We start from the raw sequence: 53869 nt of genomic DNA, 5'->3' as shown, positions 1-53869 counted from the left end.
CGTCGTGCGGCGAATTGCCATAAAGCTGGCGGCGATTTCGGCCCGCTCTTGGCTGTTCTCGTCAGTCGCGTCCTTACTCCATTCGATGCGGTGACGTTCCACCGTATCAATCATTTTCAGCACCAAGCGGGTTTTACTTTCCACACTGTAGAGAATCGGGGTGGCTTCCCTAGGCGCAAATTTGGTGACCAAGTCATAAACGCCCCGCCCGATGCCGGTCACATCAATCCCGATATAGGTCATGTTATAGCGCCGCATCAGTTGCTTAATTTGCTCCGCTTGCCAGGTGAAATTTAACCCTTGCCAGTAGAAAATCGCCAAGACGCGAAAGCGTTCGCCGTCATACATCGGCGGCGCAACAATCACAAAGGTCGAGTTATCACCGGAGCGGGACGGGTCGAAACCACCCCATACCTCACGATTGGCAAATGGGCGCGCGGCTTTCATGTCGTGGTCTTGCCACATGCCCGCATCCACTGCGCATCTTTCCAACTCGGAAAATTTAAAGACAGCGTCTTTACTGTCAACAAACTGGCACATATACAACATGGCGAACGCCGTCGCATTGTACTTATTACGCAACCGCTCAATGTCAACTAAGGCGCTAAGACCGCCTTTGATGGCATCTTCCATCGTGATGATGTAACGCCACTGACCATCCGGGCAAAGGATGCCGGCTTTACGCATTTCACTTTCTTTCGGGAATTTAGCCTTTTTCCGCTTGGCGTCGTCTTCCCGCCAGGCTTCCCCCGTCCAAATAGGGTAAGCCTGATGTGTTTTGGCGCTGGGTGTTGAAAAATAGGTGGTCCGCCATTTGTTTTGTGTCGCCATCGCTGACGCGGTTTCATGAAAACGCCCAAATTTGGGTATCCAGAATATTTCGTCACCGTACAAATGGCCGTTAAAACCTTGGGACGTGTTCGCGTTGGTCGACAAGAACCGCAGCACCGCCCCGTTGCTCAGTTTGATCGGGTTACCGGTCAGCGTAATACCAAAAGCCTGTTGAGCAATTTCGACAATATAAAATTTGAAAATTTCAGACTGCGCGCGGGACGCAGAGAAAAAGACTTGCCGATCACCGGTCAACACCGCATCTTCAAAGGCTTCAAAAGCAAAATAGTACGTCATGCCGATTTGACGCGATTTCAGGATGTGCCGGAAATCCTGTTCTTTATTGGCGCGACAATGAAGTTGGTAATCAAACAGGTGGTTGTTAGCCCAGCTATCCAGCATTTCCTTAGTAATGCTGGAAATGTCATTTTTACGGTATGAGCGTTTTGTCTCACCCCCGAAGCCGGTTTCATCATCACCGCCACTGGATTGCATCGCCATACGCGCTTTTATTTCAGCCATCTTTTCAGCGTGTTTATTGCTTTGCGCCATTAACTTGACATGGTGCGCGACCAAGTCGCGGATTTCTTCCAGTTCCAACGCGGTTTTATTCTCACGCCGTGATAACTGGTCATGTCGGCGCGCAATGGCCGCTTCAAAAGATTCAACCGGTAATAATGCCGCCCACTGGCCTATATCAGACCAATGATAAATCGTGCGCACCGGAATGTTTAATTCCTGCGCAATATCTTTGGGCGTCCAGCTTTTAATAAAAAGCGTTCGCGCCGCCTCTTTAATTTCATCAGAATATTTTGCCATAAGGCTATTATGACGGGGGATTTAAACAACGTTGATCACTATATATCGGCTACATTCGGTTAATAGCGCATAACCGAACTTATAATAATGATGATGGATGCACCGTATTTAAATATCCGCAATACTGCAAATCACAGAGTCACTATTTATGACAAATAACAGTAAAAGGGTATTTCATGCCGCAACTTATTTCCGACTGGCGTTGTATTGGTACTTCTGGCGCGTCGGTAGATGGCCGGATACTAGAACCCCAGTGGTTAATAGACTGCGCCAATACCTACAGCCGCGAGACTTACACCGCCCTGTTATGGCCGCACCATGAAGAAGATATTGCTATGCGGCAATATACTTATAATCTCGGTGAGGTTGACGCATTAAAATACGAAGAAGCAAACGGAAAAGTTAAACTTTACGCAAAGATAATTCCCAATCAATTTTTAATTGAAGCTAACCGCCTGGGACAAAAATTATTCACCTCAGTTGAGGTATTCCCTGATTTTGCTGGGAGTGGTCAAAATTATTTATTTGGTTTAGCGGTAACTGACATACCAAATAGTTTAGGCACCGAAAAACTGTCATTTACTATTGATGGTGAAACAAAAGAAGGTACGCGCGGTAATGTCGAAGCCTTTAGCTTAGGACAATTAAAAACCCGTGACAGTAAAACGGAAAATAAAAAAACAGGTTTATTTGACCGCCTATTTTCCATTAAGAAAGAATTCACAACCGACCCCGACAATAAACAGCCCAATCAGGGCGAGGATGAAGCCAAGATGGATGAATTAAAAGCCCTTATTGAAGCGTTAACCCTGCGTATTCAACAAATGGAAGAGAAAGCCAACGGCACGACCGCAGACACTCCAGAGGAAGCCGCCGAGGATGTCGCTGATTTGGCTGATGAGATTGCTGAAGTGGCTGACCAGGTAGCCGAAATCGCCGCCGACGTAGCTGACAATCCAGAGGATGAAGTTGTCGCCGCTGAATTCAGTGTCGCGAAAAAGAACTTAGCGAACTTGATGAAGTCATTTGCTGCCGGCGGCAAAGGTAAATCGTCGCGCCGTTCTCGCACTCGCAATCACACTCGCCGCGCCAGCCGTCGCCAAGATTTTACCGCCCGTACATCGAAGCCTGAAACCAGCGGTAACGAATTGGCCGACCTAAAAACGCAGATGACCGCCGTGCTGGAAAAATTCAGCGCCATGGAAACGCGTCAAACCAAGGTTCCCAACGGCGCACCGAATGGCAGTGATAAGCCTTTCGAATTCAACTAATCATTATCGCCATTGATCACCTTTAAACGGGATAAAAGAACATGCAATTAACCCCAAAAGCGGAAGCCCTTATCCGCAAATATGCGGCCGGCTTAGCCAAGGCTAATAACCAGCCTGACACGAAGCAATTCTTTTCGTTAACTGACCCGAAAGAAACATCGCTCCGTAATGCGCTGATGCAAGAGTCTGAATTCTTGCGCCTTATCAATATGATGGATGTTGACCAGATTCAGGGCCAAGTCGTCAATACCGGTAATCCGGGGATGTTTACTGGACGTAAAAAAGACGGTCGTTTCAATCGTGAAATGGGCGTGTCGGGTAACGAATATAAGCTAGTCGAAACCGATTCAGGCTCATATCTGACCTATGCGCTTCTGGTCGTTTGGGCGAATTCCGGTACAGAAGATGAATTTTTCCAGCGTATTCAAGCATTCAGCAACGAATCCTTTGCGCTGGATATGTTGCGTATCGCTTTTAACGGTACCAGCATCGCCGACAACACTGATCCAGTGGCTAACCCGCTGGGCCAAGACGTTAACCGCGGCTGGCAAACGATTGTCGAGGAACGTTCACCCGGTCAAATCATCACCGACAGCGTGATTTTAGACCGTAACGGCACCGGCGCGGATTTCGTTTCACTGGACGCGGCTGTTACCGACCTTATCCACACTTGCATTTATGAACCATTCCGCAACGACCCGCGCTTGGTGGTGTTGGTATCGGCCGACCTTATCGCCGCTGATGCAACCAGCATGATGAACCGCATTGACCGCCCGACGGAGAAAGTCGCCGCGCAGTTGATTAACCGTGAGATTGCGGGCCGTACCGCCTATACCCCGCCATTCATGCCGGAAGGGCGTTTGATTGTCACCATGCTTTCAAACTTGCACTTGTACACCCAGCGCGGCACGCGTAAGCGTAAAGCCGAATGGGTAGACGACCGCAAGCGCTTTGAAAACAACTATCTGCGCATGGAAGGTTACGCGGTGGAGTATGACGAGCTTTATGCCGCTTACGATGTGATCACCGTGGGCGATGGCGTCCTTGATGAAGTCAACGGAGGCGCATAATTATGGCCCTTTCCCCTTGTCAACGTTACCGCCGGCGCGTCATGGCTGAAACAGCCTTAAAAAAGCATGAAGCCTTGAGCGCCAGTCCTGCCAGCCTGCATTTACAACTGCGTGAGCTAGACAGTGATGTAATGCGAGTGCGCAGCCTGGGAACGATTGCCGACCGCATCGATATGAAGCATGACGAGCTGTTGCCTAAATGGCTACCGACCGTTGAGCGCTATCTGGAAAGCGGCATAGTTCACGCTAACCCGGCGTTCGCTTGGTGCGTGGTCTGGTTGTTTGACGTGGGGAACTTTGATCAGGCGCTGGATTGGGCCGATATCGCCATTGAACAGGGGCAAAGCACCCCTGAGAACATCAAAAGCACCTTTTCCACCTTTGTGGCTGACACCGTTATTGCGTGGGCCGAAACACAAGCGTCACTCGGTCACAGCATTGAGCCGTATTTTAGCCGGACGTTTGCCAATGTTCGCGATAAATGGCGGCTTCATGAAGAGGTTAACGCCAAATGGTACAAGTTCGCCGGGTTGCTATTGCTGGCTGATAAGTCTGGTAAACCGGTTGCCACGGCGATCGATGATGTGGACACGCTGTTAGAGGCTGACGCATTACTGGCACAGGCTGGAGCCTTTGATGTGAAAGTGGGCGTCAAGACTCACCGTGAAAAAATCGCCGCCCGTATTCGGGCATTACAAAAGGCTTAACGACTACCGCAAGCCGGGGCGGGCGCGAGGGAGACAGAAAACCCGTAAGGTTTTCGAGGTCGTGGATCTCGGTCAGCCCGCTTCCCATTTTGCACATAAGGGGTTTTTGTGGCAGCACCATCATTAGGGTTTAGCGGTCGTCAAATTGAATACCAAGATAAACCCATTGTTAACGGGGTGACATTTTGGCCTGACCTCAATCTGGCTGATTTTCAAAAATCGCGCACCATCCCGCCAGAACTGCCGGCATCAACAGCCGCACAAGCGTTATTGGCCGCGATAGCTGAAATTAATGATGATGTCGCCGACGTCGTGATCTACTGGCAAGGCAAAGGCCACGCTACTGCGCTGGATACACCAGGCGCGAAAATGGCAGATGAAAACCAACTGACCGCCCAATACAAAAAAGCGGTATACGCCAGGGCAAAAGCGGATTTGTTAGGCGAATTTGCCAGCATTGGCCGGCGCGAGACGCACCCAGGGCAGGAAAGCAGCGAAACCCGCGACATTCTGTTAGCGGAAGCGGCGTTTGTACTGCGCAATATGAAGAAATACCCGCGTGTTGGGGTGCATTTAATATGAGCCAGATAGAAAGCCTGACCGCCTTTTTAACGGAGTGTTTGCCAGAACGGGCAATGCAACAATTTGAAAGTGCCATTGATAGCGCGTCGATCATCACCGCCCCAAAAGCCCTGGGATTAGAACAGCGCCGGCTAGGCATATTGCGTTATCACGCGGTATTGAATTGGGGGGCATTCCCTTACCGAATTTTCGCGCCGGCAGAAGTTTACGCCCTGATATTGGCTTGGCTGGGCGATTACCGGAATGAAATTTATGACGAGTTGGAACTCGCTGATCCGACTGTTGATATTGAATTTGATGAAGAAAATTCGTCACCGCTTGAAATCGTGGTGGAGCTGGCCGACAGCATCAATATTCGCGTAGATGAAAACGGCCGCATTCCATTGAATGGGAAACGTTGGTCACTGGTTAACCCTGAAATCATGGTTGCCACCGGTGGCCGGCTGTTCAGTGGCGGGCCATCAGGTGAACCACAATCACCCGGTGTACCGTTGAGTGATGCGCCGTGATTGTCCGTGGAGAGCTGGATAAACGCCAGTTGCAACAGTTGCGTGAATCGTTAAAGGCGGCTGACCTGCCCCCTAAAAAGCGGCAACGGCTGTTATGGCGCATTGCCAAGCTGGGGATTATCACCGCTGCAAAACGTCACCAACGCAACCAGACAGACGCAGACGGCAAACCGTGGCCGGCGCGCAAGCGGGGTAAGGGCAAGATGTTACGTCAGTTACCCAAATTATTGCATGTGCGAGAAATGCCGGAACAGGAAGCTGTCCGGATTTATTTCAAGGGTGGCAACTATAAAAACGGCAACAAACCGGTTTCAGCCGGCTTAATTGCGGGGGTGCATCAAGATGGCGCGTCATTTTCAATGAGTGCCGACCGTGCGCCACGCCCTGACCAACGCAATAAACCGGCACTACCGCGCCAAGCTAAAAAGTTGCGCGCGCTGGGTTTTAAGATGCTCAAAAACGGTAAATACGTTAAGGCAACCAGCGCACATATTTTAAACACCATGAGCATGGCACAGGCTGGGTTAATGATTAAAAAACTTCGCGGTAAACCGGCGAAAAAATCATGGCCTATCGAGATCCCTTCTCGCGTGTTCCTAGACGTGAGTGATACCGAGTTTAACAACATTATGACGCGCCAACTCCAGGCTATCGGCTTTGGCTGGAACGTGAAAGCGCAGGACATAAGAGGAAAACAATAATGACATGGCCCACCGTAACACTAAACCAGCTTAACCAGCGCCAGGGCAGGATTAACGAAGTTGAGCGCACCGTGCTGTTTATTGGCAGTGCCGCCGCTGATTCTGATAACCCCGGCGATTTGATCGCTCTGGATTCACAATCTGATGTCGCCGTGGTGTTGGCTGATGCAGACATTTATTTGCGTGAGAACGTCCGCGCCGGTCAGCGCAATGGCGGTCAAAACTGGCAAGCCTACGCCATTATCATGCCCGTTGATGCACTGCCAGGCGACGACATATTGGCGATCATGAATGCGCAACAGTTGCTTTCTGTTGAGGGGATTGTTTGCACGGTTCCCATTATTGACGTGACCAGCGGCCGCACCAAAATTAACGCGTATGCGTCTTTACGTGCTGACCTGGCAAATAAATACGGCCGTTGGGCGTGGTCAATGCTGACGGTTGCCAGCCCGACCGAGCAAAAAGAGTCATTAGAAGAAATGACTTGGTCGGAATATCTGGCCTTTATGGCTGAATTGGAAACCGGTATTGCCGCCGAGTCGGTGCAACTGGTGCCGGCATTGTGGCGCAATGAAGCCGGCGTGTTAGCGGGCCGCTTATGCAAGCGCAGCGTGACCGTCGCCGACAGCCCCGCACGCGTTAAAACCGGTGCATTGACAGGGTTGGGGATTGATAGCGCCGATATGCCCGTTGATAAGAACGGCGTAGAAGTCACCTTGGCCCATTTACGCGCCTTGCATGACCTGCGTTATTCGGTGCCGATGTGGTATCCCGATTACGAGGGTATGTATTGGGCCGATGGTCGCACGCTGGACGTGAAAGGCGGCGATTTCCAGAAAATTGAGAATGTGCGGATTGTGGATAAGGCTTCTCGCCGAGTGCGCATTCAGGCCATCGCCAAAATTGCCGACCGCTCAATGAACAGCACACCGGGCAGTATTGCCGCCCATCAGACCTATTTCGCCCGCACCCTGCGAGATATGTCTCATAGCATCCAAATTAATGGCGAGACATTCCCCGGCGAAGTGAAGTCACCGCAAGCGGGCGACGTCGCTATTTCCTGGTCGGACAGCGAAACGGTGAGCATTTACATTGTGGTGCGACCTTACGGCAGCGCTAAAACAATCACTGTTGGCATCATGCTAGACGAATCAATCACCGCCATCACGGAGAATTAACATGACAACAGCACGCATTGGCGGCAACTCAATCGACATTAGCCTGGGAACGCAAACTATCTACGTCAAAACCATTTCCGTGGATATCACCGATAACACCGCCGCCACGCAAACGCGCGGCATTCCTGACGGTTTTGTTTCGGGTGATGTGTCCGCAGAAGGTGAAATGGAGTTGGACGCCAAGAACTTTAAAAAAATTGGGGCGGCGGCTAAATCAGCCGGCAGTTATCGCCAAATTCCGACGACCGATATTCTTTTTTATGCCAATACCGGCGATGAAGAATTATCCGTTGAATTGTTTGGGTGCAAGTTGGTGGTGACCAGTCCGTTAGGGTTTGACCAGAAAGGCGGCGAAACCACGACCCACAAAGTTAAATACTTTGTGACCAGCCCCGATTTTGTGCGTATCGATGGCACTCCTATCTTGTCTATGGACGATGTCCGCGACTTAGTCGGGTGAGTGATGCATATGCCAAACGGAGAAACGTCATTTATTCGCATCGTGCTGATGCTCGGCGGGGTTGGGGGCTTTATCTCTCTCGGCCAAGTGTTAGTCGGTAACGAAGCGCTCACCCTGCGCTTGATTGTCGGTCGCATCATCTTGGGTTCGGCGACGTCATTACTGGCAGGTATGGCCCTGATTCATTTACCTGGCTTAGGTCTTTTGGAATTACTCGCCATCGCATCAGCGCTAGGGATTACTGGCTCCAGTGTCATTGAGCTGCTACTGACACGATTACTTACCCGTTATTTAGGGCGAATTAAAAAGGAAAAAGAATCATGACATTAAGCGAAAAACAGGCGGTATTTACCGTCATGATAGCCCAACTCATTAATTTTGCTGACGAGCACGGCTACCGCCTGACCTTTGGCGAAGCCTACCGCACCCCGGAACAGGCCGCATTAAACGCCAAATCGGGTAAAGGCATTACCAACAGTTTGCACACCCAGCGCCTAGCCGTGGATTTCAATCTGTTTATTAACGGCCAGTACCAGGACAAAAGCGAAGCCTATCAGCCCCTGGGGGAATATTGGGAGTCGATTGGTGGTGCATGGGGCGGGCGCTTCAAAGATGGCAATCATTTTAGCCTCGAGCATAACGGGGTGAAGTGATGCGCGAACTGTTGCCGGCGATATTGCTACTGATTGCGGCTTGGTGGCTCGGTTGGACGATGCACGGCGAGAGCCAAGCAAAAATAGAACTGGCAATTAGCCAAGTCGCTACCGCCACCCGCGTGCAGGTTGAAAAAATCGCCGGCACATCATCGCGGCAACTTGAGGACAAATTAACGGAGTTAAGAGCCAATGAAGTGCATACGGAGCGAACTATCAGGACTGAAATCATTAAGCCGGTATTTAGCAATGTTTGCGCTAGTGATGAGTATGTCCGGCTGTTCAACGACAGTACGGAACGCGCCGAGCGTACCCTATCAAGAAAATTTGTTAACCCCCTGCCCGGAACAGTTGCCGCGCCTGGCGGGTAATACCGGCACCGATTTTAGTGATGCGCTGGAACAGTACAAAACGTTATATCCAGAGTGTGCCGCTAGGCATAACCAATTGATAACAGAAATCAGACAACGGCGAGACTTTGAACATGACCGATAAAGCAAATGACGTACTCATTAACCTGATTAATCGCGCCGCCAGCGGTGTGGATCAGGCTATCGATTTCAGTAAGGCCCAGCTACCGGACATCATTCATCAGTTGATGGTCTGGAAAGCAGTCTCTTACAGCCTGCGCATTACCGTGTTTATTCTCTTGCTAATTGCCTGTGCTTTTTTCATTAGAAAAAGTCTGACGTATTTATCACACGATAAGTACTACGCTATCGCCACTACTTTTACAGGCCTCTTGGCTATGTTGAGCATTTTCTTGTTTGTCGCCCTGACATCAAACATCGGTCACGCACTGCAACTGTGGCTAGCCCCAAAGGTCTGGCTGATTGAGTACGCCGCCCAGCTAATGAAATAAAGCGGCACGATAAAACGACACATTAAAAATATTTAAAACCCAATACTAAGGATTGAACCATGAGCAAAGAAACTAAAGACGTTATCACCCTGGTCGTTAAAGGTATTACGGTGCAATTCGCCCCGACATTAGTCGCCTATAACAAGTGCCTGAATGAGTCGGCACGCGATGAAAATATCGTCGGCGCGATCAGTACCTACCTGAAACGAATTGTTGTGCCGGAGTCTCGCGACAATCTGGCTGAGCTAATGCAATTCCCTGGTTTGGCGGCGCAAATCGCCAAAAAAGTGAATGAGATTTACGCCCCAGACGCTGATATCGAAGTAAAGGAATAACCGCGCTTATTCAAGCGATTAAGGATAACCCGCTTGAACAATATATGACGCTCCGGCGTCATTACCTCCCACAAGAAGGTGATGACGCCATGAGCCTGGCGCGCGCGGCCTGGCTAGCTGAATATTTCCACGAAAGCACCACCAACAGCACCGCCATCGGCATCTGCAAAGCCTTTAACGGCGAATAGGGAAAACCATGAAAGAACTGTCTTTTCTGTTGAGTCTTAAAAACAATCTGAGCGCCCCGCTCGGCAAGGCGCAACAGTCTGTCGAACAGTTCGCCAAACAATCACAGCGGGCCTTTAAACAAATTGCGGTCGGGGCGTTGGGGTTATGGGGTGTTGTGCAGGGCGTTAAGTCTCTTCTAGCCCCTGCGTATGAGGTTCAAAAGACCTTAGATGAGCTATCGACTCGCAACGTCAGCACGCAAGCATTAGATAACATGTTCAAAGCGGCGCAGACATTTAGCACCGCTTACGGGAAGAATGCCGCCGACTTTATTAGCTCGGCAACGATTATCAAAAGTACCATTGCCGGCATCACCGACAATGAATTGCCACGCTATACCACCGCCATTAACACCTTGGCCGTCGCCACCAAAGGCAGCGCCGAAGGTGCCGCCAATTACATGGCCGACATGGCGAATAACTTCCGTACCACCGCCAGCGAGATGGGCAATATTCCTTTTGCTGAAATGATGGCGTCAAAAGGCGCATACATGGTGCAGAACTTTGGCGCGAATCTTGACGAGATTCGGGAAATGGTCAAATCCAGCAAAGGCACCGGCCTACAAATGGGGGCGGGCATGGATGAACAGCTTGCCGTCATGGGGATGCTGAAACAGACCAAAGGCACCGAGGCCGGCGGGATTTATGACGCATTCCTGAAAAGCGCGATCGAGGGCGGTAAGCAATTGGGCCTGAGCTTTACTGACGCTAAAGGCGAAATGCTGGAATTTCCTGACATTCTGCAAAAACTACAAAATAAATTCGGAAATACCATTGAGGGCAATGTTAAGACGCAAGCCGCATTAAACAAAGCCTTTGGCGATGGCGCTCAGGCATTAACCGCCACTTGGGGCCAAGCCGATAAATTGCGCCAACATATGCGGGATATGGGGAACACCCAGGGATTAGATCATGCGGTAGCAATGGCGAAAAAAATGGCCGACATGTGGGAGCGTGTTGATCAGGTCTGGAAACGTATTCGAATTGCGGTGGGTATGCAGTTGATACCGGCCATTTCCCCTCTGGCTGATTATGCGATAAACGCCGGGACGCAGTTTGCTAAATGGCTGGACATGTTCCCCAATATTGCCCGCTGGATCGGCTATATCACTCTGGCAACGTTGGGCGTTGCCGCCGCCGGTGCAGTTGCCAATATCGTGATGGGGGTATCTAAATTTATCTGGCTGGGGTTAACCGGCATTTGGGCGGTTGCCACATTCACCGTTCGCGGCTTGATGTGGGCGATTAATCTCAAGGCCCGCGCCATTCAGTTAGCCACCCTTACCACGGTGATTTATAACGGCGCGATGAAATTTTTACGCGTCACGCTTTTAGCCGTTCGCATGATGCTGATAAGTAGCACCGTGGCGATGCGGGCCTACGGTATCGCCACGATGTTAGCCGGCGCAGGTATGCAGTTATTGACCAGCCCTATCACGCTAATCATTGGTGGCCTTATCGCGCTGGCGGCGGGGGTTTGGTATGTCATTTCCCATTGGGATCAACTGAAAACTGCCTTGCTGGACAGCGCCGCCTTTAAATGGGTAATGGAAATCGCCGGCCAAGTTGGGGACATGTTCGCCGGCGTGTGGGCGTCTATTACCCTAGGCTGGCAAATGGTTGTGGCGTACTTTGGCGGCTTGTCGCCGGTCGCCGCATTTAATGACTTTGCTGACGCCATCGGCAATGTCTTTAGCAAGCTGTGGGACTACTTAACCGAGTCTTTTGGCGCGACTTACAACTGGATTGTCACCAAGTTAAATAAAATCCCAGGGGTAAGCATCGACCTTAAGCCCATCGGACAAGGTGAGAGCGGCGCAGCCGCGCCCGCATCATTACCCGCGCCGGCCGGACTGGTCGCGCCCGTCATGAATAAGGGCGGGATAGCAAAAGCCTTGACCACCACTAACAACAGCCAGACCAACAGTACCCGCATGGGTAACACCATTCATGAGATGAATATCATTGCGCCGAACAATGCCACTTTCGACAGCATCATGGAATCAAGGGAGCTTGCCGCCGGATGAGTGAACGCCTGTACATCGACCTGCTAATAACGGACGGCGATTTTACGCTGTCGTCCGGCAATGAACCGCTTTTGTGCGCCGACCGCATCAGCATTGCGCAGGATTGCGTTCATCGGATCATCGAATCCGGCCTCGTCAAATTGCTCATTGCCGAACGCAGCCCGATTTTGCGCGCTGATATCCTGTTGCAAATGGAATTGTTGACTGAAACCGATAACCGGATTGTGCCGGGGACTATCGTCATTACTGATGATAGCCAAGGAAATTATTTTATTACTGCTGATACCTACGATTTCGGCCCACTTTCGACGAGGGGATGAAGATGAATAACCGCCCGAATCCCGACTATAAGGCCATTCTTGCCGATCAGGGGATGCCGACGACGGAAACCCAAATCAACGCTGAATTTGAAAAAATAGTTGATGATGAGAAATTAGTCACAAACACCTCGAATATGTCGCCGTTCTGGCGGCTTATCAAGGCGATAGTGACCGCGCCGGCGCTGTGGCTGGTCAATGCACTATCCAGCACCGTGATGGCGAATATGTTTCTTGCCACTGCCAGCGGGACTTTTGTTGATCTGTTTGCCTGGGCGGTCAATTTATCCCGCAAAGAGGCCAGCACCGCACAGGGCGTGATCCGCTTTACCAAAGATAGCGTTAGCGCTGAAATTACCGTCCCCGCCGGTAGCGTTATTCAGACCGAGCGCATTAACGGCACCATTTATAAATTAGTGACCATTGTTGATGTGGTCATTTCTGCCGGCGTCAGCGGGGCGTTGATTGCGGTCAAAGCTGAAACAGCCGGCAGCGGTCACAACTTAGCACCGGGATATTTCCGTATTTTGCCCGTGGCAATCAATGGGATTGCGAGTGCCGTCAATGAGGATAATTGGCTAACCACCCCCGGCGCAGGAACGGAGGAAGATGACGAGTTACGCGATCGGGTGCGCAATCAATTTAACTTGCCCGGTCAATACCATATTGATGCGGTTTACCGCGGCTTAATTGCCGGCATTGCCGGCTTGACCACTGACCGGATTTTTTTCTTGCACGATGCCCCGCGCGGGCCGGGTACGGCGAACGTTTATTTGTTGCTGGATTCTGGCATCGCCAGCCAGCCGTTTATCGATACGGTCAATGATTATGTGATGAGCCAGGGCAACCACGGCCACGGTGACGATGTGTTGTGCTTGCCACTCCCGGAAACCACTCACGACTTCACGGTGACGCTTCATTTTTTTGATGGCAGCAATTTAGAAGATGAACGCCGAACCGCCCTACTTGCCAATATCCGCAATCTGATCGGCTGCGCATTTCGTGAAAATACCGATTACAACGTCCAAAAGACTTGGCCGCACAGCCGATTTTCCATGTCGCGCTTGGGTGAAGAGTTGCACGATAACTTTGCTGAAATTGAGTCAATCGCCTTTTCGACCGGTGACATTATCAGTGGGCTTTCGGTGCCCCGCCTGGGCGCGCTGACGCTGGAGAATGCTGATGGATAAGCTACCGCAATTTAACTTGCCGGTATGGATGAACAAAGGCGAGCCGGTGAAATTAATGCGCGCCTGCCGGGCATTTTGGCAACAGGTTTACAGCTGGATCAAATGGCCGCTAAACCAAACCGACCCACTAACCTGTGTCGTGCCGTTGCTCAATGTGTTGGCTTATCAACGTGACGTGACCCGCTTCCCTGGCGAACCGCTGGCACTGTTTCGTAAGCGGGTACATTTCGCCTTTATCAACGCCAAAGACGCGGGGTCAGTGGCCGGATTTATTGCCATATTCGCGCGCCTGGGCGTGGGCTATGTCGAACTGCTAGAGCGTCAACCGGATATCGATTGGGATGTGATAACGGTACGGGTGACGGATAGCCAACTGGCTGAAAACAGTGAATTATTGATGAATATTATTCGTCAATATGGCCGAACTTGTCGCCGCTACCGTTACGAAATTATCACCCCCGTTGATATGCATATCCGCGCCGGCCATGTGGGGTGTGAATATATTTGTTACAGCGCCAGCACCGTATCAAATGAAGTGACAACCGCCTTTGGTGCGTCGCTGATGGAGAAAGAATAATGTCACAAACTGCGATTACTTTTGCTTTCGAGCAGTGGAAAGCCCAAGAAGCCGCCACAGGCCAATTTGTGGTACTGGATGAGTTTGTCCTCGCCTATGTGCCAGGTCTGGATCATACCGTACCGATTGACCGCGCCGAGACATTGCCGCCGGCGGCACAAATTGTTCACCGCCAGAGCGTCAATAAAATTGGCGTGGTCAATGACAATGCGGTGGTGTATTCCGTCACGATGGGAACCGAAGTCGGCGATTTTGATTTCAACTGGATAGGGTTAGTCAATAAGGCCAGCGGAACGGTGGCGATGATTGTTCACGCACCGACTCAGCGTAAAGTCGCCAACGTGACCGGCCAACAAGGTAACGTCCTGACACGTTCATTCTTAATGGAGTACAACGGCGCGGCTACCGCTACCGGCATCACCACCCCTGCGGAGACTTGGCAAATTGATTTCACCGCCAGGCTGATGGGGATTGATGAGATGCAGCGGCTCATTAATTTTGATAATTACGGCGCCGGCGCATTTTTTGGCACGGGTTATCTTGTGGCTAAAACGGGCGCGCAATTCTTTGTGACGAAAGGCACTGGCTATGTCGGCGGTATTCGGGCCGATTTGCCCGCTAATCGCAATATCACCGTGCCGGCCACCGCGACAAAAGTGTGGGCCGACGTCAGCTTGCAGGGAAATATTACCAGCCGGTGGGAAGCGGTGATAAAAATCACCGTTGCGCCAACGCTTGAAAATTACAGTCAAAACGGTTTTATGCACTATGTCTTTGCAGTCGCCAGCATTGACGCAGCGGGGAATATTACCGATTTACGCCCTAAAGGCTCACTGTCTGACGACGCGCTGGCAAAGCATGAGCAATCCAGAAACCACCCTGATGGCACACTGCTTTATAAAGGCTTTGTTCAGCTTAGTAGCGCAACGAACAGCGACAGCGAAACACTCGCCGCAACGCCCAAAGCCGTTAAAAATGCAGCCTTAGCGATTACGAATAATCTTGGGGATATGGGTATCGGCTTGCCAACGCAAGCCACGATATCCAATTTCGATTGGCAGAACTTCATATTCACATCAGGCGGAAATTATCAGACCAACTACACGTCATGGCTAAATCCCCCGTTGGGGCTGGATTATGTTGTCGGTACGGGGGTTTGTATCTTAGTTGACTTTATCACAGCAAACGCAACCCGAATTGGTTTAACGGTCATACCCAACACCGCATCGCAAACGAATTACCGTGTTTATAAAGTGCTGGCGGTGGGTAATCCGGGATCGCGTGTATTCACTATCTGGCAAGAATGGAACGCCGCCATTCCGGTGCCGGTCATCGGCGGCGGGACAGGGGGAAATACTCCCGCCACTGGTCGCGCAGGTCTTGAGCTGGGTAATTCAGCCGTGCGCAACATTGGCACGACGGCCGGCACTGTGGCGGCGGGCGATGATACCCGCATTGTGAATGCCATCAGCATTAAAGATACAAATATCCAGTTACCCGGCAATCTTGGCGTAAAGAATCTTGAGGTTTACCCCATGCCAGGCAGTGCCGAGGGTGCGCAAATCGATTTATTCGATAAAGACGGCGTGCGCGTTGCTTTTATTGATATCGATTCAAGCGGGAATACACGCGTAGTCTCTGTTCCGGGCGGCGTGGCTCTTGTCATCAATAAGACCACTGGCGATGTCTCAATCCCGAAAGTATTAAACGTCACGGGTAATATCACATCAGGTGCCAATGTTCGCGCGGGCAACGGCGCGGCGTGGCTAGCCGCTGACGGGAATGTCTACGGCACTGTATGGGGCGGGTATTTATCGACGTATATCGGGAATATTAGTAATACCGCTCAATCCTACGGTGTAGTTGCACTGGCTCGCGGTGCGTCTATATCAGTCACATCGACATTGGACGCCCCTGCCGGGACATATTTGACGTTAGCGTATGCGAACTTAAGTTCTAGAGTGCGCCCGCTGCTTATGCAGCGCCCTAGCGGGGCATGGGTGCAAATGGGTGGAGACATTGGTTAATGAAATCATTACAGCATTATAAAAATTTCACCATTTCAACGCAGGAATACGACCCTGAATTACGGGGCGTGGTGATTTATCACGTTGATGAAGAGGGGCGGGACTGGTACGAACTGCAAAAGACATTTCGCGAAGATACATTCAAAGTCGGCTATAACGCACAGGGATATGTTTGCACTGTCTCAGAGCATGTCTACGCCATCGCCCCAACGGGGCTATCCATTGTCGAAGTGGAATCACTCCCCGATAATTTTGTGCTGGAGTGGGCCGCATATGAATATCTCAATGGCGAAGTCGTCATGCGCATCCCCTCAGATGAGGAAATCGCTGCGGCGGCTGATGAGCAACGTAAAAAGTTGATGAGTGATATTTCTGTAGAGCTTGCCACGTTAGAAGATATCGAGCAAAGCGGGACAGGCACAGAGCAGGAACTTAGCCGATTGGCGGCGTTGAAACAGTACCGCATTGCATTAATGCGTCTCGACATTAACCAGCCTTGGCCGGTATTGCCGGTATGACGTGGCACAAATCGGTATTACGCATCCCCGCCAATTTGGCCCCGGTCAATTGCTCGACCGTGGCCGCGCATCCTTGGGCGTTCGGAGTCGGTCAAACAGAACAATCAGGCTCGTTCTTGAGTCCCACTAATGCGATTAATGCGCTAGCTAACCGACTGGCCGGCGCAGACAGCCATCAGGATGTCGTGATATTGCTTATCACCGCCAAAACCTTGGCCGAGTTTATCGCTTTGCTGACCGCCGCCGCCGAGGTGTTCCCCATTCCAGCATTAACGCAAGTTCAACGCCGAGCTAAAGCCGACTTGAGTTTAGATGTCAGCAAGATGCAAATCCCCACGCGCCCCGGTGGATTGCCTGCCGCCGCGCCGCTTTCAGTTACGACTACACGCCAGGCATCCGGCGCGCAAGCCTTGCAAAAAGCGATCAATGATACCGCCGCCGGCAGCAGTAGCGAGGCTATCGGGAATGCTTTGACCGCATTCAGTCAGCAACGCGCCGCGCTACTGGCAGAGGCAAACAATAGCTTGGAACAATTGCAAGGGGCCAGCGTGCCGGTTTGGTCGATATCCGTTGAGGGCAATACGCAAACGGCGATCGCAGAGATGAAGAAAGACATCCCTGACAGCCAGGCCATTTTTAGCCTGGCGATCATGTTTGTGGGCGCTGATTTAGCCCCACTGCGCGCAATGGTGATCAATCATGAGTAATGTTGTTACGCTGGCCCTTGATGGGGAAGCCATTTTATTAAGTAATATTTTAATTACGCTTTCTATGTCCATTCAGGATAAAGACCAAAGCGGCCAAGCCAGCAGTACGAGCAAATCAGAGCAAGGCACGAAGGGTAAAGAATTGCGCGTTTCCGGACTCATTCCCTACACCAACGCCGCAATGCTGACGCGGATTTATAGCCTGGCCGAAGCCAAGAATAGCGACGGCAGCAAAAAACGCTACCGCGTCGCCCATTCACTGGCTCAGGCGGTTAAGTTTCGCGAAGCGACATTCACTACCGGCGTAGATGCGGCCGAACAAACCAACTCTATGTCGTGGCTGATTAATTTTACCCTGGCTGAATATTCCAGCGTGGCCGAACGTAAAGCCCAGCAAGCCAGCCAGGGCGGTAAAAATGCCACCATCCAAACGGCGGGCGGCACGGCGACCGCATCAGATAGCGAGACAGCAGAGTCTCGTTCCTGGTTTGAAAATGTGCTGCAAAAAGTGGATAACGCTATCGGCCCAGCCGGGGGGAGCTCATGAAATCCGTTGTCACATTGCGCATCGGTGATGATGAAGTCGCCGCAAATAATATAAACCTTTCGCTCTCACTCAATGGGTGCGGCCTGGGTTTTATCACCGCATTAACTGACCAGGATTGTACCGGTAAATTGGTGCGGTTGGATTTGGGCTATAACGCTTCGATTTACCGTTGGTTAACCGGATTTGTGGAGCGCAGCGCGCCGGCTGAAAATGGCGCGCTGCGGTTAATGGTGCGGGAGTTGGTCGGCGTGTTCGAGCGTTCGTGGCCGTGCTCACTGCAACATCCCACTTTGCGCGATGTAACCGACGCGCTCGGCAAAGCGACGGGTATGCGTTTTGTGTTGCCGGAAAACGCCGCTTACACCGATACCCCCATCCCCCATTTTCAGCATAATGGCAGCGGCAACCAGCTTTTACTTAACCTCGGCCGCGCATTTAGCATACCGGATTATGTTTGGTATCAATTATCTGATGGCACGGTCTATGTCGGCAGTTATGCCGATTCTCGTTTTGCACAAACGCCGGTCGATATTCCGCAAGAATTCGCCCAGGGCGGCGGCGGCGGGAATAGCCTGACGCTGCCACTGATTCCGGCCATCCGACCGGGCGTGATAGTCAACGGCCGGCGCATCACAAAAGTAGATGTGAGCGACGACTCGATGACATTGCACTGGACGCCATTAAACAGCCAAGGCCAGCCGGCGCAGAAATCCCCGGAACAGCGACAGATTGAAAAACTTTATCCAGAATTGGGGGCGGGCTTACATTTGCCACGCCGTGCGCGGGTGATGAGTCCGACCGATGCCGCCGAATTGGGCGACCCGTCCGACCCCTTCCGGCCACGTTATGCCGTCAATGTGCAATTGCTGGACGAGAACGGCAACGCCGCCGCCGGCGCGCAAGAATATAACGCGGTGCCGCTTCCAATTCCGATGGCCGGCAGTGAGGGCGGCATGTTCCAATTCCCGCCAGAGGGAACGCTGGTCGAAATCGGTTTTGCTGATGGCCGGCCCGACAAGCCGATGATAAGGCAAATCCTGTCTGAGGGTTTATCACTGCCAGCAGTCAAGCCAGGGGAGCAATTGCAACAACAGCGCGCCGGCGTCAGTCAGCGCGTAACGGTCGAGGGGAGTTGGCAGCGCGATACCGACCAAGCGATCGAAGAAACCAGCAGCCGCCGCAGCGTGACCAGTGACGAGGAAAGCCGCACCACCACAACACGCAACACCACGGTTAAAGCTAATGACAGTACCACGGTACTAGGGACTAAAACCCTGATGGCCGGCCAAGTCGTGCAACTTGCCGAGGGTGATTACTCGATAGGCACATCGGCCAATATGATCACGAAAGTGGGTAAAGACAGAAATGACGATGTTGGCCAGAGCCAAAATATCAAGATTGGTCAGAACCAGACAACCGACGTTGGCGGCAAACTCACGGAGAAAATCGCCGGCATTCGCCGCAGTGCAGCCGCCGCCCAAGAACTCATCGCGCCATCGGTGCGCCTGGGGACAGATGAAATCAATGTGCTGACGTTGCTAACCGACACGCTGGACGTGATCCAAACTCTCGCACAGCAGACAGCCGCACACACCCACACCAACACCGGTGGCCCACTGAATGCCGGCGATTTCAACGCGACAGCCCAACGCACACAAGCCCTTACCACCAAATACGGCCCTTTCATCGCTTAACCTGCATCGAGCACAGACATAACCGTCTGTGCTTCAGCAATTACAAACCCGCCTGTAATGCCTCACAAGCAATTTTAGTCATATAACACGCCATCGCAACGCCAACTATTCGATCTCGTCACCTGCGCAAGCGGGCGAACTCCTGCCCCACATACGGAAGCACTCGCGGGACGAAATCGGCGCTACACCGCACCCGCCTGCACGATTTGGATCTTAAAAATTTTGCAAAAGTTTTGAGGGGCAAACAAACCCGCCAAGCCGCGCCGCCGCTGGGCTGTTGCTGCTCGAATGGTTTTGCACTCGTCGCCAACATTTGCAACAGTTTGCAAAATGTCGCGGCTATCGGTTTGCTAACCTTTTGGTTAACATCATGTTTTAAAAGGATCTCTTTTGGATTCCGTGACGATCAAATAAAAGTGCTGGGGTTATTTTTATAAAAGTTGAAAGTGCGGTGAAGTCAAGCGCCGCAAGGTTTGCGAGGGAATTGACAGTGAAAATATTTTTGCAATAACCCGCGCAAAAGATCACGCGTGGATCGCTATAGGATGTCGTGAAAGCGGGCAACTAACACCCCAGGGAAAACAGCCGCGTGTCAATTCCGTGATGATTTCGTGGACAAAACAAAGCCCCGCAAGCGGGGCTGATTCGTCAGGCCTCGGCCAACATGTGGTCACTGACTTTTATTAATCGTTAATATTCATAGTGTTAAATTAATAACGCTGACATCAACAGGTGTCACCTCATCTCCTACGTTAGCCAACACATCAGCAAATGGCAATTCAACTTGCTTCTCTGAGGAAGAAATAATTTCTTCCTCAGGTAATGATATCCACTGAAGCTCTCCGCTTAGCTGCTCAGCGACGCTCAGCGGAGAGCTTGCTAAATAGGCTCCTTGTTGAATCAACCAGTGCACTCCTTCACTGGCAGCACTCCCTAATGGCCCCGGTAAAGCAAAAACATCTCTTCCTTGCTCAATAGCATAACGTGCTGTAATCAAAGAGCCACTTTTCAGTGTCGCTTCAACAACGAGTACACCTAAACTTAACCCACTAATTATACGGTTCCTTTTAGGAAAATGCGCTGCAATCGGTAATGCCGTCGTAAAGAACTCAGAAACTAATGCCCCACCTTGCTGTTCTATCTCTTTCGCCAAATGGTTGTGTCGCCGTGGATAAATATTCTCTAACCCGCTCCCCAATACTGCAATGGTTTTTCCTTTTGCATTCAAAGCCGCTTGATGACAAATACCATCAATTCCCATTGCAAGACCGCTGGTGATGACTAATCCTGCTTGGGCCAGTTCTGAAGCAAAGTGACGGCCCCACTGCTCACCATAATGGCTAAAATGGCGACTTCCAACCATCGCGATTTGTGGGCGGTAGATAACCTCCAGATCGCCGGAAACAAAAAGTATTAAAGGTGCACTTGAGATATGAGCTAAGCGAGGTGGATAGCCAGGCTCGCCATAAGCCAACAAATGGTGGGAGGGATGATTTATCCAAGTCAATGCGGCCTCAATATAGTGGGGATCGACTTGATAAAATTGCTGACATTGTAGTGGGTTTAGCCCGTAAGCAACTAATCTGCTGGGATGAATATCACCACTCGCAAGTAACCGCTTTGCCAAACTACTCCTTTTTGCTACACCAAATCCCTTAACTTTGCTCATCCTGAGCCATAATTCTGCTGGTAACATACGCCTCCCTGGCTTGTTTCTACACTGATACCGATTTGTTCAATTGGTAGCCAATGCTGTCAATCCGGACGAGAAATGTCTAGAATAGAGATTGAATATCATTCACTACTCGGACGCAGATCTAGATATTTATGTCAGTATTACAAGTATTACATTACCCAGATGAGCGGTTGCGCAAAATTGCTGCGCCTGTAAAAGAAGTTAATGGTGAAATCCAGCGTATTGTGGACGACATGTTCGAAACGATGTACGCAGAGGAAGGGATTGGTCTTGCCGCAACTCAAGTGGATGTTCATCTGCAGATTATCGTCATTGATGTCTCCGAAAACCGTGACCAACGCTTGGTGTTAATTAACCCAGAACTGTTGGAAAAAAGCGGTGAAACCGGCATTGAAGAAGGTTGCCTATCCATCCCTGAACAACGTGCATTGGTTCCTCGTGCTGAAAAGGTAAAAATCAGGGCGTTAGATCGTGACGGTAAAACGTTCGAATTGGAAGCTGATGATTTACTCGCGATTTGTATCCAGCATGAAATGGATCACTTGGTCGGGAAACTATTTGTGGACTATTTGTCACCGCTGAAACGCCAGCGTATCCGGCAGAAGCTAGAAAAAATGGCTAAATTGAATGCCCGTGACAACTAATCCATCTCATTGCAGGAAATCTACGTGTCTGACTCTTTGCGGATTATTTTTGCCGGAACGCCTGATTTTGCAGCGCGCCATTTAGGTGCGTTGTTTTCATCCCAGCATCAAATTGTTGGTGTTTTCACTCAACCGGATCGCCCTGCAGGACGAGGTAACAAACTCACCCCGAGCCCAGTGAAGATGTTGGCCGAGCAACACAATATTCCTGTTTTTCAGCCAAAATCATTACGTCCAGAAGAAAACCAACATTTAGTTGCCGATCTTAAGGCTGATATCATGGTTGTGGTTGCCTATGGCTTGATTTTACCGGCATCCGTATTAGCAATGCCACGATTAGGCTGTATCAATGTCCATGGTTCCCTGCTACCACGCTGGCGCGGTGCTGCTCCAATCCAACGTTCAGTCTGGGCTGGAGATGCAAAAACTGGGGTCACAATTATGCAAATGGATGTTGGGCTAGATACCGGCGACATGCTGTATAAGATCGAATGTGATATTGAACCGGATGATACGAGTGCAACATTGTACGATAAGCTTGCGTACTTAGGCCCTCAAGGCTTATTGGTGACACTTCAGCAACTAGTCGAAGGCAGTGCGCAGCCAGAAGTACAAGATGAAGCATTAGCAACTTATGCAGAAAAACTTAGCAAAGAAGAAGCCAAATTAGATTGGTCTCTTCCTGCTGCGCAGTTAGAACGTTGTATTCGTGCTTTTAATCCTTGGCCTGTCAGCTATTTTATCGTCGATGAACAACCGGTTAAAGTTTGGCATGCACAAGTACTCCCTGCGATGAATAATACCCAGCCCGGAACTATCATCCATGCTGATAAGCATGGAATTCAAGTGATGACGGGGGACGGTGTTCTAAATATTACGCAACTACAACCTGCTGGTAAAAAAGTGATGTCTGCAGCTGATTTATTAAATTCACGTCGCGAATTGTTCGCGCCGGGGAACCAGTTAGCATAATAAATTCAGTTTCAACGATTTACTCAATAGATTTCAGCGCCCGACTCATTTTCATCGGGCTACTTTCCCTTTATTTGCTGACGTTTGTCAGCTTTTTTGGTTATGAAAAACACATATAATCTCCGCAGCATCGCTGCCAAAGCAATTAGCCAAGTATTGGATCAGGGGCAATCACTCAGTACCGTTTTGCCTGGGCTACACAATAATATTTCTGATAAAGATCGCGCATTGCTGCAGGAGTTATGTTTTGGTACTTTGCGTGTCCTGCCGCAATTAGAGTGGTGTATTCAGCAATTAATGGCTCGCCCATTAACGGGTAAACAGAGGGTTTTTCACTATCTGATTATGGTTGGACTCTACCAGCTAATTTATACGCGCATTCCCGCTCATGCAGCGCTAGCAGAAACAGTGGAAGGTGCTACAGCGCTAAAACGTCCTCAATTGAAAGGATTGATCAACGGTGTATTGCGTCAATTCCAACGCCAACAAGTTGAGCTATTGGAGCGAGCGGGAAATAACGATAGCCACTATCTTCATCCAAGCTGGTTACTCGCAAGAATTAAGCGGGCGTATCCCGGACAATGGCAACAAATACTGGATGCGAATAATCAAAAACCACCAATGTGGTTACGCGTTAACCGCCTGCATCATACTCGTAATGAATATCTTGAGCTGTTAAAACAAGCAGGCATTGAAGCAGCACCGCATGACGATTTTCCCGATGCATTACGTCTTATCACTCCTTGTGCTGTCAATTCGCTACCCGGTTTTGAACTTGGTTGGGCCACCGTGCAAGATGCATCTGCCCAAGGTTGCGTGGACCTGCTTGATCCACAAGATGGTGAGCAAATCCTTGATCTCTGCGCCGCACCCGGTGGCAAAACAACCCATATTCTAGAAGCTGCGCCAAAGGCCCATGTATTGGCTGTTGATATTGATGAAGTACGCCTCAATCGGGTAAAAGAAAACTTAAAGCGTCTACAACTGCATGCTGTCGTGCGTGTCGGTGATGGAAGAACACCAGAGGCATGGTGCGGTGACCAGCTCTTCGATCGTATTCTGCTAGATGCACCTTGTTCTGCAACCGGTGTGATACGTCGCCATCCTGATATCAAATGGTTACGCCGCGACAGTGATATTGCTGAACTAGCCCAATTACAATCCGAGATCATTGAAGCTATCTGGCCTAAACTGAAAAAAGGTGGCGTAATGGTTTATGCTACCTGTTCGATATTACCGGAAGAAAATCAGCAGCAAGTTATGGCTTTCTTACAACGTCATGCTGAAGCAGAACTGGTTGAAACTGGTACGACTGCGTTACCCGGTAAACAAAACCTGCCCCATCCTGAGGATGGCGACGGTTTCTTTTATGCGAAGTTGATCAAAAGATAGTCGTGGCTTTAACTACGCCTCAAACCTAATTTCAGTGTTAAGCAGAGAACGCTATGAAAATAATTATTCTTGGGGCGGGACAAGTTGGTGGGACCCTAGCGGAAAACTTGGTGGGCGAGAACAATGATATCACTGTCGTTGATGTTGATGCTGGTCGCCTACGTCAGTTACAAGATAAATTTGATCTACGCGTGATACAAGGGCATGGCTCGCACCCTCGAGTTTTACGGGAAGCGGGGGCTGAAGACGCCGATATGTTGGTTGCAGTAACGAATTCAGATGAAACCAATATGGTTGCCTGCCAAATTGCATACTCACTATTTAATACACCAAATCGAATTGCTCGAATTCGCTCAGCTGAATATATCCGAGAAACCGATAAATTATTTCTTCCAGAAGCTGTTCCTATTGACCATCTCATTTCGCCAGAACAGCTCGTTATTGATTATATCTATAAATTAATTGAGTACCCTGGCGCATTGCAGGTGGTTAATTTTGCCGAAGGTAAAGTCAGTATTGCTGCCGTTAAAGCCTATTACGGCGGGCCGTTAGTGGGGAATGCACTGTCCTCACTTCGTGAACATATGCCACATATCGACACTAGAGTCGCTGCAATATTTCGTCAAGATCGTCCTATTCGTCCGCAAGGTTCAACAATCATTGAAGCAGGTGATGAAGTTTTCTTTGTGGCGGCCTCACAGCATATCCGTGCAGTAATGAGCGAATTACAGCGTCTGGAGAAGCCCTATAAGCGCATAATGATCGTTGGTGGAGGCAATGTTGGTGCAGGTTTAGCCTTACGGTTAGAAAAAGATTACAGCGTAAAATTAGTTGAACGCGACCAACAGAGAGCTGCCGAACTGGCCGAAATGTTACACGATACCATCGTTTTTTATGGCGACGCATCAGACCAAGAACTGCTGGCTGAGGAACATATCGAGCAGGTTGATGTTTTTATCGCGATTACCAATGATGATGAAGCGAATATAATGTCTGCGATGCTGGCAAAGCGGATGGGTGCTAAAAAGGCGATGGTATTAATTCAGCGCAGCGCTTATGTCGATCTCGTTCAGGGAAGCGTCATTGATATCGTTATCTCACCTCAGCAAGCCACAATTTCTGCACTGCTAGGCCATGTTCGTAAAGCTGATATCGTCAGCGTGTCATCATTAAGGCGCGGTGTTGCAGAAGCAATTGAAGCTATTGCTCATGGCGATGAAAGTACCTCAAAAGTTGTCGGTCGCATGGTTGAAGATATTAAGCTGCCGCCGGGTACGACTATTGGCGCGATTGTTCGCGGTGATGAAGTCATCATAGCTAACAGTAATTCGATTATTAAACAGGGCGATCATGTTGTGATGTTTATTACTCACAAAAAATTTGTGCCCGACGTTGAACGATTGTTCCAACCAAGTCCATTCTTCTTGTAATGAATAATAGTTAAGATATCTATATAGGTTAATAAATTAAAACCAATATCATGAAAGTTAGGAAAAATTTCCTATAATTAGGACTGTATAGAGTTTTAATTAGCTAGAATAGAATTATTCATTTTGAAATGGGGTGTTGGTTATGAGTTTTATGAAGGAATTCCGTGAATTTGCCATGCGTGGCAATGTAGTCGACTTAGCTGTTGGTGTCATTATTGGTGCAGCATTTGGCAGGATTGTTTCTTCACTTGTTGCCGATATAATTATGCCACCATTGGGTCTATTACTCGGTGGCGTCGATTTTAAACAATTCCATTTCGTATTGCGTGCAGCCGAAGGAACGATACCCGCTGTAGTAATGAATTACGGTACATTCATCCAGAGTATTTTTGATTTTGTTATTGTGGCCTTGGCAATATTCTCCGCAGTTAAGCTTATGAATAAACTACGCCGTGAAAAAGCAGAAGAACCTGCAGCGCCGCCAGCACCAACAACTGAAGAAAAACTCTTAGCAGAGATTCGTGATTTGCTCAAAGCACAGCAATCAAAATAATTCCGACTTTATCAAACGCGAACGCCATCAATATTTGATGGCTTTTTTATAGTCCGAAAATTAGAAGAGCAGTGGTAAATAATCAATTAATTGCTTACCACTGGCCTCCCAGTTGCCGCCTTTTGCATGCTTATCTTTGCGTTGGTAACTACCTTTCCCTTTGCTGTTCTTCTCAATGCGCTGCCTAAAAAGTGGGTCATGAAGTAACGCTTCTAATGCATTATCTTTTATTTTTCCCTTGGTATGGCGATATGTCGTCATATTAAATACCTCATCGATAACTATTTAGATTAAAAAACCTACGGATAATACTGCTTGTTTGAACTGATTGATATGTCTCAGTTAAAAAATTTAGCCTAAGACCAATTCTTCTGTTGCCCCTTGTTCCAAGGCTTCAAGAATGGAGCAGTAAGTCGTTGCATGTGAACTTCCACAGCAGGCCTTACTAAGGCGCTTAAGTGACTCACGCATTTTTTTAAGCTCGGCAATCTTGCATTCCACATCATGTAATCGCGAATCAACAATTGCTTTTGACTCTTGGCATGTATGATGATCTGGATCTACCCGTATCGACAATAATTCAGTGATAGTTTCCAATGTAAAACCGAGTTGTTTCGCATAGCGGATAAATCGTAAGCGCTGTAAATCTTGTTCATTATAAAGTCGATAGCCCCCCTCAGTACGTTCACCATGTTGCATCATGCCTTGCTTCTCATAGTACCGGATGGTATCTGGAGTCACATCAGCGAGTTTAGCAAGTTGCCCAATCTTTAACATTGTCTATTCCTCATTTGATAGCCTATCAGCCACCCTATGCTGATATCCTTGATGCAAAAAATCAGTGCTAAGCCCAGCTTGTTCTAGCCTCATTTCCAGCAAAATTAGTCTACTGCGCAATTTTGTCTGAGCATCATGCTGGTTATCTAGTTGCGATAGTAGGTCAACAATAGTAAGTGCTTCTTGTCGGTCTAGCAATTCAGGGGGGAGAAATCCTGCATTCTTCAATAATCTATATCCACCCCTCAAATCCATAGGTACAAGAGCATCATCATCAAGTTGCAAAGGCTTGCCATTTCCTGACAGGTTATCGAACTCACCATTTTTCTGGGCATCAACAATGTATCTCTCAGCCCATTCATCAATTAATCCCATATAGCACCTGTAAAATAGGATTTACGAAAATAAGAGTTTCATTTAGATTAATGGATTAATAATAGACAAAAGAGGCTGTGCAGTGAAGAATCGGAGTACATCACGAAGTTATGGACGTAAAAAAACCGGGCAAGCCCGGTTTTTTTACGCGTTTACAGATTACTCTGCAGCAACTACTTCTGCTTGCGATGCAGCACGATCAACTAACTCGATGTAAGCCATCGGTGCGTTGTCGCCTGCACGGAAGCCACACTTCAGAATACGAGTGTAACCACCGGCACGGCTCGCGAAACGCGGGCCTAGCTCGTTAAACAGTTTTGCCACGATCTCGTTATCACGAGTACGTGCGAATGCCAGACGACGATTAGCTACGCTGTCGGTCTTGGCAAGAGTAATCAGCGGCTCAACAACGCGACGCAGCTCTTTCGCTTTCGGCAGGGTCGTCTTGATTATCTCATGACGAACCAAAGAGCCGGCCATGTTACGGAACATAGCCTGGCGATGGCTGCTGTTACGGTTCAGTTGACGACCACTCTTACGATGGCGCATGACCTTATCCTTCTCAGTAAAACCTTAACCTGTGATCCGGTTACTCGTCAGCAATGCTAGCTGGTGGCCAATTTTCTAGGCGCATGCCTAAAGAAAGACCACGTGAAGCGAGCACGTCTTTAATCTCAGTAAGAGATTTTTTACCCAGGTTCGGCGTTTTCAGCAACTCAACCTCGGTACGCTGTACCAGATCACCGATGTAGTGGATAGCTTCTGCCTTGAGGCAGTTAGCAGAGCGGACAGTCAATTCCAGATCGTCAACAGGGCGCAGCAGGATCGGATCAAACTCTGGCTTCTCTTCTTTAACTTCCGGCTGACGTACATCACGTAGGTCAACGAAAGCTTCAAGCTGTTCAGCCAAGATAGTTGCCGCACGGCGGATCGCCTCTTCAGGATCGATCGTACCATTGGTTTCCATCTCGATTACCAACTTGTCCAGGTCGGTACGCTGTTCTACACGCGCTGCTTCAACATTGTAGGCAATACGCTCTACAGGGCTATAGCATGCGTCTACTAACAGGCGACCAATCGGGCGCTCATCTTCTTCCGAATGAATTCGGGCAGAAGCCGGCACATAACCACGACCACGTTGAACTTTGATACGCATACTAATAGATGCGTTCTCATCGGTCAGGTGGCAGATAACGTGCTGCGGCTTGACGATTTCGACATCACCATCATGGGTGATATCGGCTGCAGTCACAGGGCCAATGCCAGACTTATTCAGGGTAAGAATAACTTCATCTTTACCCTGAACTCTCACCGCCAGCCCTTTCAGGTTGAGCAGGATCTCCAGGATATCTTCCTGTACGCCTTCTTTGGTGCTGTACTCATGCAGTACACCATCAATCTCAACCTCGGTCACCGCGCAACCCGGCATAGATGAAAGCAGAATACGGCGCAGTGCGTTGCCGAGAGTATGGCCAAAGCCACGCTCTAACGGCTCAAGGGTCACCTTGGCGTGCGTCGAACTGACTTGCTCGATATCTACCAGGCGCGGTTTTAGAAACTCTGTCACAGAACCCTGCATTGTGTCCTCTCTTTGGTACTAAGCTTTACTTAGAGTAAAGCTCGACGATCAGGTGTTCATTAATGTCCGCAGATAGATCAGTACGTTCAGGAATACGTTTGAACACACCTTCCATCTTAACAGCATCAACTTCCAGCCAAGTCGGCTTTTCACGCTGCTCAGCCAGCTCCAAAGCTGCCTTAACACGAGACTGCTTTTTAGCTTTCTCACGGATGCTGACTACGTCATTCGGAGATACCTGATAAGAAGCGATGTTAACAACGCGACCATTTACCATGATAGCTTTATGACTAACCAGCTGACGTGATTCAGCACGAGTTGCGCCAAAGCCCATACGGTAAACTACGTTATCCAGACGACCTTCCAGCAGTTGCAACAGGTTTGCACCAGTGTTGCCTTTCAGACGCGCTGCTTCTTTATAGTAGTTACGGAATTGACGTTCTAGAACACCATAGATACGGCGAACTTTTTGTTTTTCACGTAACTGCACACCGTAGTCAGACAGACGCGGTTTACGCGCACCATGCTGGCCAGGTGGTTGTTCGATCTTACACTTGGTGTCAATCGCACGAACGCCAGACTTAAGGAATAAGTCTGTGCCCTCACGACGGCTCAGCTTGAGCTTAGGCCCCAAATATCTTGCCATTTTCTCTCTCCAACAAACCTAAAAGCAGCGTTATACGCGGCGCTTTTTCGGCGGACGACAACCGTTATGAGGGATCGGAGTCACATCAGTAATATTAGTGATGCGGAAACCAGCCGCGTTTAACGCACGGATAGTAGACTCACGGCCCGGACCAGGTCCTTTAACCATAACTTCCAGATTCTTGATACCGTATTCTTTCACTGCGTCAGCGCAGCGCTCTGCTGCAACTTGCGCTGCAAACGGAGTAGACTTACGAGATCCACGGAAACCGGAACCACCTGCTGTTGCCCAACCCAATGCGTTACCTTGACGATCTGTAATGGTAACGATGGTGTTGTTGAAAGAAGCATGGATATGAGCCACACCGTCAGAGACTGTCTTTCTTACACGCTTACGTGCACGAATAGGTGCCTTTGCCATTATTCAATCACCCCGATTATTTCTTGATCGGTTTACGCGGACCCTTACGGGTACGTGCGTTGGTCTTAGTACGCTGACCGCGAACTGGTAGACCACGACGATGACGCAAACCACGATAAGTCCCAAGGTCCATCAGACGCTTGATGCTCAGGGTCACCTCACGACGCAGATCACCTTCTACAACGTACTTGGCAACTTCGTCACGCAGCTTCTCGATTTGCTCTTCAGACAGCTCACTGATCTTAACATTTTCAGCAATACCCGCAGCAACACAGATAGCCTGTGAGCGAGTTTTACCGATGCCGTAGATCGCAGTTAATGCGATAACGGTATGTTTCTGATCAGGAATGTTAATGCCTGCTATACGGGCCACTATGCACTCCTACTATTTTATACAGCAATACCATTCTGAAAAGCCCGTTTTCAGGATACTCAAATAGCATTGCAGTCACATACAAAAGATTGGCTGGCTAATCTAGCCAGCTCAACCCAACTTTGCAAGAAAAATATGCAAGATAAATCAGCCTTGACGCTGTTTATGCTTTGGTTCGGCACTGCAAATTACGCGAACGACACCGTTACGCTTAACAATTTTGCAGTTACGACATAATTTCTTGACGGAAGCACGAACTTTCATTTTTACTCTCCGTAACTTCTCAAACATACCTGAATTAGCGGTTATAGCCTTTCAGGTTTGCTTTCTTCAATGCAGACTCATATTGACTCGACATCATCAGAGTTTGCACTTGAGCCATAAAGTCCATGATGACCACCACTACGATAAGTAGGGAGGTACCACCAAAGTAAAATGGTACTTTCATCGCGTCACGCATGAACTCCGGGATCAGGCAGATGAAAGTAATATACATCGCACCAATTAAGGTTAGACGCGTCATTACTTTATCGATGTACTTCGCCGTTTGCTCTCCCGGACGAATTCCTGGCACGAATGCACCGGACTTCTTCAGGTTATCTGCTGTTTCACGCGGGTTGAAAACTAGCGCCGTGTAGAAGAAACAGAAGAAGATGATTGCAGACGCATAGAGTAACACATAAAGCGGTTGACCTGGTTGCAAATACATTGAAATAGTCGTCAACCAGTTCCAACCTGTCCCGCCCCCAAACCATGATGCAATCGTGGCAGGGAACAGAATTATGCTGGAAGCAAAGATTGCTGGGATAACCCCAGCCATATTCACTTTCAACGGTAAGTGTGTGCTCTGTGCTGCATAAACACGACGACCTTGTTGACGTTTAGCATAGTTAACGACGATACGACGTTGACCACGTTCAATGAAAACAACGAAGAAGGTTACTGCAAACACTAATACTGCAACCAACAGCAACAGGAGGAAGTGCAGGTCGCCTTGCCGAGCTTGCTCGATGGTATGGGCTATTGCAGGTGGTAGACCGGCAACAATACCAGCGAAGATTATGATAGAAATACCGTTACCGATACCACGTTCAGTAATCTGTTCGCCAAGCCACATCAGGAACATTGTCCCAGTGACCAAGCTAACGACAGCGGTAAAATAGAAAGCAAAGCCTGGATTAATAACCAGACCTTGCATCCCAGGCATATTCGGCAGACCGGTAGCAATACCGATCGATTGGAATATAGCCAATACCAACGTGCCATAACGGGTGTACTGACTGATCTTGCGACGGCCAGCTTCCCCTTCTTTCTTTATTTCTGCTAACGCTGGATGAACCACTGTTAACAGTTGGATAATAATTGATGCCGAAATATACGGCATGATACCCAAGGCAAAGATAGAAGCACGACTGAGAGCACCACCAGAGAACATGTTAAACATTTCAATGATGGTCCCTCTCTGCTGCTCGAGCAATTTAGCAAGCACAGTGGCATCGATACCAGGAATCGGAATAAAAGAGCCGATACGGAAAACAATAAGCGCACCGATAACAAACAAAAGTCTGCGCTTCAGTTCGCCTAATCCGCCTTTAGCACTTTGAAAATCTAATCCTGGTTGCTTAGCCATCTGCTACTTATTCCTCAATTTTACCGCCAGCAGCTTCGATAGCAGCACGAGCGCCTTTGGTGACACGCAGACCACGAAGAGTTACCGCACGATTAATTTCGCCAGAAAGCATAACTTTCGCGAATTCAATCTGGGTACCAACAACGTTAGCGGCTTTCAGCGTGTTCAGGTCGATTACGTCGCCTTCCACCAAAGCCAGTTCAGACAGACGAACTTCTGCCGTGATCATAGCTTTGCGAGAGGTGAAGCCGAATTTCGGCAAACGACGATATAAAGGCATCTGACCACCTTCAAAACCACGACGTACGCCACCACCAGAACGTGAGTTCTGACCTTTGTGACCACGACCAGCAGTTTTACCCAGGCCAGAACCGATACCACGACCTACACGCTTCGGCGCATGCTTGGCACCTTCAGCCGGAGACAGAGTATTTAAACGCATCTGTTACTCCTCAACTTTAACCATGTAGGAAACCAAGTTGACCATACCACGTACAGCAGGAGTATCCTCACGCTCTACAGTATGACCAATACGACGCAGACCTAAACCGATCAGAGTTGCCTTATGTTTTGGCAAACGACCGATACTGCTTTTTGTTTGAGTTACTTTAATAGTCTTTGCCATGGTTATTTCCCTAGAATTTCTTCGACGGACTTACCACGCTTGGCAGCGACCATTTCTGGGGATTTCATATCTTCCAGAGCTAAAATAGTTGCACGAACCACGTTGATCGGGTTAGTAGAACCATATGCTTTGGCCAATACGTTATGAACCCCTGCAACTTCTAAAACGGCGCGCATTGCACCACCGGCAATAATACCGGTACCTTCAGAAGCTGGTTGCATGAATACACGAGAACCCGTGTGAGCACCTTTAACAGGGTGCTGCAGAGTACCGTTATCCAAAGCAACATTAATCATAGCGCGACGGGCTTTTTCCATCGCTTTCTGGATCGCTGCCGGAACTTCGCGTGCTTTGCCGTAGCCAAAACCAACGCGACCGTTACCATCACCAACTACTGTCAGTGCGGTAAAGCTGAAAATACGGCCACCTTTTACGGTTTTAGATACGCGGTTTACCGCGATCAGCTTTTCCTGCAGTTCGCCAGCTTGTTTTTCGATGTGTGACATCTTACACCTCTACCTTAGAACTGAAGGCCAGCTTCACGGGCAGCATCTGCCAGTGCCTGGACTCGACCATGATATTGGAAACCGGAACGGTCAAAGGATACTTTCGTGATCCCTTTTTCCAATGCGCGCTCTGCGACAGCTTTACCTACAGCTGCAGCGGCATCTTTGTTGCCGGCGTACTTCAATTGCTCATTGATAGCTTTTTCTACAGTAGAAGCGGCGACCAAAATTTCAGAACCGTTTGGTGCAATAACCTGCGCGTAAATATGGCGTGGGGTACGATGTACCACCAGGCGAGTCGCACCCAGTTCTTTGAGCTTGCGGCGTGCGCGGGTCGCACGACGGATACGAGCTGCTTTCTTATCCATAGTGTTACCTTACTTCTTCTTAGCCTCTTTGGTACGCACGACTTCGTCGGCGTAACGGACACCCTTGCCTTTATAAGGCTCAGGACGACGGTAGGCACGCAAATCTGCTGCAACCTGACCAATCACCTGCTTATCAGCGCCTTTCAGCACGATTTCAGTTTGGGTCGGGCACTCGGCAGTGATGCCAGCCGGCAATTCATGGTCAACTGGATGAGAGAAGCCTAAAGCTAAATTCACCACGTTGCCTTTAACTGCGGCACGGTAGCCTACGCCTACCAGTTGAAGCTTCTTAGTGAAGCCTTCGGTAACACCAACGACCATTGCATTAAGCAGTGCACGAGTGGTACCCGCTTGGGCCCAACCGTCTACAGCGCCTTCGCGTGGAGCGAAAGTCAATGTATTTTCTTCTTGCTTAACTTCAACAGCGCTATGGACGGTACGAGTCAGCTCGCCGTTCTTACCCTTTATCGAAATAACCTGACCGTTGAGTTTTACCTCTACGCCGGCAGGAATGACGACGGGTGCTTTTGCAACACGAGACATTCTTTCCTCCCGAATTAAGCTACGTAGCAGATAATCTCGCCACCAAGACCAGCTTGGCGAGCTGCACGATCGGTCATAACACCTTTAGAGGTAGAAATAACAGCGATACCCAAACCGGCCATAACTTTTGGCAGCTCATCTTTTTTCTTATAGATGCGCAGACCTGGACGGCTGATACGTTGAATGCTTTCTACCACTGCCTTGCCCTGGAAATACTTAAGTGCTAATTCCAGTGTAGGCTTGGTGTCGCCTTCGATTTTAAAATCTTCAATAAAGCCTTCTTCCTTCAGAACGTTGGCAATTGCCACTTTCAGCTTGGAGGAAGGCATGGTGACCGCAACTTTATTTGCGGCTTGACCGTTACGGATACGGGTCAGCATATCCGCGATCGGATCTTGCATGCTCATCTGTCTTTACTCCCGTGATTCAATTGGTGACAATTACCAGCTAGCCTTTTTAAGGCCCGGGATTTCACCGCGCATTGCGGTTTCACGGACTTTAATACGGCTCAACCCGAACTTCCGCAGGAAACCATGCGGACGACCAGTTTGGTTGCAGCGGTTACGCTGACGGGACGGGCTGGAATCACGCGGCAGAGACTGCAGCTTCAGAACAGCATTCCAACGATCTTCGTCGGATGAGTTCACACCAGAGATAATAGCTTTTAATTCCTCGCGTTGAGCGCGGTATTTGTTAGCTAGTTTCACGCGAACAACTTCGCGTGCTTTCATTGATTGCTTAGCCATCAGTAACCCTACCTTACTTGCGGAATGGGAATTTAAAAGCAGCCAACAATGCACGGCCTTCATCATCGGATTTCGCAGTAGTGGTAATGGTAATATCCAAACCACGTACACGATCGACTTTATCGTAGTCGATTTCCGGGAAGATGATCTGCTCGCGCACACCCATGCTGTAGTTTCCACGACCATCGAATGACTTAGCGGACAAGCCACGGAAGTCACGGATACGAGGTACAGCAATGGTAATCAGTCGCTCAAAGAATTCCCACATGCGTTCGCCACGCAGGGTAACTTTACAGCCGATCGGATAGCCCTGACGGATTTTGAAGCCTGCAACAGATTTGCGTGCTTTGGTGATAAACGGCTTTTGACCGGAGATTGCTGCCAAGTCAGCTGCTGCGTTATCCAGCAGTTTCTTGTCAGCGATCGCTTCACCAACACCCATATTCAGGGTGATCTTCTCGACCCGAGGGACTTGCATGACAGAGTCGTAGCCAAACTGAGACATCAGTTGTTTGACTACCTCGTCTTTGTAGTAATCATGCAGTTTCGCCATCGTATTACTCCAAATTACTTGATAGTTTCGCTGTTAGATTTAAAGAAACGGACTTTTTTGCCGTCTTCGAATCTAAAGCCTACACGGTCAGCCTTACCGGTTGTCGCGTTGAACAGCGCAAGGTTGGAAACTTGAATTGCAGCTTCTTTTTCAACAATGCCACCTGGTTGGTTCAGGGCCGGAACCGGCTTCTGATGTTTTTTAACCAGGTTGATACCTTCAACAATGACCTTACCAGCAGACAGGACATTCTTTACTTTACCGCGCTTACCTTTGTCTTTCCCGGTTAGCACGATAACTTCGTCATCACGACGGATTTTCGCTGCCATGGTTCGCTCCTTAGAGTACTTCTGGTGCCAGAGAGATAATTTTCATGAACTTCTCATTACGCAGTTCACGAGTTACCGGCCCAAAAATACGCGTGCCGATTGGCTGCTCGCTGTTATTATTTAAAATAACACAAGCGTTACCATCGAAGCGAATGACAGAACCGTCCGGGCGACGTACACCCTTCTTGGTGCGCACCACTACCGCCTTCAGAACATCGCCTTTCTTCACCTTGCCACGAGGAATTGCTTCCTTGATGGTGATCTTGATGATGTCGCCGATGCCTGCGTAGCGACGGTGCGAGCCACCTAGAACCTTGATACACATTACGCGACGTGCACCGGAGTTGTCGGCCACGTTCAGCATAGTCTGTTCTTGGATCATGTTAGTGCTCCGCTAATGTCAACTACTACTTTAGGACCCAGAATAGGTCGTTTAAAAGCCCCAATAATGAGGGCGCAGCATTATAACACCGCTTCCAGATTATGGGTAGAAAAAATAAGCGGCCCACTTTCTGAGCCGCTTATTATGTTCGAGTCAGCTACTCTATTACAGAATCGCTTTCTCTACAACGCGAACAAGTGTCCAAGACTTAGTCTTTGACAGTGGACGGCATTCGCGGATTTCTACCACGTCACCGATACCACATTCATTGTTCTCGTCATGTACATGCAATTTCGTCGTGCGACGGATGAATTTCCCATAGATTGGGTGCTTCACCACACGCTCGATAGCAACAACCATGGATTTCTCCATTTTGTCACTAACTACGCGACCTTGCAGAGTACGGATTTGGTCAGTCATTACGCACCCGCCTTTTCAGTCAGTAAAGTCTTAACACGTGCGATATTACGACGCACTTGTTTCGACAGGTGAGTTTGTTGCAGCTGGCCACTAGCCGCCTGCATGCGCAAATTAAATTGCTCACGCAGCAGGTTGAGCAGCTCAGTGTTCAGCTCTTCAACGCTTTTTTCACGCAGCTCTTGTGCTTTCATTACATCACCGTCTTAGTTACAAAGGTGGTTCCTACAGGCAGTTTCGCTGCAGCGAGCTTAAATGCTTCGCGAGCAGTTTCTTCCGGCACACCAGCCATTTCAAATAAAACTTTTCCTGGCTGGATCAGGGCAACCCAATACTCAACGTTACCCTTACCTTTACCCATACGTACTTCGAGCGGCTTCTCGGTGATCGGTTTGTCCGGGAATACACGGATCCAGACCTTACCTTGACGCTTAATTGCACGTGTCATCGCACGACGGGCTGCTTCGATTTGACGAGCCGTCAGGCGGCAACGGCCACAAGCTTTCAGGCCGAACTCACCGAAGCTAACATCCGTACCTTGCGCAAGGCCACGGTTACGGCCTTTGTGCATCTTACGGAATTTTGTACGCTTTGGTTGTAACATCAGCGATTCTCCTTACTTGCGGCCTTTACGCTGCTGCTTTTTAGGTTGAGCAGCCGGTTCCGGTTGTTCAACAGCAGCCATACCACCCAAGATCTCACCTTTGAAGATCCATACCTTTACGCCGATTACACCATAAGTGGTGTGCGCTTCAGATGTGTTGTAATCGATATCCGCACGCAGTGTATGCAACGGAACACGACCTTCACGATACCATTCGGTACGCGCGATTTCAGCACCGCCAAGACGGCCGCTTACTTCAACTTTGATACCTTTAGCGCCAAGACGCATTGCGTTCTGTACAGCACGCTTCATAGCACGACGGAACATAACACGACGTTCCAGCTGTGAAGTGATACTGTCAGCAACCAATTTTGCGTCCAGTTCCGGTTTACGGACTTCGGCGATGTTAATCTGTGCAGGAACGCCAGCGATATCCGCTACGACCTTACGCAGTTTTTCGACATCTTCACCTTTCTTGCCGATAACGATGCCAGGACGAGCTGTGTGAATAGTCACACGGATGCTCTTCGCTGGACGCTCGATAACGATGCGAGAAACGGAAGCTTTCGCTAATTCTTTAGTTAAGAATTGGCGAACTTTAAAGTCGCTGTCTAGGTTGTCAGCGAATTCTTTGGTATTTGCGTACCAGGTAGAGTTCCAAGCTTTGACAATACCTAGTCGAATACCATTAGGATGTACTTTCTGACCCATTGCTAGTCTCCAGAGTCTCAGCGATCGGACACAACCACAGTAATGTGGCTGGTGCGCTTCAGGATGCGATCTGCACGACCTTTTGCACGCGGCATAATGCGCTTCATGCTAGGGCCTTCGTCTACGAAAATCTTCGTGACTTTCAGATCATCGATGTCAGCGCCATCGTTGTGTTCTGCGTTAGCAATGGCAGACTCCAGCACTTTCTTAACCAAACCAGCAGCTTTCTTGTTGGTATAGGCCAGAGTTTCCAGAGCTTGCGACACTTTCTTACCGCGAATCAGGTCCGCTACCAAGCGAACCTTCTGAGCAGAAGAACGAGCGTGGCGATGTTTAGCGATAGTTTCCATCTCTTCCTCCTACCTTAGCGCTTTTTAGCCTTTTTATCGGCCGCATGGCCGCGATAAGTACGGGTCGGCGCGAATTCACCCAATTTGTGACCGACCATTTCATCGGAAACAAATACAGGAACGTGCTGACGACCATTATGGACAGCGATGGTCAAACCGATCATATTTGGAAAGACCGTTGAACGACGGGACCAAGTCCGAATTGGCTTCTTGTCTCCGCTTTCCACCGCTTTCTCTACCTTCTTCAGCAAGTGCAGGTCAATGAAGGGACCTTTCTTGAGAGAACGTGGCATGGCTTATCCTCTAATTATTTTTTACTACGGCGACGTACGATGAACTTATCAGTACGCTTGTTGCTACGGGTCTTCTTACCTTTGGTTTGAACGCCCCACGGGGTTACCGGGTGCTTACCAAAGTTACGACCTTCACCACCACCGTGTGGGTGATCTACCGGGTTCATCGCCGTACCGCGAACGGTAGGACGAATACCACGCCAACGACTAGCACCTGCTTTACCCAGCACACGCAGCATGTGTTCAGCGTTACCGACTTCACCTAAGGTGGCACGGCAATCAGCTGGAACTTTGCGCATTTCGCCGGAGCGCAGACGCAGAGTAACGTAGGAACCGTCACGAGCAACGATCTGAACGTATGCACCAGCAGAACGAGCCAATTGGCCGCCTTTACCTGGTTTCATTTCTACGTTATGAACCGTTGAACCAACTGGGATGTTACGCATAGGCAGGGTGTTACCTGCTTTAATTGCAGCATCAACGCCAGATTGGATCTGGTCACCAGCTTTCAGGCCTTTTGGCGCTAGGATATAACGGCGTTCGCCGTCTTTGTACAGAACCAGTGCGATATTCGCAGAACGGTTCGGATCGTACTCCAGACGCTCAACCACAGCAGGGATACCATCTTTGTTGCGTTTGAAGTCAACCAGACGATAATGTTGCTTGTGGCCACCACCGATATGACGGGTGGTGATACGGCCATTGTTGTTACGGCCACCGCTTTTACTTAATTTCTCAAGCAACGGGGCATAAGGCTTACCCTTGTGCAGCTCAGGGTTAACCACTTTAACAACGTGGCGACGACCCGGAGATGTAGGTTTACATTTAACAATTGCCATTGTTTACTCCTCCGACTTACTCTGCGCCGCCGATGAAGTCCAGATTCTGGCCTTCTTTCAGGGTGACGTAAGCTTTTTTCCAGTCGCTACGACGACCAACACGCTGACCGTGACGCTTACTCTTGCCTTTAACCAGCAAGGTGTTAACGTCTTCGACTTCGACTTCAAACAGTTTCTGCACTGCAGCTTTAATTTCTGCTTTGGTCGCGTCTTTGGCAACTTTGAGAACGATGGTGTTATTCTTTTCCATCGCAGCGGACGCTTTTTCAGATACATGCGGCGCGCGCAGTACTTTCAGCAGACGTTCTTCACGAATCATGCCAGCATCTCCTCAACTTGCTTCACAGCATCAGCAGTCATAACCACTTTGTCGAAGGCGATCAGGCTAACTGGGTCGATACCGGCTACATCGCGAACGTCAACCTTGTACAGGTTGCGAGCTGCCAAGAACAAGTTCTCGTCCAGTTCACCCGTTACGATCAGCACATCTTCCAGAGCCATATCTTTCAGTTTCTGCGCCAGCAACTTAGTTTTAGGTGCTTCAACAGAGAACTTTTCGACAATGATCAGACGATCTTGACGTACCAATTCGGACAGGATGCTTTTCAGCGCGCCGCGGTACATCTTTTTGTTTACTTTTTGACTGTGGTCCTGAGGCTTTGCAGCAAAGGTCACACCACCTGAACGCCAGATCGGGCTCTTCACAGAACCTGAACGTGCGCGGCCGGTACCTTTCTGGCGCCACGGTTTTTTACCGGAACCAGTCACTTCAGCGCGGGTCTTCTGAGCACGAGTACCTTGACGGGCACCTGCTGCATAAGCAACAACAACCTGATGTACCAGCGCTTCGTTGAAATCACGACCGAAGGTAGTTTCGGAAACAGTCAGCGCGCCTTGCGCGTCTTTCAATACTAATTCCATTGCTATCCCCTTACGCCTTCACAGCTGGTTTAACGATCAGGTTGCCACCGGTAGCGCCCGGTACAGCACCCTTAACCAGCAGCAGGTTGCGCTCAGCGTCAACACGTACTACGTCCAGGCTTTGAACGGTTACACGCTCGTCACCCAGGTGGCCAGCCATTTTCTTGCCTTTGAACACTTTGCCCGGAGTCTGGTTTTGACCGATAGAACCCGGAACACGGTGAGACAAGGAGTTACCATGGGTAGCATCTTGGGTGCGGAAGTTCCAGCGCTTAACAGTACCGGCAAAACCTTTACCTTTAGATGTACCTGTAACATCGACTTTTTTAACGTCTGCAAAAATTTCGACGCTAATTTCTTGACCAGCAGTAAATTCTTGACCTTCTGGAAGGCGGAATTCCCACAGACCACGGCCAGCTTCTACGCCAGCTTTAGCGAAATGACCCGCTTCTGGTTTAGTAACGCGGTTAGCTTTTTTAGCACCGGTAGTTACTTGTACAGCACGGTATCCGTCGTTCTCCAGGCTCTTAACCTGAGTTACGCGGTTCGCTTCAATTTCGATAACAGTTACTGGGATTGAAACGCCATCTTCAGTGAAGATACGCGTCATACCCACTTTCTTACCGACTAAACCAATCATTGTTTCAACCTCTCAATCGCTCAATGACCTGATTAACCCAGGCTGATCTGCACGTCTACACCGGCAGCCAGATCCAGACGCATCAGAGCATCAACGGTTTTCTCGGTTGGCTCAACGATGTCAACCAGACGCTTGTGAGTGCGAATTTCATACTGATCGCGCGCATCTTTATTGACGTGCGGAGAGATCAGAACGGTAAAGCGCTCTTTGCGAGTTGGCAGCGGGATCGGACCACGAACCTGCGCACCAGTGCGCTTGGCAGTCTCGACGATTTCCGCAGTTGATTGATCGATCAAACGATGATCAAACGCTTTCAGGCGGATACGGATTCTTTGGTTCTGCATGAGACCAGAGCTCCAATTATTTATAAACGTAAATGATTACTCCTCGCACCCATTTCGATTGATGGGGGAGTGTAATCGTTCAACATATAACCCCCATATCGGGAGTATTGTTCAGTTACGGCACTAGGCTGTAACTGACAGATTAGTTTCAATCTGACCTATCAAGATTAGGTAGGCCCGCGCATTATACGTAAATACTGACAGGAAGCAAGCTACTGTTGGAAATCTATGCGGAAACTTGCAAATCAGGTGAGAGAACAACAGGTAGAGGTGGGTTAATCAGAACTGTATCGCGGCATTTCTAGACGACAAGAGCTAATCTTCAGGCGACAAACGCCCCAAATGAGTCTTAAGCTCTCACATTCCAGACAACAGAACTTAAAAGGCGAGTATCATCTAACACGCGGACACTCACCTTTTTGTTGTATACGAATAAATCATTCTTTCGCCAATTGCGCCTGAGAGTAATTTTGTATGCCCAGACGATCGATAAGGCTAAGCTCCGTTTCGAGCCAATCAATATGCCCTTCTTCTTCAGCCAAAATTTCTTTCAATAAGTCACGGCTAACGTAGTCATGAATTGAATCGGCGTATGCAATCCCTTCACGTAAATCTTTCGCCCCAGATAATTCGAGCGCTAAATCAGATTTCAATATCTCTTCGACATCTTCGCCAATATTCAGCTTGCCTAGATCTTGCAAGTTAGGAATGCCTTCTAGGAATAAAATGCGCTCAATGTACTTATCCGCATGCTTCATTTCATCGATTGACTCGTGATACTCCTTATCATTAAGGCGCATCAGACCCCAGTTTTTAAACATTCGGGCGTGAAGAAAATATTGATTGATGGCAACTAATTCGTTTCCGAGTAGCTTATTGAGATGTGCAATGATTTTTTTATCGCCTTTCATAGTTATACCCTCCGCTTCCAGTACTAAAAGTGTAGTACCAGATGGCAAGGTGTGGGGAAAACTTCTCCCTGCTAACTATTAGGCAACATCATTCATTTCAGGAATGTTAGCGCGTTCCTCGATCAAGATTTCTCTGGCCTGTCGAATGCACTTTCCGCAGTCTGTGCCGATAGGCACGAGTTGACGCAACTGCTTAATGGTATGTGGATGGTGCTGACGTACAGCTTTACGGATTACTTTGTCAGATACCGCATTACACAGACAAACGTACATAGAGAGACTCACTTCTTAACCAATACCTCAAGTGTAAATAAGAATAAGAGTTATTTCAATTAAGATTATTCAGCAAGCCAATAAAAAAGGGTGCCGAAGCACCCTTTTACTTGATCAATAAATTAATTAATCAATGACGCAATTAAGCGATAACTTTAGCAACAACACCAGCGCCTACAGTACGGCCGCCTTCACGGATTGCGAAACGCAGACCGTCGTCCATTGCGATTGGGTGAATCAGAGTCACAACCATGTTAACGTTGTCACCTGGCATCACCATTTCAACGCCTTCTGGCAGTTCGATAGTACCGGTTACGTCAGTAGTACGGAAGTAGAACTGAGGACGGTAGCCTTTGAAGAACGGAGTATGACGACCGCCTTCATCTTTGCTCAGAATATAAACTTCTGAGTCAAATTTGGTGTGTGGCTTGATAGAACCTGGTTTAGCCAGAACTTGACCACGTTCGATCTCTTCACGTTTGATACCACGCAACAGAACACCAACGTTCTCACCAGCACGGCCTTCGTCCAGCAATTTACGGAACATTTCAACGCCGGTACAAGTAGATTTAACAGTATCTTTGATACCAACGATTTCTACTTCTTCACCAACTTTAACGATACCGCGCTCTACACGACCAGTTACTACTGTACCACGGCCAGAGATAGAGAATACGTCTTCGATTGGCAACAAGAATGGCATGTCAACCGCACGTACTGGTTCTGGGATGTAAGAATCCAAGTAGCCAGCCAGTTCGATGATTTTCTCTTCCCACTCAGGTACGCCTTCCAGCGCTTTCAGAGCAGAACCACGTACTACTGGCAGATCATCACCAGGGAAATCGTAAGCAGACAGAAGTTCACGAACTTCCATTTCTACCAGTTCCAGCAGCTCTTCATCATCAACCATGTCACATTTGTTCATGAATACGATGATGAAAGGAACGCCAACCTGACGACCCAGCAGGATGTGCTCGCGAGTCTGTGGCATAGGGCCATCAGTTGCAGCAACAACCAGGATCGCGCCGTCCATCTGAGCAGCACCGGTGATCATGTTTTTAACGTAGTCGGCGTGCCCTGGGCAGTCAACGTGCGCATAGTGACGTGATGGGGTGTCATACTCAACGTGAGAAGTGTTGATGGTGATACCACGTGCTTTTTCTTCAGGTGCGTTATCGATCTGATCGAAAGCACGAGCGCTACCGCCGTAGGTTTTAGCCAGTACGGTGGTGATCGCAGCAGTCAGAGTTGTTTTACCATGGTCAACGTGGCCGATAGTACCGACGTTTACATGGGGTTTGTTACGTTCAAATTTTTCTTTAGACACGACTATATTCCTTACTCTTGTGCTCTCCCACTTATGAGAGAGCACTGGATCATTGTTTTAAACCCGAAAGCTTATTTGCCACGGGCTTCGATAACGGCTTTAGCGACGTTACTAGGTGCTTCAGCATACTCCAGGAATTCCATGGAGTAAGAAGCACGGCCCTGAGTCTGAGAACGCAGGTCAGTAGCATAACCGAACATTTCAGACAACGGAACCTTGACGCGAACGGTTTTACCGGTAGCAGTATCTTCCATACCTTCGATGATACCGCGACGACGGTTAAGGTCGCCCATTACGTCACCCATGTAATCTTCAGGGGTTTCGACTTCAACCTTCATGATAGGCTCAAGCAGAACTGGTTTAGCTCGTTTGAAACCTTCTTTAAAGGCAATAGAACCGGCTAATTTAAATGCCAATTCTGAGGAGTCAACGTCATGGTAAGAACCATAGTGCAGACGGATTTTAACGTCAACAACTGGGTAACCAGCCAGCGGACCAGCTTTCAGTTGTTCCTGGATGCCTTTATCAACAGCAGGGATGAACTCTTTAGGAATTGAACCACCAACGATTTCGTTGACGAATTCATACCCAGCGCCACCCGGTGGCAACGGAGACATGTCGATAACAACATGACCGTACTGACCACGACCGCCTGACTGCTTAGCGTGCTTACCTTCCACGTCCTTAACGGTATCGCGGATTGTTTCACGGTATGCAACCTGAGGTTTACCGACGTTTGCTTCCACGTTAAATTCGCGGCGCATACGGTCAACCAAGATATCCAAGTGCAATTCACCCATACCAGCGATGATAGTCTGACCAGATTCTTCGTCAGTCCAAACGCGGAATGATGGATCTTCTTTTGCCAGACGACCCAGAGCCATACCCATTTTTTCTTGGTCGGCTTTGGTTTTTGGTTCAACGGCAACAGAGATTACTGGCTCTGGGAACTCCATACGTTCCAAGATGATCGGGTTAGCTGGGTCACACAGAGTGTCACCAGTCGTCACATCTTTCAGACCAATCGCTGCTGCGATGTCGCCTGCACGAACTTCTTTGATCTCTTCACGCTTGTTTGCGTGCATCTGAACGATACGGCCCAGACGCTCACGCTGTGAACGTACTGAGTTCAACACGGTGTCACCGGAGTTTACAACACCAGAGTACACACGGAAGAACGTCAAGTTACCCACAAACGGGTCGGTAGCAATTTTGAACGCCAGTGCAGAGAACGGCTCTTTGTCGTCAGAATGACGAACTGCCGGAGTATCTTTACCGTCGTCCAGAATACCGTTAATCGCTTCAACGTCAGTTGGTGCTGGTAGGTATTCGATAACTGCATCCAGCATTGCCTGTACGCCTTTGTTTTTAAACGCAGAACCACAGGTAACCAAGATGATTTCGTTGTTCAGAACGCGTTTACGCAGAGCTGTTTTGATTTCTAACTCGGTCAGCTCTTCGCCGCCCAAGTATTTATCCATCAGCTCATCTGACGCTTCTGCAGCAGACTCAACCAGATTCTGGTGCCATTCAGCAGCCAGATCAGCCATATCAGCAGGGATCTCTTCGTATTCGAAGGTCACGCCCTGATCAGCTTCGTTCCAGTTGATCGCTTTCATTTTCACCAAGTCAATAATACCGGTGAATTTCTCTTCCGCGCCGATAGCCAGTTGCAATGGAACTGGATTCGCGCCCAGACGAGATTTAATCTGGCCAACAACTTTCAAGAAGTTCGCGCCCATACGGTCCATTTTGTTAACGAACGCGATGCGTGGAACTTTGTACTTATTAGCCTGACGCCATACGGTCTCAGACTGTGGCTGAACACCACCAACTGCACAGTAAACCATTACCGCGCCGTCAAGAACACGCATGGAACGTTCTACTTCGATGGTGAAGTCAACGTGCCCAGGGGTGTCAATGATATTGACGTGATGTGGTTCGAACTGTTTAGCCATACCAGACCAGAAGCAGGTAGTAGCTGCAGAAGTAATGGTAATACCACGCTCCTGCTCCTGTTCCATCCAGTCCATGGTGGCTGCGCCGTCATGAACTTCACCGATTTTATGGTTTACACCGGTGTAAAACAGGATACGTTCGGTAGTGGTTGTCTTACCGGCGTCGATGTGAGCACTGATACCGATATTACGGTAGCGCTCAATGGGTGTTTTACGAGCCATTTGATTCCTCTATTCCTAGGGCGTTCATTCGGTTAACCCATGCGGGTGGGCCAAGAAGACCGCCCGCATGGTTAGCATGACTACTGCGTGGCAATTACCAGCGGTAGTGGGCGAACGCCTTGTTAGCTTCGGCCATACGGTGAACGTCTTCACGTTTCTTAACAGCAGAACCTTTGTTCTCTGCTGCGTCAGACAGTTCATTCGCCAAGCGCAAAGCCATGGATTTATCACCGCGTTTACGAGCAGCATCAACGATCCAACGCATTGCCAAGGCATTACGACGAACCGGACGAACTTCAACTGGTACCTGATAAGTAGAACCACCAACGCGGCGAGACTTAACTTCGACAGTCGGGCGCACGTTGTCCAGAGCTACTTCGAAAGCTTCCAGAAAATCTTTACCAGAACGCTGAGCCAGGGTCTCCAGCGCGGTATAGACGATTGCTTCTGCAGTAGATTTTTTACCGTCTACCATCAGGATATTTACAAATTTAGCCAGCAATTCAGATCCGAACTTAGGATCCGGTAAAATTTTACGCTGGCCAATTACACGACGACGTGGCATGGAAATACTCCGTTGTTAATTCAGGGTTGTCCAAAACTCTAAGAGTTTATTTTGACATTAATGTGAAAATGTTTGGCCTTACTTAACGGAGAACCATTAAGCCTTTGGCTTCTTCACGCCGTACTTAGAACGTGATTGCTTACGGTCTTTAACACCTGAGCAGTCAAGCGCGCCGCGGACGGTGTGGTAACGCACACCTGGCAAGTCTTTAACACGACCGCCACGGATCAGGATCACGGAGTGTTCCTGAAGGTTATGACCTTCACCGCCGATGTAGGAGGTGACTTCAAAACCGTTAGTTAAACGCACACGGCAAACTTTACGCAGTGCGGAGTTAGGTTTTTTCGGAGTGGTTGTATATACGCGGGTACATACACCACGTTTCTGCGGGCATGCTTCCAGCGCAGGAACGTTGCTTTTAGCAACCTTCATGCTGCGTGGCTTGCGAACCAGCTGGTTAATCGTTGCCATTATTAAAAAAGCTCCTGGTTTTTTGCTTCGTAAACACGTGATAAATCCCCCTCGTTTGCACGACTGGCAGAGAACGAGGACGCAGAATTTTATGGCTGACTATCTAAGGTGTCAAGAAATATACAGCATTACTCGCATTACCATGCCAGTTGTTGCTGATGTTTTAGGGTCAAATCCACGAAGTGAGTATAGCTGATTAGTGTCGCGCTGTCTGAAATTTGACCAACCAAGCCGCGCGCAATAATATCATCTTCTAAGACAAAAAAAGAAGTTGATTGACTTAACAATAACTTAAGGCTGTCGCTGTTTTTCAAAACAGCCATTACGCCATCTTGTAGAAAGAGAATGTCATCTTCAGATGTGACTAATCTCAACAAAGCAGATAAATCACAACGATAAGGAGAATGACTGACGGTATACAGCATTATCTCGGCCCCATTCTCAATTAAAAAGTCAGTACGACGTCATAAGTCGCCAGTTGATGACGCAAATCTGCTGGAGATAAGACCTCAACATCGAGGATCAAACCCGTTATACCGCTCAATCCACGTTGATGTAATGAGGCTTCGCAGATATAGCAATTCTCGACATCGTATAAAGGTAAAACACCAAAAGTCGCAATATAGTTTCTGGCGAGGATTTTTTCTGGTTGCTGTTGGGGTAGAAGTTGCAGGACACCATCTGAAAGGAAGAAGGCACCAATATCTCCGCTTAGCGCTGATGCCGCCAGTAAAGCATCTAGCCCTTCCCGCCCTGCTGAGTTGCCATGTGGGCCTTGAGTGAAAACAAAAGCAATGCGCTTCGCCACCATTAGAATTGCACCATACGATCACAGGTCAATGCCGCTTCTGCCAGCGCACCCAAACCACTTAAGGTAAAACCCGGTTGCAGATTCGCTGCCGCCAGATTGAGTTGTTCTGCTTCGTGTTGGTCAGTCACCCCACGGCGCAGCGCTGCTGCCACACACACATTTAATGCCACAGCATGCTCATCAGCTAGTTTTTGCCAAGCACGAACCAAATCAAACTCATCACTGGCGGGAGCCGTTAATTGGTTAGCATTGAGTACCCCTTCACGATAGAAGAAGATACTCACCAGATGATGGCCTGAGTTGATAAGAGCTTGTGCGAATTGATATGCACTGCTGGCCTGCTGTGTACCATAAGCTGGTCCAGTCACCATTAGGCAATATTTCGCCGCTTTCAAACCTGACATTAACGGTCGTGCCCCACGAGATCGCCACTTTTAAACTGACGAATGTAGAGATATACCGTGTGTTTAGAGATATTTAGCCGTTCAGCAACCTGATTGATGGCATCTTTAATATCAAAAATACCCTTCTCATACAGGTTAAGTACCACCTGACGGTTCTTGGCATTGTTAGAAACGTTACGGTCCGCATTCACTTCTTCGATAGTGAATTCCAACGTTTGCGCTACGAGGTCATCGACCGATGAGGCAAAGTTAACCGAGGAGGCGACTTCTTGTGTTTCTGGCGGCATGAAAGTTTGGATGATCTGTGAGAAAGGCACATCCAGATTCATGTTGATACACAGCAAACCAATAACACGCTGGTCGCGGTTACGAATCGCGATAGTGACGGACTTCATCAGCACACCGCTTTTAGCTCGCGTGAAATAAGCTCTCGATACGCTGCTGTCAGCACCAGCCATGTCGTGCAACATCCGCAGGGCTAAATCAGTTATCGGTGAACCAATCTGCCGCCCGGTATGTTCACCGTTGGCAATTCTCACCGCGGAACTTTTCAGGTCTTCCAGAGAATGCAGCACAATTTCACAGTGACTGCCAATAAGCATCGCCAAACCATCAACGATAGCTTCGTATGATTTTAATATTTCATGGTCCGTCTGACTGAACGGACGTTCATCCAGTAAATCCAGTTCACTGGTATCGCTACTAAGAAGCGAATTAGACATCGAAGACACCATCCTCTAGATAAAGCCTGTCTCAATATCGTTGGCAGACTCATAACTCAATATCTTGAATTTTAAGTTTAGCAAATATGCTGAGATAAAATCCTTGCGTTTACACGTGATATTGACGTTAAGCCCACAAGCCATAAACCGTCAAGTTATCAACGAACAGAAGTGCGAATTGATATGCGTATAATAAAAAAACCGCCACGATAATCATCGTAGCGGTTAGATGCAGGTCCGAATAACGGCGCTAGATTACTTCTTCGCTTTTGCGTCCGCCGCTGCAGCAGGCTGCTCTTCCGGTGCGTCAGCTTTCGGTGCCGCTTTCACATCCAGCAGTTCTACGTCAAATACCAACGTAGAGTTCGCAGGGATACCTGGGACGCCAGTTTTGCCGTAAGCCAGTTCTGGTGGGATGACCAGAGTGATCTTGCCGCCTTTCTTGATTTGCTTCAGACCTTCGGTCCAACCTGGGATAACGCCATCCAGACGGAAGGACAGTGGCTCACCACGTTTGTATGAGTTATCAAACTCAGTACCGTCGGTCAGTGTGCCTTTGTAGTTAACGACGACAGTATCGCTATCTTTTGGTGCATCACCTGTACCGGCTTTCTCAACTTTGTACAGCAAACCAGACTCGGTTTTCTTCACATCTTTTTCTTTAGCAAAGGTCTCGCGATATTTTGCGCCTTTATCGGCGTTTTCTTTCGCATCTTGCTCCATCTTGGCTTGAGCAGAGGCTTTCACGCGCGCTTCAAAACCTTGCAAGGTTTTTTCGATTTCTTCGTCAGTTAGTTTACTTTTGCTTGCAAAAGCATCTTGTACGCCTGCGATTAACTGGTCTTTATCCAGTTTAATACCCAGCTTTTCTTGTTCTTTCAGGGAGTTATCCATATAACGCCCTAATGATGCGCCGAGTGCATAAGCAGACTGCTGGTCATCATTTTTAAATGCACTATTTGTCGTTGCTGGTGCAGCTGCAGTGGCAGTTTTTGCTGCTTCAGCAGCGAAAGCCGCAGAGGTATTCAGGGTTAGCGCCATGGTGGTAGCCAGTAGCGTTACTTTAAACAGTGATTTCATCCATTTCTCCATTGGCTTAAGGACTCTAACCCCAAGCAACGATTTTTAAGAGTAATTCGTACTATAACTGCCTGTGCGAACACAAAACAATCTCAATACCCATGCTATTAAGAGATATTAAGACTTTTTTTACTACAAGAAGTTTCGTTTTTATAGATATCTTGACGCTTAAAGGGTAATCATGCGCGTTTGCAGGTAGAATCTAGCGCGTTCTACTATTTTAGCTATACTGCCATCGAGTAGAAAACAACCAAAAGGTAAGGTTGGCAGCTATCAAAAGTATAGCTGTATCGTTTGCAGTCATGAGAGGAAATAAAATGGAACAATCCCTGTTTGAACAACGGCTGGAAATGCTGGAAAGTCGTTTGGCATTTCAGGAAGTGACGATCGAAGAACTTAATGTGATCGTGACGGAGCATCAAATGGAAATGACCAAACTGCGTGAGCATTTACGCCTACTGACCGATAAACTGCGTGCATCGCAACCTTCAATGCTGGCCAGTGAAGCGGAAGAAGTCCCACCACCGCATTATTAGGGTCTATAGCTTCATTAGGGTTAACAACTTCATTTGGGTTTACAACGTCGGGTGAATAGGCGAAGCACAGTAATAATCGTCCATCGTAATCACCCGCCATGCTTAACGCAAAAAGCCAGCCGCAAGGCTGGCTTTTGACTGACAACGTCAGATTTTAGTGGCAGCCACAACCGCCTTTACCGCAACCGCCTTTGCCGTGTTCATGACCTTCGTCGTGATCACCATGGCCATGGCCGCCGCAGCAACCGTCACCATGTTCGTGATGATGGTCATGCTCACCATGTACGTGGCCATGTTGCAATTCTTCTTCTGTCGCTTCACGGATAGCAACCACTTCAACATGGAAGTTCAGATCCTGACCCGCCAGCATGTGGTTACCGTCTACAACGACGTGCTCGTCTTCAACCGCAGTGATCTCAACTGGTACTGGACCTTGATCGGTATCAGCCAGGAAACGCATACCCACTTCCAGCTCGTCAACGCCCATGAAGACGTCTTTCGGTACGCGCTGCACCAGATTTTCATCATAGCTGCCGTAACCTTCGTCTGCATTAACGCGCACATCAAAGCTGTCGCCAGCTTCGTGGCCTTCAAGCGCTTTTTCCAGACCTGCGATCAAAGAACCGTGACCGTGCAGGTAGTCCAACGGCGCGCTCACCGGAGACTCATCAACTAAAACACCGTCTTCTGTACGTACCTGGTAAGCCAGGCTGACCACCAAGTCTTTTGCTACTTTCATGATATCTCCTACCCTTGGAACAAAAATTGGCACAGATTGTAGCGGAAATCTGCACCGCTGTACTCTTCAGCATAAAAAATCGCGAAGGATAACGCTACTTCGGATTGAAAATACCGATCACTTGTTCATTTTGACGCACATGTTGGCTGACCTGTTTATCCGTCTGGCGTTGATGGTGTCCACACTTGACGCACTCCACCACTTCGACCTGATCTTCACGCCATAAAGCCAGTGTATCCAATGCCTTGCATTTCGGGCAAACCGCGCCTGCGATGAACCTTTTACGTGTGCTTGACGTATTATTCTGCACCATTGCCATCATTTTCTCCGACATTATTCGTATTCATCCCACCCGTCTAATTGCCGACTTTCATGCAGCATTTCACGTTGGAAAATATCTTCCAGTTCACGACGGGCTTCTTTAATTCTGGAAATTTGTGCCACATCGCCATGATGCTGAGGCACCAATTCACGCAACATACGCATATCGAGACGACGAAAATGTTGCTGCGCACGGTATGCCTGATGAGGATGCATCCCCAAACCCAATAGTGCTTTGCGGCCCAACTCCAGCGCACTGGAAAATGTCTCGCGGGTGAAGTCTTTGACACCGCTTTGCAGCAATTCATGTGCTTCAACACGCCCTCTGGCTCGGGCCAGAATATGTAAATTAGGGAAATGCTGCTGGCACAAATGCACCAACGTCATCGTGTCTTCCGGCTCATTACAGGTGATAACGATAGCCTTGGCTTTTTCAGCACCGGCGGCACGTAACAGCTCCAGTTCAGTAGCATCACCATAGTAGACTTTATAGCCATATTTACGCATCACACTGACGGCGCTGACATCGCGCTCCAACACGGTAATACGCATTTTGTTCGCCATCAGTAATCGGCCAATCACCTGACCAAACCGACCAAAGCCAACAATAATCACCTGCGGATCGTTATCTTCAACGAACGGCTTCTCATCACTCTCTTCTTGTGCGTTGTAACGACGAGACAAAATGCGGTCAATAAGTTGCATCAGTAATGGCGTGGTCATCATAGAGAGGGTAACAACCACCAGCAGTAAGGCCAGTTGTTCTGCATCCAAAACATGCTGAGTGAATGCCGCCGAGAACAAGACGAACGCGAACTCGCCCCCTTGACTCAGTACGCCCGCAAATTGCAACCGCACCGAACGACGCAACCCGAAAGCCCGCGCCAAGCCATACAGCACAGTGCCTTTGATAAAGACCAACGCCAGAACGCCTAACAGGACATCCAACAGATGGGTAAACAGCACGCCAATATTTAATGCCATGCCAACAGAAATGAAGAATAAACCCAGCAATAGCCCTTTGAAGGGTTCGATGGCGATTTCGAGTTCGTGTTGGAATTCACTTTCCGCCAGTAATATTCCGGCGATAAATGTTCCTAGCGCCATTGATAGCCCAAGTGCATCCATAAACAGGGCTGAACCTAAGACTACCAGTAGTGCAGCGGCGGTGAAAACTTCGCGCACACCGGAGGCCACAATGTAACGAAACAAGGGGCGCAGCAGATAACGGCCACCAATGAGCATGCCTGCAAAGGCAGCGACTTTAGTGCCAATCCTGACCCAATCGTTGGTTTCACCACCGCCACCGGCCAAAATGGGGATCAGAGCCAAGGCAGGAATGACGGCCATATCTTGGAATAGCAAAACCGAGAAGCCGAGTTGCCCGCCTTCATTGCGGTTCATGCCTTTTTCCCGCATCAGTTGCAATGCCATTGCCGTCGAGGACATCGCCAATCCGACCCCACCGATGACTGCGGCTTGCCAAGCAAAATGGGTGAAATAGAGCAATGCGCCCAATACCGCTGCGGTGATAATCACTTGGCCTGCGCCGACACCAAAAATCGAGCGGCGTAATTGCCAGAGCTTCGCGGGATTCAGCTCCAATCCAATGATGAACATCAGAAAAACGACACCCAGTTCGGAAAAGTGCAGAATTTCGTCAACATCACGGATAAAACCCAACCCCCATGGGCCGATAGCGATACCCGCTATCAAGTAACCCAATACCGCACCAATACCCAACCGTTGAGCAATGGGTACTGCCACCACAGCGGCAAATAAGAATAATAAAATCGCAGTCAGTAGCGCCGAGCCTTCCATATCAGTGCCCCCCTGTGGGCAACGGTGACTGTAGCCACTGCGCATAAGCTTGCGCATGGCTAGCAAGGACTTCCGGCTTCTGACGCCGCGCCCAGTAAATAATCATGGGATTCATCCAATGCATATGGCACATAGCGGCCGTCAATTCAAAGGGACGCAAAATGTCTTCCATAGGGTAGCGGTTATACCCCCCAACCCGATAAGCTCCTTCAGGTTCGCCAGTCGTAATCACTGAGCGCCA

General features: G+C 49.0%; 77 protein-coding genes and 1 pseudogene (2 of these 78 only partly in view). 30 read left to right on the top strand and 48 right to left on the bottom strand.

Annotation, left to right across the window (positions count from 1 at the left end; all coding sequences use genetic code 11):
• Window positions 1–1650 carry the 5' portion of a terminase large subunit domain-containing protein gene (locus BN68_RS22075; RefSeq protein WP_019213335.1) on the bottom strand. It extends 156 nt beyond the left edge of the window, so the window shows 1650 of its 1806 coding nt (coding positions 1–1650); its start codon is at window positions 1648–1650; its stop codon lies beyond the left edge, outside the window.
• Between the two features lie 176 nt (window positions 1651–1826).
• Between BN68_RS22075 and BN68_RS22070 the strand changes: the two genes are divergently transcribed.
• The 24 genes from BN68_RS22070 to BN68_RS21965 all read left to right on the top strand — a co-directional run bounded on the left by BN68_RS22070 (window position 1827) and on the right by BN68_RS21965 (window position 19809).
• Window positions 1827–2921, top strand: a complete 1095-nt coding sequence (locus tag BN68_RS22070) for a GPO family capsid scaffolding protein (protein ID WP_019213334.1) — start codon at window positions 1827–1829, stop codon at window positions 2919–2921.
• Window positions 2922–2962: 41 nt separating this feature from the next.
• Window positions 2963–3991 carry a phage major capsid protein, P2 family gene (locus BN68_RS22065; protein WP_019213333.1) on the top strand — a complete coding sequence of 343 codons (1029 nt, stop codon included), beginning with the start codon at window positions 2963–2965 and terminating at the stop codon, window positions 3989–3991.
• Between the two features lie 2 nt (window positions 3992–3993).
• Entirely contained in the window at window positions 3994–4698 is a 705-nt protein-coding gene (gpM, locus tag BN68_RS22060; RefSeq protein ID WP_019213332.1) for a phage terminase small subunit, read from the top strand.
• Between the two features lie 108 nt (window positions 4699–4806).
• On the top strand, window positions 4807–5280 hold the full coding sequence (locus tag BN68_RS22055; protein WP_019213331.1) for a head completion/stabilization protein: 474 nt from the start codon (window positions 4807–4809) through the stop codon (window positions 5278–5280).
• Window positions 5277–5789 (top strand): phage tail protein, encoded by a 513-nt coding sequence (locus BN68_RS22050; RefSeq protein WP_019213330.1) that lies wholly within the window; start codon window positions 5277–5279, stop codon window positions 5787–5789. Before BN68_RS22055 ends, BN68_RS22050 begins: the two co-directional genes overlap by 4 nt.
• The gene (locus BN68_RS22045) at window positions 5786–6490 is read left to right on the top strand and encodes a hypothetical protein (protein ID WP_019213329.1); all 705 of its coding nucleotides are present in this window, start codon (window positions 5786–5788) and stop codon (window positions 6488–6490) included. Before BN68_RS22050 ends, BN68_RS22045 begins: the two co-directional genes overlap by 4 nt.
• On the top strand, window positions 6490–7668 hold the full coding sequence (locus BN68_RS22040) for a DUF2586 domain-containing protein (RefSeq protein ID WP_019213328.1): 1179 nt from the start codon (window positions 6490–6492) through the stop codon (window positions 7666–7668). Before BN68_RS22045 ends, BN68_RS22040 begins: the two co-directional genes overlap by 1 nt.
• 1 nt (window position 7669) lies before the next feature.
• A complete protein-coding gene (locus tag BN68_RS22035) occupies window positions 7670–8128 on the top strand; it encodes a phage protein (RefSeq protein ID WP_019213327.1) in 459 nt (152 codons plus the stop codon).
• A gap of 9 nt (window positions 8129–8137) precedes the next feature.
• A complete protein-coding gene (locus tag BN68_RS22030) occupies window positions 8138–8452 on the top strand; it encodes a phage holin family protein (RefSeq protein ID WP_042807095.1) in 315 nt (104 codons plus the stop codon).
• Window positions 8449–8781 (top strand): M15 family metallopeptidase, encoded by a 333-nt coding sequence (locus BN68_RS22025; RefSeq protein ID WP_019213325.1) that lies wholly within the window; start codon window positions 8449–8451, stop codon window positions 8779–8781. The genes BN68_RS22030 and BN68_RS22025 overlap by 4 nt, the downstream gene beginning before the upstream one ends.
• Window positions 8781–9152, top strand: a complete 372-nt coding sequence (locus BN68_RS22020) for a hypothetical protein (RefSeq protein WP_019213324.1) — start codon at window positions 8781–8783, stop codon at window positions 9150–9152. Before BN68_RS22025 ends, BN68_RS22020 begins: the two co-directional genes overlap by 1 nt.
• On the top strand, window positions 9046–9276 hold the full coding sequence (lysC, locus tag BN68_RS24670; RefSeq protein WP_071822508.1) for an Rz1-like lysis system protein LysC: 231 nt from the start codon (window positions 9046–9048) through the stop codon (window positions 9274–9276). The genes BN68_RS22020 and lysC overlap by 107 nt, the downstream gene beginning before the upstream one ends.
• Complete coding sequence (locus BN68_RS22015; RefSeq protein WP_019213323.1) at window positions 9266–9643, top strand: hypothetical protein; 378 nt, start codon at window positions 9266–9268, stop codon at window positions 9641–9643. Before lysC ends, BN68_RS22015 begins: the two co-directional genes overlap by 11 nt.
• Window positions 9644–9702: 59 nt before the next feature.
• Window positions 9703–9978, top strand: a complete 276-nt coding sequence (locus tag BN68_RS22010) for a putative phage tail assembly chaperone (protein WP_019213322.1) — start codon at window positions 9703–9705, stop codon at window positions 9976–9978.
• A 44-nt stretch (window positions 9979–10022) separates the two neighbouring features.
• Window positions 10023–10166, top strand: coding sequence for a DUF6890 family protein (locus BN68_RS24635; RefSeq protein WP_019213321.1), 144 nt, complete (start codon window positions 10023–10025; stop codon window positions 10164–10166).
• A gap of 8 nt (window positions 10167–10174) precedes the next feature.
• The gene (locus BN68_RS22005; protein ID WP_019213320.1) at window positions 10175–12232 is read left to right on the top strand and encodes a phage tail tape measure protein; all 2058 of its coding nucleotides are present in this window, start codon (window positions 10175–10177) and stop codon (window positions 12230–12232) included.
• The gene (locus BN68_RS22000) at window positions 12229–12552 is read left to right on the top strand and encodes a DUF2590 family protein (protein ID WP_019213319.1); all 324 of its coding nucleotides are present in this window, start codon (window positions 12229–12231) and stop codon (window positions 12550–12552) included. The genes BN68_RS22005 and BN68_RS22000 overlap by 4 nt, the downstream gene beginning before the upstream one ends.
• 2 nt (window positions 12553–12554) lie before the next feature.
• Window positions 12555–13739 (top strand): baseplate J/gp47 family protein, encoded by a 1185-nt coding sequence (locus BN68_RS21995; protein ID WP_019213318.1) that lies wholly within the window; start codon window positions 12555–12557, stop codon window positions 13737–13739.
• Window positions 13732–14316, top strand: a complete 585-nt coding sequence (locus BN68_RS21990) for a hypothetical protein (protein WP_019213317.1) — start codon at window positions 13732–13734, stop codon at window positions 14314–14316. Before BN68_RS21995 ends, BN68_RS21990 begins: the two co-directional genes overlap by 8 nt.
• A complete protein-coding gene (locus BN68_RS24400) occupies window positions 14316–16343 on the top strand; it encodes a phage tail-collar fiber domain-containing protein (RefSeq protein ID WP_019213316.1) in 2028 nt (675 codons plus the stop codon). Before BN68_RS21990 ends, BN68_RS24400 begins: the two co-directional genes overlap by 1 nt.
• Window positions 16343–16861: a tail fiber assembly protein gene (locus BN68_RS21980; protein ID WP_019213315.1), complete on the top strand. Its 519-nt coding sequence runs from the start codon at window positions 16343–16345 to the stop codon at window positions 16859–16861. Before BN68_RS24400 ends, BN68_RS21980 begins: the two co-directional genes overlap by 1 nt.
• Entirely contained in the window at window positions 16858–17568 is a 711-nt protein-coding gene (locus tag BN68_RS21975) for a hypothetical protein (RefSeq protein ID WP_019213314.1), read from the top strand. The genes BN68_RS21980 and BN68_RS21975 overlap by 4 nt, the downstream gene beginning before the upstream one ends.
• Entirely contained in the window at window positions 17561–18115 is a 555-nt protein-coding gene (locus BN68_RS21970; RefSeq protein WP_019213313.1) for a baseplate complex protein, read from the top strand. The genes BN68_RS21975 and BN68_RS21970 overlap by 8 nt, the downstream gene beginning before the upstream one ends.
• Entirely contained in the window at window positions 18112–19809 is a 1698-nt protein-coding gene (locus BN68_RS21965; RefSeq protein WP_019213312.1) for a hypothetical protein, read from the top strand. The genes BN68_RS21970 and BN68_RS21965 overlap by 4 nt, the downstream gene beginning before the upstream one ends.
• A 721-nt stretch (window positions 19810–20530) precedes the next feature.
• Here the strand turns inward: BN68_RS21965 and dprA are convergent.
• Window positions 20531–21505: pseudogene (gene dprA / locus BN68_RS21960) on the bottom strand (DNA-protecting protein DprA); the annotation flags it as partial.
• 131 nt (window positions 21506–21636) lie between these two features.
• Between dprA and def the strand changes: the two are divergent.
• From def to mscL, 5 genes are all read left to right on the top strand, one after another.
• Window positions 21637–22149: a peptide deformylase gene (gene def, locus BN68_RS21955; RefSeq protein WP_019213310.1), complete on the top strand. Its 513-nt coding sequence runs from the start codon at window positions 21637–21639 to the stop codon at window positions 22147–22149.
• Window positions 22150–22173: 24 nt separating this feature from the next.
• A complete protein-coding gene (gene fmt / locus BN68_RS21950; protein WP_019213309.1) occupies window positions 22174–23121 on the top strand; it encodes a methionyl-tRNA formyltransferase in 948 nt (315 codons plus the stop codon).
• 102 nt (window positions 23122–23223) lie between these two features.
• Window positions 23224–24513: a 16S rRNA (cytosine(967)-C(5))-methyltransferase RsmB gene (rsmB, locus tag BN68_RS21945; RefSeq protein WP_019213308.1), complete on the top strand. Its 1290-nt coding sequence runs from the start codon at window positions 23224–23226 to the stop codon at window positions 24511–24513.
• Window positions 24514–24566: 53 nt separating this feature from the next.
• Window positions 24567–25943 carry a Trk system potassium transporter TrkA gene (gene trkA, locus BN68_RS21940; protein ID WP_019213307.1) on the top strand — a complete coding sequence of 459 codons (1377 nt, stop codon included), beginning with the start codon at window positions 24567–24569 and terminating at the stop codon, window positions 25941–25943.
• A 142-nt stretch (window positions 25944–26085) separates the two neighbouring features.
• Window positions 26086–26496, top strand: a complete 411-nt coding sequence (gene mscL, locus BN68_RS21935; protein WP_019213306.1) for a large-conductance mechanosensitive channel protein MscL — start codon at window positions 26086–26088, stop codon at window positions 26494–26496.
• A gap of 60 nt (window positions 26497–26556) precedes the next feature.
• Here mscL and BN68_RS21930 read toward each other — a convergent pair whose 3' ends face one another.
• The 42 genes from BN68_RS21930 to fkpA all read right to left on the bottom strand — a co-directional run bounded on the left by BN68_RS21930 (window position 26557) and on the right by fkpA (window position 50211).
• Window positions 26557–26757 carry an alternative ribosome-rescue factor A gene (locus tag BN68_RS21930; RefSeq protein WP_019213305.1) on the bottom strand — a complete coding sequence of 67 codons (201 nt, stop codon included), beginning with the start codon at window positions 26755–26757 and terminating at the stop codon, window positions 26557–26559.
• A 90-nt stretch (window positions 26758–26847) separates the two neighbouring features.
• A complete protein-coding gene (zntR, locus tag BN68_RS21925; RefSeq protein ID WP_019213304.1) occupies window positions 26848–27273 on the bottom strand; it encodes a Zn(2+)-responsive transcriptional regulator in 426 nt (141 codons plus the stop codon).
• A 3-nt stretch (window positions 27274–27276) separates the two neighbouring features.
• On the bottom strand, window positions 27277–27648 hold the full coding sequence (locus BN68_RS21920) for a DnaJ family domain-containing protein (RefSeq protein WP_019213303.1): 372 nt from the start codon (window positions 27646–27648) through the stop codon (window positions 27277–27279).
• A 159-nt stretch (window positions 27649–27807) separates the two neighbouring features.
• On the bottom strand, window positions 27808–28197 hold the full coding sequence (rplQ, locus tag BN68_RS21915; protein ID WP_004391407.1) for a 50S ribosomal protein L17: 390 nt from the start codon (window positions 28195–28197) through the stop codon (window positions 27808–27810).
• Between the two features lie 40 nt (window positions 28198–28237).
• Complete coding sequence (locus BN68_RS21910; protein WP_002438685.1) at window positions 28238–29227, bottom strand: DNA-directed RNA polymerase subunit alpha; 990 nt, start codon at window positions 29225–29227, stop codon at window positions 28238–28240.
• Window positions 29228–29252: 25 nt separating this feature from the next.
• Window positions 29253–29873, bottom strand: coding sequence for a 30S ribosomal protein S4 (gene rpsD / locus BN68_RS21905; protein ID WP_002218949.1), 621 nt, complete (start codon window positions 29871–29873; stop codon window positions 29253–29255).
• Window positions 29874–29903: 30 nt separating this feature from the next.
• A complete protein-coding gene (rpsK, locus tag BN68_RS21900; protein ID WP_004709234.1) occupies window positions 29904–30293 on the bottom strand; it encodes a 30S ribosomal protein S11 in 390 nt (129 codons plus the stop codon).
• 16 nt (window positions 30294–30309) lie between these two features.
• Entirely contained in the window at window positions 30310–30666 is a 357-nt protein-coding gene (gene rpsM / locus BN68_RS21895; RefSeq protein ID WP_004702348.1) for a 30S ribosomal protein S13, read from the bottom strand.
• A gap of 147 nt (window positions 30667–30813) precedes the next feature.
• A complete protein-coding gene (rpmJ, locus tag BN68_RS21890; protein ID WP_002227352.1) occupies window positions 30814–30930 on the bottom strand; it encodes a 50S ribosomal protein L36 in 117 nt (38 codons plus the stop codon).
• 34 nt (window positions 30931–30964) lie between these two features.
• A complete protein-coding gene (gene secY, locus BN68_RS21885; protein WP_002213344.1) occupies window positions 30965–32296 on the bottom strand; it encodes a preprotein translocase subunit SecY in 1332 nt (443 codons plus the stop codon).
• Window positions 32297–32303: 7 nt separating this feature from the next.
• Window positions 32304–32738: a 50S ribosomal protein L15 gene (gene rplO, locus BN68_RS21880; RefSeq protein WP_019213302.1), complete on the bottom strand. Its 435-nt coding sequence runs from the start codon at window positions 32736–32738 to the stop codon at window positions 32304–32306.
• Between the two features lie 3 nt (window positions 32739–32741).
• Window positions 32742–32921, bottom strand: coding sequence for a 50S ribosomal protein L30 (rpmD, locus tag BN68_RS21875; protein ID WP_002213339.1), 180 nt, complete (start codon window positions 32919–32921; stop codon window positions 32742–32744).
• Between the two features lie 2 nt (window positions 32922–32923).
• Window positions 32924–33427, bottom strand: a complete 504-nt coding sequence (gene rpsE, locus BN68_RS21870; RefSeq protein ID WP_004875101.1) for a 30S ribosomal protein S5 — start codon at window positions 33425–33427, stop codon at window positions 32924–32926.
• A 14-nt stretch (window positions 33428–33441) separates the two neighbouring features.
• Complete coding sequence (rplR, locus tag BN68_RS21865; RefSeq protein WP_004391413.1) at window positions 33442–33795, bottom strand: 50S ribosomal protein L18; 354 nt, start codon at window positions 33793–33795, stop codon at window positions 33442–33444.
• Between the two features lie 9 nt (window positions 33796–33804).
• Window positions 33805–34338 carry a 50S ribosomal protein L6 gene (rplF, locus tag BN68_RS21860; RefSeq protein ID WP_004391415.1) on the bottom strand — a complete coding sequence of 178 codons (534 nt, stop codon included), beginning with the start codon at window positions 34336–34338 and terminating at the stop codon, window positions 33805–33807.
• A gap of 14 nt (window positions 34339–34352) precedes the next feature.
• Window positions 34353–34745, bottom strand: coding sequence for a 30S ribosomal protein S8 (gene rpsH, locus BN68_RS21855; RefSeq protein ID WP_019213301.1), 393 nt, complete (start codon window positions 34743–34745; stop codon window positions 34353–34355).
• Window positions 34746–34778: 33 nt separating this feature from the next.
• The gene (rpsN, locus tag BN68_RS21850) at window positions 34779–35084 is read right to left on the bottom strand and encodes a 30S ribosomal protein S14 (protein ID WP_004391418.1); all 306 of its coding nucleotides are present in this window, start codon (window positions 35082–35084) and stop codon (window positions 34779–34781) included.
• Between the two features lie 13 nt (window positions 35085–35097).
• Complete coding sequence (gene rplE, locus BN68_RS21845; RefSeq protein WP_002213329.1) at window positions 35098–35637, bottom strand: 50S ribosomal protein L5; 540 nt, start codon at window positions 35635–35637, stop codon at window positions 35098–35100.
• A gap of 14 nt (window positions 35638–35651) precedes the next feature.
• Window positions 35652–35966: a 50S ribosomal protein L24 gene (gene rplX, locus BN68_RS21840; protein WP_004875104.1), complete on the bottom strand. Its 315-nt coding sequence runs from the start codon at window positions 35964–35966 to the stop codon at window positions 35652–35654.
• 10 nt (window positions 35967–35976) lie between these two features.
• Window positions 35977–36348 carry a 50S ribosomal protein L14 gene (rplN, locus tag BN68_RS21835; protein WP_002213325.1) on the bottom strand — a complete coding sequence of 124 codons (372 nt, stop codon included), beginning with the start codon at window positions 36346–36348 and terminating at the stop codon, window positions 35977–35979.
• Between the two features lie 165 nt (window positions 36349–36513).
• Entirely contained in the window at window positions 36514–36768 is a 255-nt protein-coding gene (gene rpsQ / locus BN68_RS21830) for a 30S ribosomal protein S17 (protein ID WP_002228135.1), read from the bottom strand.
• The gene (gene rpmC / locus BN68_RS21825; RefSeq protein WP_005159843.1) at window positions 36768–36959 is read right to left on the bottom strand and encodes a 50S ribosomal protein L29; all 192 of its coding nucleotides are present in this window, start codon (window positions 36957–36959) and stop codon (window positions 36768–36770) included. The genes rpsQ and rpmC overlap by 1 nt, the downstream gene beginning before the upstream one ends.
• A complete protein-coding gene (rplP, locus tag BN68_RS21820; protein ID WP_002218940.1) occupies window positions 36959–37369 on the bottom strand; it encodes a 50S ribosomal protein L16 in 411 nt (136 codons plus the stop codon). The genes rpmC and rplP overlap by 1 nt, the downstream gene beginning before the upstream one ends.
• Window positions 37370–37381: 12 nt before the next feature.
• Window positions 37382–38080 carry a 30S ribosomal protein S3 gene (rpsC, locus tag BN68_RS21815; RefSeq protein ID WP_002221644.1) on the bottom strand — a complete coding sequence of 233 codons (699 nt, stop codon included), beginning with the start codon at window positions 38078–38080 and terminating at the stop codon, window positions 37382–37384.
• A gap of 17 nt (window positions 38081–38097) precedes the next feature.
• Window positions 38098–38430, bottom strand: a complete 333-nt coding sequence (rplV, locus tag BN68_RS21810) for a 50S ribosomal protein L22 (protein WP_004391423.1) — start codon at window positions 38428–38430, stop codon at window positions 38098–38100.
• A gap of 14 nt (window positions 38431–38444) precedes the next feature.
• Window positions 38445–38723: a 30S ribosomal protein S19 gene (rpsS, locus tag BN68_RS21805; protein WP_002213430.1), complete on the bottom strand. Its 279-nt coding sequence runs from the start codon at window positions 38721–38723 to the stop codon at window positions 38445–38447.
• A 14-nt stretch (window positions 38724–38737) separates the two neighbouring features.
• Window positions 38738–39562: a 50S ribosomal protein L2 gene (gene rplB, locus BN68_RS21800; RefSeq protein ID WP_019213300.1), complete on the bottom strand. Its 825-nt coding sequence runs from the start codon at window positions 39560–39562 to the stop codon at window positions 38738–38740.
• 16 nt (window positions 39563–39578) lie between these two features.
• On the bottom strand, window positions 39579–39881 hold the full coding sequence (rplW, locus tag BN68_RS21795) for a 50S ribosomal protein L23 (protein WP_005159841.1): 303 nt from the start codon (window positions 39879–39881) through the stop codon (window positions 39579–39581).
• Window positions 39878–40483, bottom strand: a complete 606-nt coding sequence (rplD, locus tag BN68_RS21790) for a 50S ribosomal protein L4 (protein ID WP_019213299.1) — start codon at window positions 40481–40483, stop codon at window positions 39878–39880. Before rplD ends, rplW begins: the two co-directional genes overlap by 4 nt.
• 10 nt (window positions 40484–40493) lie before the next feature.
• Window positions 40494–41123, bottom strand: a complete 630-nt coding sequence (rplC, locus tag BN68_RS21785) for a 50S ribosomal protein L3 (protein WP_004709250.1) — start codon at window positions 41121–41123, stop codon at window positions 40494–40496.
• A 32-nt stretch (window positions 41124–41155) separates the two neighbouring features.
• The gene (gene rpsJ / locus BN68_RS21780; protein WP_001181005.1) at window positions 41156–41467 is read right to left on the bottom strand and encodes a 30S ribosomal protein S10; all 312 of its coding nucleotides are present in this window, start codon (window positions 41465–41467) and stop codon (window positions 41156–41158) included.
• 437 nt (window positions 41468–41904) lie between these two features.
• On the bottom strand, window positions 41905–42378 hold the full coding sequence (bfr, locus tag BN68_RS21775) for a bacterioferritin (RefSeq protein WP_019213298.1): 474 nt from the start codon (window positions 42376–42378) through the stop codon (window positions 41905–41907).
• 78 nt (window positions 42379–42456) lie between these two features.
• A complete protein-coding gene (gene bfd, locus BN68_RS21770; RefSeq protein WP_005186233.1) occupies window positions 42457–42651 on the bottom strand; it encodes a bacterioferritin-associated ferredoxin in 195 nt (64 codons plus the stop codon).
• 142 nt (window positions 42652–42793) lie between these two features.
• The gene (gene tuf, locus BN68_RS21765) at window positions 42794–43978 is read right to left on the bottom strand and encodes an elongation factor Tu (RefSeq protein ID WP_019213297.1); all 1185 of its coding nucleotides are present in this window, start codon (window positions 43976–43978) and stop codon (window positions 42794–42796) included.
• A 71-nt stretch (window positions 43979–44049) separates the two neighbouring features.
• Entirely contained in the window at window positions 44050–46158 is a 2109-nt protein-coding gene (gene fusA / locus BN68_RS21760) for an elongation factor G (RefSeq protein WP_019213296.1), read from the bottom strand.
• A gap of 94 nt (window positions 46159–46252) precedes the next feature.
• Window positions 46253–46723 carry a 30S ribosomal protein S7 gene (rpsG, locus tag BN68_RS21755; protein WP_002212324.1) on the bottom strand — a complete coding sequence of 157 codons (471 nt, stop codon included), beginning with the start codon at window positions 46721–46723 and terminating at the stop codon, window positions 46253–46255.
• A gap of 96 nt (window positions 46724–46819) precedes the next feature.
• Entirely contained in the window at window positions 46820–47194 is a 375-nt protein-coding gene (gene rpsL / locus BN68_RS21750; protein WP_002212323.1) for a 30S ribosomal protein S12, read from the bottom strand.
• 137 nt (window positions 47195–47331) lie between these two features.
• The gene (gene tusB, locus BN68_RS21745; protein ID WP_019213295.1) at window positions 47332–47619 is read right to left on the bottom strand and encodes a sulfurtransferase complex subunit TusB; all 288 of its coding nucleotides are present in this window, start codon (window positions 47617–47619) and stop codon (window positions 47332–47334) included.
• 20 nt (window positions 47620–47639) lie between these two features.
• The gene (gene tusC, locus BN68_RS21740) at window positions 47640–48005 is read right to left on the bottom strand and encodes a sulfurtransferase complex subunit TusC (protein ID WP_019213294.1); all 366 of its coding nucleotides are present in this window, start codon (window positions 48003–48005) and stop codon (window positions 47640–47642) included.
• Complete coding sequence (tusD, locus tag BN68_RS21735; RefSeq protein ID WP_019213293.1) at window positions 48005–48409, bottom strand: sulfurtransferase complex subunit TusD; 405 nt, start codon at window positions 48407–48409, stop codon at window positions 48005–48007. Before tusD ends, tusC begins: the two co-directional genes overlap by 1 nt.
• A complete protein-coding gene (locus BN68_RS21730; RefSeq protein ID WP_019213292.1) occupies window positions 48409–49131 on the bottom strand; it encodes a helix-turn-helix transcriptional regulator in 723 nt (240 codons plus the stop codon). Before BN68_RS21730 ends, tusD begins: the two co-directional genes overlap by 1 nt.
• Before the next feature lie 255 nt (window positions 49132–49386).
• Window positions 49387–50211 carry an FKBP-type peptidyl-prolyl cis-trans isomerase gene (fkpA, locus tag BN68_RS21725; protein ID WP_019213291.1) on the bottom strand — a complete coding sequence of 275 codons (825 nt, stop codon included), beginning with the start codon at window positions 50209–50211 and terminating at the stop codon, window positions 49387–49389.
• A gap of 317 nt (window positions 50212–50528) precedes the next feature.
• Here fkpA and BN68_RS21720 point away from each other — a divergent pair, with 317 nt between their 5' ends.
• The gene (locus BN68_RS21720) at window positions 50529–50747 is read left to right on the top strand and encodes a protein SlyX (protein WP_019213290.1); all 219 of its coding nucleotides are present in this window, start codon (window positions 50529–50531) and stop codon (window positions 50745–50747) included.
• 154 nt (window positions 50748–50901) lie between these two features.
• Here the strand turns inward: BN68_RS21720 and slyD are convergent, their stop codons facing one another.
• The 4 genes from slyD to kefG form a co-directional block, all read right to left on the bottom strand.
• Window positions 50902–51486, bottom strand: a complete 585-nt coding sequence (slyD, locus tag BN68_RS21715) for a peptidylprolyl isomerase (protein WP_019213289.1) — start codon at window positions 51484–51486, stop codon at window positions 50902–50904.
• 94 nt (window positions 51487–51580) lie between these two features.
• Complete coding sequence (locus BN68_RS21710) at window positions 51581–51799, bottom strand: YheV family putative zinc ribbon protein (protein ID WP_042807092.1); 219 nt, start codon at window positions 51797–51799, stop codon at window positions 51581–51583.
• Window positions 51800–51819: 20 nt separating this feature from the next.
• Complete coding sequence (gene kefB / locus BN68_RS21705) at window positions 51820–53628, bottom strand: glutathione-regulated potassium-efflux system protein KefB (RefSeq protein WP_019213287.1); 1809 nt, start codon at window positions 53626–53628, stop codon at window positions 51820–51822.
• A gap of 1 nt (window position 53629) precedes the next feature.
• Window positions 53630–53869: the end of a glutathione-regulated potassium-efflux system ancillary protein KefG gene (kefG, locus tag BN68_RS21700; protein ID WP_019213286.1), read on the bottom strand. The gene runs 312 nt beyond the window's last position; only the last 240 of its 552 coding nucleotides appear in the window; its start codon lies beyond the right edge, outside the window; its stop codon occupies window positions 53630–53632.

The organism is Yersinia massiliensis CCUG 53443, from assembly GCF_000312485.1.
GTDB classification, from domain to species: Bacteria; Pseudomonadota; Gammaproteobacteria; order Enterobacterales; family Enterobacteriaceae; genus Yersinia; species Yersinia massiliensis.
The sequence above is the reverse complement of the archived record's forward strand: the minus strand, read 5'-3'. Positions and strand labels throughout refer to the sequence as shown.

Coding starts and splice junctions, on each gene's coding strand:
- zntR (WP_019213304.1), bottom strand. CDS start 27,273: ATGTTAAAGATTGGGCAACTTGCTAAACTCGCTGATGTGACTCCAGAT.
- BN68_RS21720 (WP_019213290.1), top strand. CDS start 50,529: ATGGAACAATCCCTGTTTGAACAACGGCTGGAAATGCTGGAAAGTCGT.
- rpsJ (WP_001181005.1), bottom strand. CDS start 41,467: ATGCAGAACCAAAGAATCCGTATCCGCCTGAAAGCGTTTGATCATCGT.
- rpsD (WP_002218949.1), bottom strand. CDS start 29,873: ATGGCAAGATATTTGGGGCCTAAGCTCAAGCTGAGCCGTCGTGAGGGC.
- BN68_RS22035 (WP_019213327.1), top strand. CDS start 7,670: ATGACAACAGCACGCATTGGCGGCAACTCAATCGACATTAGCCTGGGA.
- BN68_RS22020 (WP_019213324.1), top strand. CDS start 8,781: ATGCGCGAACTGTTGCCGGCGATATTGCTACTGATTGCGGCTTGGTGG.
- rplD (WP_019213299.1), bottom strand. CDS start 40,483: ATGGAATTAGTATTGAAAGACGCGCAAGGCGCGCTGACTGTTTCCGAA.
- rpmJ (WP_002227352.1), bottom strand. CDS start 30,930: ATGAAAGTTCGTGCTTCCGTCAAGAAATTATGTCGTAACTGCAAAATT.
- rsmB (WP_019213308.1), top strand. CDS start 23,224: ATGAAAAACACATATAATCTCCGCAGCATCGCTGCCAAAGCAATTAGC.
- BN68_RS22040 (WP_019213328.1), top strand. CDS start 6,490: ATGACATGGCCCACCGTAACACTAAACCAGCTTAACCAGCGCCAGGGC.
- rplE (WP_002213329.1), bottom strand. CDS start 35,637: ATGGCGAAACTGCATGATTACTACAAAGACGAGGTAGTCAAACAACTG.
- BN68_RS21990 (WP_019213317.1), top strand. CDS start 13,732: ATGGATAAGCTACCGCAATTTAACTTGCCGGTATGGATGAACAAAGGC.
- BN68_RS21975 (WP_019213314.1), top strand. CDS start 16,858: ATGACGTGGCACAAATCGGTATTACGCATCCCCGCCAATTTGGCCCCG.
- lysC (WP_071822508.1), top strand. CDS start 9,046: ATGAGTATGTCCGGCTGTTCAACGACAGTACGGAACGCGCCGAGCGTA.
- BN68_RS22000 (WP_019213319.1), top strand. CDS start 12,229: ATGAGTGAACGCCTGTACATCGACCTGCTAATAACGGACGGCGATTTT.
- tusC (WP_019213294.1), bottom strand. CDS start 48,005: ATGGTGGCGAAGCGCATTGCTTTTGTTTTCACTCAAGGCCCACATGGC.
- rplR (WP_004391413.1), bottom strand. CDS start 33,795: ATGGATAAGAAAGCAGCTCGTATCCGTCGTGCGACCCGCGCACGCCGC.
- rplQ (WP_004391407.1), bottom strand. CDS start 28,197: ATGCGCCATCGTAAGAGTGGTCGTCAACTGAACCGTAACAGCAGCCAT.
- rpsE (WP_004875101.1), bottom strand. CDS start 33,427: ATGTCACACATCGAAAAACAAGCTGGCGAACTGCAGGAAAAGCTGATC.
- trkA (WP_019213307.1), top strand. CDS start 24,567: ATGAAAATAATTATTCTTGGGGCGGGACAAGTTGGTGGGACCCTAGCG.
- BN68_RS22010 (WP_019213322.1), top strand. CDS start 9,703: ATGAGCAAAGAAACTAAAGACGTTATCACCCTGGTCGTTAAAGGTATT.
- rpsC (WP_002221644.1), bottom strand. CDS start 38,080: ATGGGTCAGAAAGTACATCCTAATGGTATTCGACTAGGTATTGTCAAA.
- rpmD (WP_002213339.1), bottom strand. CDS start 32,921: ATGGCAAAGACTATTAAAGTAACTCAAACAAAAAGCAGTATCGGTCGT.
- BN68_RS21920 (WP_019213303.1), bottom strand. CDS start 27,648: ATGGGATTAATTGATGAATGGGCTGAGAGATACATTGTTGATGCCCAG.
- BN68_RS22050 (WP_019213330.1), top strand. CDS start 5,277: ATGAGCCAGATAGAAAGCCTGACCGCCTTTTTAACGGAGTGTTTGCCA.
- tusD (WP_019213293.1), bottom strand. CDS start 48,409: ATGTCAGGTTTGAAAGCGGCGAAATATTGCCTAATGGTGACTGGACCA.
- rplW (WP_005159841.1), bottom strand. CDS start 39,881: ATGATTCGTGAAGAACGTCTGCTGAAAGTACTGCGCGCGCCGCATGTA.
- rplX (WP_004875104.1), bottom strand. CDS start 35,966: ATGGCAGCGAAAATCCGTCGTGATGACGAAGTTATCGTGCTAACCGGG.
- BN68_RS24400 (WP_019213316.1), top strand. CDS start 14,316: ATGTCACAAACTGCGATTACTTTTGCTTTCGAGCAGTGGAAAGCCCAA.
- rplC (WP_004709250.1), bottom strand. CDS start 41,123: ATGATTGGTTTAGTCGGTAAGAAAGTGGGTATGACGCGTATCTTCACT.
- BN68_RS21995 (WP_019213318.1), top strand. CDS start 12,555: ATGAATAACCGCCCGAATCCCGACTATAAGGCCATTCTTGCCGATCAG.
- BN68_RS22015 (WP_019213323.1), top strand. CDS start 9,266: ATGACCGATAAAGCAAATGACGTACTCATTAACCTGATTAATCGCGCC.
- BN68_RS22030 (WP_042807095.1), top strand. CDS start 8,138: ATGCCAAACGGAGAAACGTCATTTATTCGCATCGTGCTGATGCTCGGC.
- fusA (WP_019213296.1), bottom strand. CDS start 46,158: ATGGCTCGTAAAACACCCATTGAGCGCTACCGTAATATCGGTATCAGT.
- BN68_RS21730 (WP_019213292.1), bottom strand. CDS start 49,131: ATGTCTAATTCGCTTCTTAGTAGCGATACCAGTGAACTGGATTTACTG.
- rplP (WP_002218940.1), bottom strand. CDS start 37,369: ATGTTACAACCAAAGCGTACAAAATTCCGTAAGATGCACAAAGGCCGT.
- BN68_RS21930 (WP_019213305.1), bottom strand. CDS start 26,757: ATGACGACATATCGCCATACCAAGGGAAAAATAAAAGATAATGCATTA.
- rpsG (WP_002212324.1), bottom strand. CDS start 46,723: ATGCCACGTCGTCGTGTAATTGGCCAGCGTAAAATTTTACCGGATCCT.
- BN68_RS22065 (WP_019213333.1), top strand. CDS start 2,963: ATGCAATTAACCCCAAAAGCGGAAGCCCTTATCCGCAAATATGCGGCC.
- rpsL (WP_002212323.1), bottom strand. CDS start 47,194: ATGGCAACGATTAACCAGCTGGTTCGCAAGCCACGCAGCATGAAGGTT.
- BN68_RS21910 (WP_002438685.1), bottom strand. CDS start 29,227: ATGCAGGGTTCTGTGACAGAGTTTCTAAAACCGCGCCTGGTAGATATC.
- bfr (WP_019213298.1), bottom strand. CDS start 42,378: ATGAAAGGCGATAAAAAAATCATTGCACATCTCAATAAGCTACTCGGA.
- BN68_RS21710 (WP_042807092.1), bottom strand. CDS start 51,799: ATGGTGCAGAATAATACGTCAAGCACACGTAAAAGGTTCATCGCAGGC.
- rplV (WP_004391423.1), bottom strand. CDS start 38,430: ATGGAAACTATCGCTAAACATCGCCACGCTCGTTCTTCTGCTCAGAAG.
- BN68_RS22005 (WP_019213320.1), top strand. CDS start 10,175: ATGAAAGAACTGTCTTTTCTGTTGAGTCTTAAAAACAATCTGAGCGCC.
- rplN (WP_002213325.1), bottom strand. CDS start 36,348: ATGATCCAAGAACAGACTATGCTGAACGTGGCCGACAACTCCGGTGCA.
- rplF (WP_004391415.1), bottom strand. CDS start 34,338: ATGTCTCGTGTTGCAAAAGCACCCGTCGTCATTCCTGCCGGCGTAGAG.
- BN68_RS24635 (WP_019213321.1), top strand. CDS start 10,023: ATGACGCTCCGGCGTCATTACCTCCCACAAGAAGGTGATGACGCCATG.
- rplO (WP_019213302.1), bottom strand. CDS start 32,738: ATGCGTTTAAATACTCTGTCTCCGGCTGAAGGTGCCAAGCATGCGCCG.
- rpsS (WP_002213430.1), bottom strand. CDS start 38,723: ATGCCACGTTCTCTCAAGAAAGGTCCCTTCATTGACCTGCACTTGCTG.
- fkpA (WP_019213291.1), bottom strand. CDS start 50,211: ATGAAATCACTGTTTAAAGTAACGCTACTGGCTACCACCATGGCGCTA.
- rpsQ (WP_002228135.1), bottom strand. CDS start 36,768: ATGACTGACCAAATCCGTACTCTGCAAGGTCGCGTAGTTAGTGACAAA.
- slyD (WP_019213289.1), bottom strand. CDS start 51,486: ATGAAAGTAGCAAAAGACTTGGTGGTCAGCCTGGCTTACCAGGTACGT.
- BN68_RS22025 (WP_019213325.1), top strand. CDS start 8,449: ATGACATTAAGCGAAAAACAGGCGGTATTTACCGTCATGATAGCCCAA.
- rpmC (WP_005159843.1), bottom strand. CDS start 36,959: ATGAAAGCACAAGAGCTGCGTGAAAAAAGCGTTGAAGAGCTGAACACT.
- rplB (WP_019213300.1), bottom strand. CDS start 39,562: ATGGCAATTGTTAAATGTAAACCTACATCTCCGGGTCGTCGCCACGTT.
- secY (WP_002213344.1), bottom strand. CDS start 32,296: ATGGCTAAGCAACCAGGATTAGATTTTCAAAGTGCTAAAGGCGGATTA.
- gpM (WP_019213332.1), top strand. CDS start 3,994: ATGGCCCTTTCCCCTTGTCAACGTTACCGCCGGCGCGTCATGGCTGAA.
- mscL (WP_019213306.1), top strand. CDS start 26,086: ATGAGTTTTATGAAGGAATTCCGTGAATTTGCCATGCGTGGCAATGTA.
- bfd (WP_005186233.1), bottom strand. CDS start 42,651: ATGTACGTTTGTCTGTGTAATGCGGTATCTGACAAAGTAATCCGTAAA.
- BN68_RS21965 (WP_019213312.1), top strand. CDS start 18,112: ATGAAATCCGTTGTCACATTGCGCATCGGTGATGATGAAGTCGCCGCA.
- BN68_RS21980 (WP_019213315.1), top strand. CDS start 16,343: ATGAAATCATTACAGCATTATAAAAATTTCACCATTTCAACGCAGGAA.
- kefB (WP_019213287.1), bottom strand. CDS start 53,628: ATGGAAGGCTCGGCGCTACTGACTGCGATTTTATTATTCTTATTTGCC.
- tusB (WP_019213295.1), bottom strand. CDS start 47,619: ATGCTGTATACCGTCAGTCATTCTCCTTATCGTTGTGATTTATCTGCT.
- rpsK (WP_004709234.1), bottom strand. CDS start 30,293: ATGGCAAAGGCACCTATTCGTGCACGTAAGCGTGTAAGAAAGACAGTC.
- rpsH (WP_019213301.1), bottom strand. CDS start 34,745: ATGAGCATGCAAGATCCGATCGCGGATATGCTGACCCGTATCCGTAAC.
- rpsN (WP_004391418.1), bottom strand. CDS start 35,084: ATGGCTAAGCAATCAATGAAAGCACGCGAAGTTGTTCGCGTGAAACTA.
- BN68_RS21970 (WP_019213313.1), top strand. CDS start 17,561: ATGAGTAATGTTGTTACGCTGGCCCTTGATGGGGAAGCCATTTTATTA.
- def (WP_019213310.1), top strand. CDS start 21,637: ATGTCAGTATTACAAGTATTACATTACCCAGATGAGCGGTTGCGCAAA.
- BN68_RS22070 (WP_019213334.1), top strand. CDS start 1,827: ATGCCGCAACTTATTTCCGACTGGCGTTGTATTGGTACTTCTGGCGCG.